Genomic DNA, 57,671 nt, shown 5'->3' with positions numbered 1-57,671 from the left:
GAACAAGTCCTGGTTAAGGGCAAGGCTGGCTATATTTTGATGACTCACGCAAACAAGGATTCAGTATTGACGGTTGTCGCAAAAACAAACGCGCGTCTCGGACTAATCTTCCTGGATGTGAAACGTGCTGCGGAAGCTATCGGTAAGATTCTGTAAGTCATACAGTAGCGCCTCTGAATAGAGGCCTGCTGAGTTCAGCGGGGGAGATGAACTATGTCAGAACAAGATACCGGTCAGGTACGGGAAGCGTTGATTCGATATTATGATGGAACGGAACGTATGGCCACCATCGTGGATAAGGAAGTACCTTATCCCGATGGTAAGCTAATTGTATCCAGAACCGACCCGCAGGGTATTATAACCCATGCAAATCAGGCTTTTGTGGATATGTCCGGATACAGTCGTGAAGAATTGATTGGTGTGAATCATTATATTCTTCGTCACCCGGATATGCCTGCTGTGGCGTTTAAGGGCTTGTGGGACACCGTAGCTGAAGGTAAGAAGTGGCAAGGCTTTGTAAAGAATCTGCGCAAAGATGGCACCTATTACTGGGTTAAAGCGACGGTTATTCCCAATATGCGAAATGGTGAACTGGTTGGATATACCTCGGTAAGACGCAAGCCTTCCCGAAGTAAAATTCGTGAAAGTGAAGCCCTCTACGCAACACTGATGTGAAGGAGTTGTGCATGCCCCTAAATCTAACAGTGAGTCCGGATTTTGCACCGGATCATATATCCGGATGGTTCTATTTTAATACCTACCTGCAGCGTAAGCTGGGTATTCCTATTCATCTTGAACTCTATGACAGCTTTGACAAGCAGCGGGCAGATATTCGGGCTGGCAAGGTCGATTTGATCTATGCTAATCCCTATGATGCCTCGATGCTGGTGAGAGAGTTAGGCTTTAAAGCCTTGATGAAACCTGCTCACAAAGCCGATGAGACAGTCATTGCTGTGTCCGTATCTTCAGCGATTGATAAAGTTGAAAACATACAACCAGGCAGTGTGATTGCGACCACAGATGATCCTGACGTGCACACCATGGGAATGATCATGTTGGAGTCGGCCGATCTGGATGCGGACAATATCACTATCAAAACGCTGAAAAACTATGTGTTGGTGGCAAAGAACTTGCTTAAGGGCGAGGCAGATGCCGGCTTCTTTCTTAAGCAGGCCTATAATGAACTTTCAGAGTTAATTCGCAGTGAAATGAAACCCCTGGTCAGCAGTCAGATTGACGTTATCCATCATGTATTGTTGGCGGGGCCGTCATTCAAAGAGCACGAATCGATGCTGAAAACTGTTTTGTTAGATATGCAGGCTGACGAGAAAGGGCGAGGTGTGTTGCAGAATATGGGCCTGGTCGGTTGGGAGTTGATGAGCGAAGAAGATAGCGAGTTCATGATTGACTTGATTGACACGCTGATTGACTGATTGAACTATTATCTGAACACGGGGGAGATTTGTTCTGGTCTCCCGTGTTCAGGATCTAATCCACTGTGAAATAGATACCCTGTTGATGTATCCTTACACTCTCTAACCTGAAGAGGGTGTTGTTGTCTTGCCCTCACTTTTTACCTGCTTTTAATCTGGTTAAATAGACTGCATGGATACTGAACAACTTAAATCACAAGTTTTTGAACTGGCTGATGAGCAATTGCTCTCAGGTAGTTTTCCACAAGCCGAAGTGCTGGCAGAAGAGTTAACGAGTCCACTGGAAGAGATCAGCAGTATACTTTCCCAGTGGCGTAACGAGTTACCGCAGCGTGTGGTGGTGACTGACCGTGATCTGAAAATGCCAGGTATGCCGGATACCTTGGCGCAGTCCTTTGTGCGTATCTGGCATCAAGCGGTGCAGGAAGCTCAGTCGCGTGTATCTCTGACCCGACAGCGCACAGATATTGGCGTTGAAGTCGAGAAGCGTAGTACCGATGAGGCTCTGCAGAGATCTCAGCATTTACATCAGGAGATGGAAGCCCGTTACCGTGAGCAAACCTTCAAGCTTGAAGAAAGCTATGAGCATGTTAAAGCGCTGGATGCTGAAATCACGGTATTAAAAACCAATTTATCCAGTGAAACTAATATCCGTAAAAAAGAGGAAAAAGCCCGTTCAACACTGGAACATGAGCTTGCGCAGCTGAGAAAAGCGCATGAAGATGCCCGGCGTACGTTTGATCAACGGCTCAAAGATGAGCAGCGGCATATGCTTGAGACGTTAGCCAAAGAAGAAGTGGACACCCGATACTATCGCAATGCATTGGAAAAAGTTCGCGAAGAAGCGGGTAAAAAAGAGTCTGAACTCACTCGCGAGATTCATGACCTCCAGGCACGCATGGCACGCAAAGATGTTAAGAATGAAACGCTGAAATCACAGCTTAAAAGTCAGGAAACCGAGTTGTTGAAAATGCGTCAGGAAGGCGCGGTATTGCAGCGTGACATGACTAAAATGAACAGCCAGTTACTTGCTGAACTTAACAAAACCAAACGACTTGAAACTAAGCTTAAGGAATTACAGGAAGATATTCGGCGCAATAATCAAAAGAATATTTCCTATACCAACGAAGCCGCCAAGCGTGACAATTTGTTGCGTGCGCAGTTGATGGAAAAAGAGGAAATGTTGGTTAGGGCTGAAGCAAAAATCAACTCACTTGAAAAACGTCTGATTAGTGGTGATGAAGAGATTCGCAGACTTAACTCGCGGTTCTGAGCAGTGATTATTGTTGTATTGGCGAAGCTGACGTATTTTGTTATTCTCTGTAGTTATATAAAAATGAAAATTCCTTACTCGGGTATAGATAAATGAAACTTCAGCAACTCAGGTACATCTGGGAAGTCGCCAAACATGATCTTAATGTATCGGCTACAGCACAAAGTCTGTATACCTCTCAACCAGGTATCAGTAAACAGGTGCGTTTGCTTGAGGATGAGCTAGGTGTTGAGGTTTTTGCTCGCAGTGGTAAGCATTTGACCCGGGTAACCCCCGCGGGTGAAGCCATCCTGCAGATCGCCGGTGAAATTTTGCAGAAAGTTGACAGCATTCGCCAAGTGGCACAGGAGTTCAGTGACGAGCGCAAGGGCAGTTTGAGTCTGGCTACAACGCATACCCAGGCACGCTATGCACTGCCACCTACTATCAATCAGTTTATTAAAATGTACCCAGATGTATCCTTGCATATGCATCAGGGTACACCGATGCAGATTTCCGAGATGGCGGCAGATGGTGAAGTGGATTTTGCCATCGCTACTGAAGCACTGGCGCATTTTCCTGATCTGATCATGATGCCTTGCTATCACTGGAACCGTTCCGTTGTTGTACCTAAAGATCATCCACTGGCGCAAGTGGGCGAACTGACACTGGAAGAGCTTGCCAAGCACCCCATTGTTACCTATGTATTTGGTTTTACCGGGCGCTCAAAGCTTGATGAAGCCTTCATTAACAAAGGACTGGAACCTAAGGTGGTGTTTACGGCTGTGGATTCTGATGTGATCAAAACCTATGTTCGTTTGGGCTTGGGTGTCGGTATCATCGCGACGATGGCCGTGGAGCCAGAGCATGACAGTGATCTGGTCGCGCTGGAAGCTTCTCATCTGTTTGAAGCCAGCACCACGCGTATCGGCTTCAGAAAAGGCACTTATCTGCGCGGCTATATGTATGACTTTATTCGTTTGTTTGCACCGCACCTGACGCTTGATATGGTTGAGAAGGTGCAGGCTTGCAGCAATCGCCATGAGGTAGATGATTTGTTTAAGGACATCTCTTTGCCTCAGCATTAATTACTTACTCAACTCTGTACTGGAGACCTTGCATGGAACTGGCCTGTCTTGATCTTGAAGGCGTCTTAATTCCCGAAATCTGGATCGCGTTTGCCGAAGAGACTGGCATTGACGCGCTGAAAGCCACTACACGGGATATTCCCGATTATGATGAGCTGATGCAGCAGCGTTTGCGAATCCTGGATGAGCAGGGTTTCACTCTGACACAAATACAGGATACCATCAGTCGACTAAAACCACTGGAAGGTGCGGTGGAATTTGTAGACTGGCTGCGGGAACGCTTTCAACTGGTCATTTTGTCAGATACCTTTTATGAGTTTGCTCAGCCATTGATGCGTCAACTGGGCTTTCCAGCCCTGCTTTGTCATAAGTTGAATGTTGATGATACTGGACGCATAACGGGTTATACCTTGCGACAGCGCGATCCTAAACGTCAGTCAGTGCGCGCTTTTCAATTGCTTAATTACCGGGTGATTGCGGCAGGTGATTCCTATAACGACACTACCATGTTGACTCAGGCTGAGGCAGGCATTCTGTTTCATGCGCCTGAAAATGTTATTCGTGAGTTTCCGCAGTTCCCGGCTGTACATAATTATGGCGACCTGAAGAAAGCCTTCCTGGCCGCCAGTAATAGGGAGTTAACCCTGTAAACACGGTAGTAGTTTGTCAGGCAGATTACACTTTGAATCTGTCTGACAATTGATGTAGCGAGTTAGCTACTTGTCTTAAATCGGCGGCTCTATTACCAGTTTCACCCGCCTGATCAGTTAAACTATCAGCCAATATTTTGATCTGTTCCGTATTACTGCTGATTTCCGTGGTTACAGCATTCTGTTCTTCCACTGCACTGGCAATCTGTATAGCCATTTCGCTGATTGTTCCACTGGCTTCATCAATCGTTTGCAGTTGTTGTTCAGCGCTTTCGACATTGATGCGAGCTTGCTTTTGGCTCTGTCCCATCAGTGAAACGGCCTTGTGAGTAGCGCTTTGCAGTTCGGTAATCATGCCGCGAATATCATCCGTCGCTTTATGACTGCGTTGCGACAGAGTGCACACCTCATCTGCAACTACAGCAAAGCCACACGTCCTTGATCGCCTGCTCGGGCCGCTTCAATGGCTGCATTTAATGCCAGCAGGTTAGTCTGTTCGGCAATGCCCTGAATGTTGTCCAGAATACTGCTGATGCTCTGCACCTGTTGCTCAACCGTGTTAATAGCATCTGTGCTGTCGGAAATCTGCCGAGTTAGCATTTCACCACTGGCTGTTCCAGCATAAACCAGATCGAATTGTCCGGCATCGCGTGCATAGGTCAGAAACTTTTCGGCCTCTACACGTTGGGTTGGAAGTTCACGACTCAGACTGACAACCAAGTCAGATTTTGCCGCCAGCCAGCCGTTGGCAAAGGTTTTGGCGTTGCGTAGGGTGTTGTGAATTTCACTTTGGACCGCTTGATTGACTTCACTGTTCAGCAGGCGGTGTGCCAAGGTACTGAGTGCCAATAGAGAAAGAATAAGTAGCAGTAGCATGGAACTAAGCAGTTTGGATTGAAAACTGAGTTTCATCAAGAGGACTCCGGATTGAAAAAAGGCTAAACAGGCAAACCTCTGCCACTTGATTCATCCTTGCCTTACAAACTGAATCAGCGCGCAAAAAAAAACTGCGTTTGAACCAGCGGTGCACGGAACTTATAACAAAGTATAGAAGTATATCTGAAGTTATGAGTAGAAATGATGACAGAATTCTACTCAATCAATATTTGTGGGTTTTCTCTAATGTTTTAAGTAGGTTGTTGACCTTGCTGAAAGTTTCAGCATATTCCGCATCGATATTTGAGTCGGCAACTATGCCGCCTCCTGCCCAGCAATGAATCTGGTTTGCGCTACAGACCAGCGTACGGATGGTGATACTGCTGTCCATTCTGCCGCAAGCACTGATGTACGCAATCGATCCACAGTAAGCAGAGCGTCGGTGAGGCTCCAGTTCCTCAATGATTTCCATTGCGCGTATTTTCGGGGCACCAGTGATGGAGCCACCGGGGAAGCATTCACGCAGTAAATCCAGGGGCGTGAAGCCATCTTCCAACTGGCCGGTGACACTGCTGACCAGATGGTGAACGTTGGGATAGCTTTCCAGTGCAAATAACTCAGGTACATCAACACTGCCAGGCTGACACACTTTGCTCAGATCATTACGCAGCAGATCCACGATCATGACATTCTCTGCACGGTCTTTGTCAGAGTTGATCAGCTCGGCGGCCAGTCGTGCATCCTCATCGCTGTTAGCACCACGCGGGCGGGTTCCTTTGATTGGGCGGGTTTCCACCTGCCCGGTGTTATCGCAACTGAGAAAGCGTTCGGGAGACAGCGACAAGAGTGCACCCTGATCCAGATCCAGATAAGCTGCAAAAGGTGTGGGTGCCACCTGGCGCAGGCTTTTCCAGGCTTGCCAGGGATCGCCTTGACAGGCGGCAGAGAAGCGTTGTGCCAAATTGATTTGGTAACAATCACCAGCCTGAATATAAGCGTGAATGCGTTCAAGGGCATGACGGTAGTCTGCAGCATTCATATTGCTGCTGAAAGGCTCAACTAAGCAGAAGGGAACTGTATCTGCTTTGATAATAGAAGGTGCGTCTGTGGCAAGGCGAGACAGAAAAGCCTCGGTAATAGCCTCATCAGCAAGATTATGCACCATTAACCAGCTTTTACCCTGTTGGTGGTCGATGATAACTGCCTGGAGATACAGGCCTATTACCATGTGGGGCAAATCGATATCAGCTACGGCCTCAGATGGGAGAAGCTCAAGATGCCGGTTTAGGTCATAACTGAAATAACCAATAAGCCCGCCATTGAAGGGTGCTGGTTGATCCTTTAAGTCACCTAATTCAGCTACCCAGTGCTTGAGCAAAGAAAAAGCTTCCTCGGTGCTGGGCTGCCAGCTTGATTCACCCTCACGTATCTCAAGCCCCTGTGTCGTCAACTGTAAGGTTTTCGACGGTGCCGCGGTAATCAGGTCAAAGCGACCGTAACGGCTGTCTGGATGACAGCTATCCAAAATGACGGTCTGACCGAGCGAGCGCAGTTGCTCAAAAACCTGGCTAGCTTTTAGTGGATAGGGGAGAGGGTAATGGCTGATCACTGTCGACACCGGCGAATAAAAACGCAGATTCTACCTGTCTGCGAAGTAGCTGGCGAGTCTGTTCAGCACAGATCCAAACATGCATTTCTGGTGTGGCTGAAATCCCTGTTTGGTTGCAAGGCTAGTGAATCAACCAGAGCCGTGTCAGCGGTGACCCTATTAGCCACATTATTCAGTATACTTTTGTCTAGTGTTGACATATTTAGCCAAAAACTCTGTTGACGCGGTGATTTTGGCTCGGTAAGGTTGCTTTAAATAAATATTGTCGACAATTTTAAAGGGTTGCTATGTCGAACAAAGATAATATTCTACCTCTCGAACCCATTACCCGCACCTTGGCTGATCGGGTCTGTCAACAGATCGTCACGGCCATAGTGAAGGGTGAGCTTCCTGCAGGTTACAAAATTAGTGAGCCGGAATTGGCGCGTATGTACGGTATCAGCCGTGGACCTTTGCGTGAAGCCATACGTCGCCTGGAAGGGTTGCGCCTGATTGAGCGTAAAGCGCATGTGGGTGCTCGGGTGGTTAAGCTCTCAGCAAATGAGTTGATCGAAATCTATCATGTCCGTGAAGCACTGGAAGGCATGGCCTGTCGTCTGGCCGCACAAAACATGACAGATGCTGAGATCGCTTCACTGAAGGGGCTGCTGGATCAGCATGAGCTTTCAGTGGAAGAAGAAGCCTGGAGCTCTTACTTCCAGAAAGAGGGCGACCTTGATTTTCACTACCGTATTGTCCAGGGCAGCAAAAATGCCAAGCTGTTAGAGCTGCTGGGCGCTGACCTTTACCACCTGGTACGCATGTACCGTTATCAGTTCAGTGTTTCCAGCTCCAGACCCAAGCGGGCACTGAAAGAGCATCGACAGATCATTGATGCGATTGAGTCCCGTGATCCGGAGTTGGCTGAGTTGCTGATGCGTCGACATATCAGTTCTGCACGTCGCAATATTGAAAACAAACTGAACAAAGTGTCCGAAACTAAAGGGGAAAAAAATGGCTAATAAACTGACTGCAGGCGCGCGTTTTCGCAAAGCACTGGCTGAGAACCAACCGCTGCAGATTGTTGGTACCATCAATGCCTATCATGCAATGATGGCAACGCGTGTCGGTCATCAGGCTATCTACTTGTCTGGTGGCGGTGTTGCAAATGCCTCCTACGGCCTGCCTGATCTGGGTATGACCTCTATGAATGACGTATTGGAAGATGTACGCCGCATTACCAGTGCCGTTGAAACGCCCTTGCTGGTCGATATTGATACAGGTTGGGGTGGTGCATTCAATATGGCCCGTACGGTTAAAGAGATGATTAAAGCCGGTGCGGCGGCAGTACATCTGGAAGACCAGGTGGCGCAGAAACGTTGTGGCCATCGTCCGAATAAAGAAATTGTTTCCCTGGCTGAAATGGTGGACCGCGTTAAAGCGGCTGTAGATGCGCGTACCGATGATGATTTTTTCATTATTGCTCGCACCGATGCTTTCCAAATGGAAGGACTGGAACCCGCTGTTGAGCGTGCTCAGGCCTGTCTGGAAGCCGGTGCTGACGGTATATTCGCTGAAGCGGTGCATACGCTGGAAGATTATAAAGCCTTTGCTCAGGGTATTAACGGTGCACACTTGTTGGCCAATATCACTGAGTTTGGCGCAACACCGTTGTTTAACAAACAGGAACTGGCCGAAAACGGTGCCTCTATGGTGCTTTACCCCTTGTCAGCTTTCCGCGCAGCCAACCAGGCCGCCTTGAATGTATTCCAGCATCTGCTGGATGATGGCGATCAAAAAGCCGTTGTCGATACTATGCAGACGCGTATGGATCTGTACGATTTTCTTAACTATCACGATTTTGAACAGAAGCTTGATCAGTTGTTTGCTCAGGGCAAAAACAAGTAAGCCGATTCAAACGAGGAGATACTTTAATGGCTGAAGCTAAAAAGCTCACCGGCGCTGGTCTGCGTGGCCAGTCAGCAGGCACGACCGCACTCTGTACCGTGGGTCAATCCGGATCAGGTCTGACCTACCGTGGTTATGATATTCATGAGCTGGCAGAAAAATCCACCTTTGAAGAAGTGGCTTACCTGTTGCTCAAAGGCAAACTGCCGAATCAGGCGGAGCTGGATGCTTATATTGCCAAGCTCAAAACCCTGCGTGCTTTACCGGATGCACTGAAAGTTGTACTGGAGCAGATCCCTAAAGATGCACATCCGATGGATGTCATGCGTACTGGCTGTTCCATGCTGGGTAACCTGGAAACCGAAGAGAGCTTTGACGAGCAGCAGGATGCCACTGATCGCTTACTGGCACTGTTTCCATCGATTATCTGTTACTGGTACCGCTTCACCCATGATGGGGTGCGTATTGACACAGTAACCGACGATAACTCAGTCGGTGGCCACTTCCTGCATTTGCTGCGCGATGAAAAGCCCAGTGAGTTGCATGCACGTGTTATGAACGTATCGCTGATTCTTTATGCCGAGCATGAGTTCAATGCCTCGACCTTTACCGCGCGCGTGTGCGCATCTACCTTATCGGATCTGCACAGCTGCATTACCGGTGCCATAGGCTCCTTGCGCGGTCCGTTGCACGGCGGTGCCAATGAAGCCGCAATGGACATGATTGAAGATTGGAAGTCACCCGACGAAGCCGAAGCTGAAGTGATGGGCATGCTGGCGCGCAAAGACAAGATTATGGGCTTTGGCCATGCTGTTTACAGCACCTCCGATCCACGTAATGGCATTATTAAACAGTGGTCTGAAAAACTGTCTAAAGATGTCGGTGATACTGTGCTGTTCCCGGTATCTGAGCGCGTTGAAGCGGTGATGTGGCGTGAGAAGAAACTCTTCTGTAATGCCGACTTCTTCCATGCCAGTGCTTACCATTTTATGGGAATCCCGACTAAGCTGTTTACACCCATTTTTGTTTGCTCACGCCTGACAGGTTGGGCGGCGCATGTGTTCGAACAGCGAGCTAATAACCGTATTATTCGTCCAAGTGCTGACTATAACGGCCCTGAGCCACGTCCGGTAACACCGATTGAAGAACGCGACTGATCACTGAGCGGGCGTGGCTGTAATGGTCACGCCCTGATTATGTTGTTGAATTCCCTGATACTAGAGAGCCCCTGCAATGAATACAGACTACCGTAAGCCTTTGGCGGGCACTCAACTGGACTACTTCGACACCCGTGCGGCGGTCGATGCCATCCAGCCGGGTGCCTATGAAAAACTTCCCTATACGTCACGTGTACTCGCTGAGCAGCTGGTACGCCGTTGCGAACCTGAAGCTCTGACTGACTCACTGACGCAGTTGATCGAGCGCAAACAGGAACTTGATTTCCCCTGGTATCCAGCTCGCGTAGTCTGCCACGACATTCTGGGTCAGACCGCTCTGGTGGATCTGGCCGGTTTGCGTGATGCCATCGCCGAGAAGGGCGGTGATCCTGCCAAAGTGAATCCCGTGGTACCGACCCAACTGATTGTTGACCACTCGCTGTCAGTAGAATGCGGTGGTTCTGATCCAGATGCTTTTGATAAGAACCGTGCTATTGAAGACCGTCGTAACGAAGATCGTTTTCACTTTATTGAATGGACTAAAACGGCTTTCAAAAATGTCGATGTGATTCCAGCCGGTAACGGCATTATGCACCAGATCAACCTGGAGAAGATGTCTCCAGTAATACAGGCACGCGATGGTGTGGCGTTCCCGGACACCTGTGTGGGTACCGATTCGCATACCCCTCACGTCGATGCCCTGGGTGTTATAGCTGTCGGTGTCGGTGGACTGGAAGCCGAAACCGTCATGCTGGGCTTGCCCTCCATGATGCGCCTGCCTGATATTGTCGGTGTCGAGCTGGTGGGTAAACGCCAGTCAGGCATTACCGCGACAGATATTGTTCTGGCGCTGACCGAATTTCTGCGTAAGGAGCGTGTTGTCGGTGCTTACCTGGAGTTCTTTGGTGAAGGTGCCTCCAGCCTCACCATCGGTGACCGTGCGACGATCTCCAATATGACACCGGAATACGGTGCGTCTGCAGCGATGTTCTATATTGACGAGCAGACTATCGATTACCTCAAGCTGACCGGTCGTGAGCCTGAGCAGGTTGAGCTGGTAGAGAACTACGCCAAACAAACCGGTCTCTGGGCGGATAGCCTGGCAACAGCCGAGTATGAACGCGTACTGAAGTTTGATCTGTCCAGTGTGGTCCGTACCATGGCGGGTCCTTCCAATCCGCATGCCCGTGTCTCCACCAGTGATCTGGCCGCCAAAGGGATTGCCGGTCAGTGGGACGAGGTTGAGGGTGAAATGCCGGATGGCGCGGTGATCATTGCTGCGATTACCAGCTGTACCAATACCTCCAACCCGCGCAACGTTGTGGCTGCGGGTCTGTTGGCGAAAAAGGCCAATGAACTGGGGCTGATCCGTAAGCCCTGGGTCAAGTCTTCGTTTGCACCGGGCTCCAAGGTCGCCAAGCTCTATCTGGAAGAAGCCGGCCTGCTGACTGAGCTGGAAAAACTCGGTTTTGGTATCGTGGCCTATGCCTGCACTACCTGTAATGGTATGTCGGGTGCCCTGGATCCGAAAATCCAGCAGGAAATCATTGACCGTGACCTCTATGCCACGGCAGTGCTATCCGGGAATCGTAACTTTGATGGTCGTATCCACCCTTATGCCAAGCAGGCATTCCTGGCTTCACCGCCGTTAGTCGTGGCTTATGCGATTGCCGGTACCATCCGCTTTGATATTGAAAAAGATGTCCTGGGCACCGACAAAAACGGTAACCCGGTCACCTTGAAAGATATCTGGCCATCTGATGAAGAGATCGATGCACTGGTTAAAACCAGCGTCAAGCCAGAGCAGTTCAAGCAGATTTACATCCCCATGTTTGATCTGGACCGTGGCGAAGAAGCCAAGAGCCCCCTGTATGACTGGCGTCCTATGTCAACCTACATACGTCGCCCACCTTACTGGGAAGGCGCTTTGGCCGGTGAACGTACAATGAAGGGCATGCGTCCGCTGGCGGTCCTGCCGGATAACATCACTACGGATCACCTGTCACCCTCCAATGCCATCATGATGGACAGTGCCGCGGGTGAATACCTGCACAAAATGGGCGTGCCGGAAGAGGACTTCAACTCTTACGCTACCCACCGTGGTGACCACTTGACAGCGCAGCGTGCCACCTTTGCCAATCCGAAGTTGATCAATGAGATGGCTGTTGTAGACGGACAGGTCAAACAGGGTTCGCTGACACGTGTTGAGCCGGAAGGCCAGGTCATGCGCATGTGGGAAGCCATCGAGACCTATATGGAGCGCAAACAGCCGCTGATTATTGTCGCTGGCGCTGACTATGGTCAGGGCTCTTCACGCGACTGGGCCGCTAAGGGTGTGCGTCTGGCAGGTGTTGAAGTGATTGCAGCGGAAGGCTTTGAGCGTATCCACCGTACTAACCTGATCGGCATGGGTGTATTGCCACTGCAGTTTGAAGAAGGAACGACCCGCAAAACGCTGAACATCGATGGTACTGAAACCTACGATGTGGAAGGTGAGCTGAAAGCACGTGGCACTATGACCCTGGTTATCAACCGTAAGAACGGTGAGCAGGTTAAAGTGCCGATGATCTGCCGTCTGGATACAGCAGCTGAAGTCGGGGTTTATCAAGCCGGTGGTGTATTGCAACGTTTCGCCCAGGACTTCCTGGAAGGAGCTGTTTGATATGTCGAGTGTTCCTCAGATTAAAATCCCCGCCACCTATATGCGTGGCGGCACCTCCAAGGGGGTGTTTTTCAGCCTGACGGAGTTACCTGAAGCGGCGCAGGTTCCTGGCGAAGCGCGCGATAAGATGTTGTTGCGGGTGATCGGCAGTCCTGATCCTTACGGTCAGCAGATTGACGGGATGGGCGGGGCTACGTCGAGCACCTCCAAAACCGTTATCCTGGCCAAAAGCGAGCAGCCGGATCATGATGTCGATTACCTCTTCGGTCAGGTTGCTATCAACAAGGCCTTTGTCGACTGGTCTGGTAACTGCGGTAATCTCACTGCGGCTGTCGGTGCCTTTGCTATCAGCAAAGGCCTGGTTGATACTTCACGTATACCTGAAAATGGTATTTGCACCGTGCGTATCTGGCAGAAAAACATTCGCAAGACCATTATTGCCCATGTGCCGATTACCCAGGGGGAGGTGCAGGAAACCGGGGATTTCGAGCTGGATGGGGTGACTTTCCCGGCCGCTGAAGTAGTGATCGAGTTTATGGACCCCGCCGACGGCGAAGGCTCTATGTTCCCGACGGGAAACCTGATCGACGATCTGGAAGTGCCTGGTATCGGTACCTTCAAAGCGACCATGATCAATGCCGGTATTCCGACTATTTTTGTCAATGCGGCTGATATCGGTTACCTGGGTACCGAACTGCAGAAAGACATTAACTCGGATGCCGATGCGCTGGCGCGCTTTGAAACCATGCGTGCTTATGGTGCGCTGAAGATGGGGCTGATCAAGGATGTGTCCGAAGCGGCTGCACGACAGCACACGCCGAAGATTGCCTTTGTCGCTCCAGCGACAGACTATCAGGCGTCCAGTGGCAAACAGATTGCCGCCAGTGATATAGATATCTGCGTAAGAGCGCTGTCGATGGGTAAGCTGCATCATGCGATGATGGGCACCGCTTCGGTGGCTATCGCTACGGCGGCGGCCGTGACCGGAACATTGGTGAATCTGGCGGCGGGTGGCTATGAGCGTGATGCGGTGACCTTTGGTCACCCGTCAGGCACTTTGCGTGTTGGCGCAGCAGCATCATTGGTTGAAGGTGAATGGACTGCAACCAAAGCGGTGATGAGCCGCAGTGCGCGTGTATTGATGGAAGGATGGGTAAGGATTCCCGGCGATACTTTCTAAACTAAGGTTTTTGTGCCTTAGACTTGTTGTGCCCCTGAGTGAGAATCCACGAGAACCCTTCAGGTTCCCGTGGTTTTTGAGCCCGATTCTATATCGGGCTTATTTTTTGATGCCGCAGGTATTGATGCCTAGCAAGCTATATACTGGGCAACGTCCAGCCAGTCCGGTAATCAGTGGCACGATGCCGATCCAGGTCCAGGGTGTTCCTATGCCCATCACGGCCAGCACCAGTAGTAGAATACCTACACCAATTCGCGCAATTTTATCGATAGTGCCTACATTTACTTTCAGGTCCATCATTCTTTCCTTTAGCCAGGGTTGTTCGGAGTCTATACGTTTATTCACTGTATATTAGACTATGCTTAATATAAATGATTCAGCATTATTATTCGGCTAAATGGTGTGCTGATTTTAATAAAACTACATTTATATTTCTTTTAATTATAAAAAAAGTATTAATAATTCTTTTATATTATATGTTGAGCCGCGTTACACTGCCACCATAGTTAATTTGTATCTGACAGGAAGCAGAGTATGTCGAATCTTCAGAAAGAAACGGTGCTGGAAGTACAGCACTGGAATGAAAAGCTATTTAGTTTTAAAACCACTCGCGATCAAGGCTTTCGCTTTAAAAATGGCCATTTCACCATGATCGGACTGGAAATTGAAGGTAAGCCTTTGTTGCGTGCTTACAGTATTGCCAGTGCTAATTATGAAGAAAACCTGGAGTTCTTCAGTATCAAAGTGCCGGATGGTCCGCTGACTTCACGATTACAGCAGATACAGCCTGGTGATCAGATTTATATCAGCCGCAAGCCCACAGGCACCTTGCTGACCGACTTTTTGTTGCCGGGTAAACATTTGTACCTGCTGTCGACTGGCACGGGTCTGGCACCTTTTATGAGTATCATCAAAGACCCCGAAGTTTATGAGCAATACGATAAAGTAATTCTGGTGCATGGTGTGCGCTATGTTTCGGAATTGGCGTATCAGTCCGAAATTCAGGAACAACTACCTGCCAATGAATTTTTTGGCGATATGATCAGCGAACGTCTGTTGTATTACCCAACGGTCACGCGCGAGCCCTATGTGAATCAGGGGCGTATTACCAATCTGATGCTGGATGGCACTCTGTTCAGGGACTTGGGATTACCCCAGCCGAATCTGGATGATGATCGCTTTATGATTTGTGGCAGTCCGGAGATGCTTAAAGACCTTACCCAGGTGCTGGATAACTGGGGCTTTAGTGAAACCCGCAAAGGTGTGCATGGACAGTACGTCATTGAGCGGGCGTTTGTAGATTAATCGATGGGACGGCAATAAAAACGGCAGCTTTTAGACTGCCGTTTTTATCTACAGGATGTACTTACGCCGCGGTCGCAAGGATGCGAAAGCACGGCGCAGGTTACTAGCTCTTAGTTTTAACCAGAGTTCAGCTCAGTTGCTGCTGCAGAAACTGCAGGGCATCATCCGCCGAAATGTCGCGTGATTCGGCATCACGGCGGTGCTTGTATTCCAGTGTGCCTGCATTCAATCCACGCTCTGAAATAACCAGTCGGTGGGGAATACCGATTAGCTCCATATCCGCGAACTTGACCCCTGGACGTTCCTTACGGTCATCCAGAAATACATCGATGCCGATAGAGGTCAGAGCGGCGTAAAGTGCATCAGCTTTTTCGCGTACCAACTCAGATTTGTCATAGTTCAACGGCACCAGTGCAACAGTGAATGGCGCCAATGCTTCTGGCCAGATAATGCCGTTACTGTCGTGATTCTGCTCAATGGCAGCAGCCACAACCCGGGTAACCCCAATACCATAGCAACCCATTTCCATCACTACGGCCTTGCCATTTTCATCAAGCACAGTGGCGTTCATGGCGGTAGAGTAGCTGTTACCCAACTGAAATACATGGCCCACTTCGATACCGCGTTTGATCTCCAGTGTGCCCTGGCCGCAAGGACTAGGATCACCGGCAACGACATTGCGGATATCAGCAACCTGAGGTGTTGGCAGGTCGCGTTCCCAGTTAATGCCGAAGTAGTGTTTGTCTTCGATATTGGCACCGGCTCCAAAGTCAGCCATCACGGCAACTGTACGGTCAATGATGCAGGGAATGGCTAGATTAATCGGGCCTAATGAGCCTGGCCCTGCACCGATTACCGCACGAATTTCCTCTTCGGTTGCCATGCGCAGCGGACTGGCGACCTCCGGCAGTTTTTCGGCTTTGATTTCGTTCAACTCATGGTCACCACGAATCAGTAGCGCGATAAAGTCAGCGTCACATTCGTCACTGGCGGCAACAATCAACGTTTTGATGGTCTTTTCGATAGGAAGATTAAAGCCTTCTACCAGTGCTGCAATGGTTTTGGTGTTGGGGGTATCCACCAGTCGCATGGCCTCAGTCGGAGCTGGACGAGGGGAGCTAGGGGCGAGGGCTTCAGCTTTTTCGATATTGGCCGCATAACTGCCGGTATCTGAAAAGGCGATATCGTCTTCGCCGGAATCAGCTAAGACATGGAATTCATGCGATGAGTTACCACCAATCGAGCCGTTATCCGCCAGAACCGGTCGGTAGTTCAGCCCCAGTCGATCAAAAATACGGCTGTAGGCGTTGTACATTGTTTCATAAGTTTGCTGCAGTGATTCACGATTGCTATGGAAAGAGTAAGCATCTTTCATGATGAACTCACGTGAACGCATTACGCCGAAGCGAGGGCGGATTTCATCACGAAACTTGGTCTGAATTTGATAGAAGTTGGCAGGCAGCTGTTTGTAGCTGCGTATTTCACGACGAATAAAATCGGTGATGACTTCTTCATGAGTCGGGCCGACACAGAAATCACGACCATGACGGTCCTGAATGCGCAGCAACTCAGGGCCATATTTTTCCCAGCGTCCAGATTCCTGCCAGAGCTCGGCGGGTTGTACGGCGGGCATCAGCACTTCCAGCGCACCTGCGCTATCCATCTCTTCTCTAACGATGCGCTCAACTTTGCGCAATGTGCGTAACCCCAAGGGTAGCCAGGTGTACAAACCAGATGCCAGTTTGCGGATCATACCGGCCCGCAACATCAGTTGGTGGCTGATGACTTCTGCATCAGAAGGGGTTTCTTTCAGGGTAGAGATTAAGTATTGACTGGCGCGCATAGGAGAGCAGTTCCGTAGTTGGCGAAAATAGGCCCTATTTTAGGCCGCTTCGGTCTGCTCTTCAACAAAGCGGATCAGATCTTCAAGTTGATGCTCATTAAATACGGGGATGCCGTTGCGAATTAACTCATCGGCTGCAACGCCAGGAGCATAGGTCAGGTTACCTGAAAAACTGCCATCATATATTTGGTTGTTGCCACAAGACGGGCTGCGTGATTTCATCAAAGCACAGCAGACGTTCTGTTGTTGGGCTATTTTTAGAGTCGTTTCAGCGCCAGCAAGAAATTCCGGGGTGACATCCTGACCGTCCCGGGTGGTAATCAAAATAGGGAAGCGGCATTGAGTTTCGGCGGGGGGGCGCGGAGTAGGGAGTCCACCGAGTGATTCAGGGCACACCATCACTAATTTACCCTGCTGTTTCCAGCGCTTGAGAACTGGGTGGTCCAGCAAGTTATCCCGACCGTCATAACGCACTTTGGCGCCCATTAAACAGGCACTAACCAGAATTTTATCCATCATCCATTTCCTGATTTGTTTTTTATAGTTATTCTATTTTATCAGCGCTATTTTACCGTCTGATGACTAAGTGCGCTAGTGATCAGACCGTAAAACTAAACAGATTCTTGGAGTTTGGATAGTAGTTCTCGGGGGAGCTGATTGCCCATATTAACCAGCATTGGCAGACTGGTTGCCTGCATTTTTGCCATCACTCGGGCACGATGAACTTCGACTGTTTTTGGGCTGATACCCAGCCTATCCGCTATGTCACGATTGGATTGTCCCAGAATTACCAGCGCCATTACTTCCCGTTCTCGTTGACTCAGGCTGGTAAAGCGTTTTTTCAGCTCAGTAATTTCATCATGTGCTTTAAAACGATTTTCAGCTTCAAGCAGTGCTTTGCTGACCAGACTCAGCAAGTGACGGTCATCAAAAGGTTTCTCGATAAAGTCTAGCGCCCCGGCTTTGATGGCATTGACTGCCATAGGAATGTCGCCGTGACCACTGATCAGAATAACCGGTAGCTGAATATCCCGTTCTTGCAGAATTTGTTGCAGTGCCAGGCCATTAATACCTGGCATGCGCACATCCAGCAACAGGCAGCCTTGTTCATTCTCGTAGAGGTCCAGAAACTCTATAGCGGATGCTGTACTGACGACATCATACCCAGCGGAGCTGAGTAACCACTGCATGGAATCACGAAAATCAGTATCGTCATCAACAAGAAATACTTTGTTATTATCGGTTCTCATTGTGCTGTTCTCAGAGGTAATTTGAAATGGAAGCAACTGCCGCTCTGTCCGTCACTTTCAGCCCAAAGTTGACCCCCATGGCTTTCTATCAGTGAGCGAGAAATCGACAGTCCCATACCGAGACCGTTTACTTTACTGGTCATGAAGGGTTCAAACAACTGTGCCATGATTTCTGGTTTAATGCCGCAGGCTTGATCACACACACTGACTTGAATGGCCTGAGGCATAGCGCGCGTGATCAGGGTGATGACAGCCGCTTCAGTATTGAGGGTTGAATAGGCTTCAATGGCATTGCGTAATAAATTAAGTAGAACCTGTTCGACCTGTACCCGATCACCTTGTACAACAGGGTTACTCTTATCTAACTCGAACTGAAAGCGTACCTGTTGGTCTCTGGCATCCTGATGCAGAAATTCAGTAACTTCGGTGCAGCACTCATTAATTCTAAACGGGCAGGACTGCACTTCAGTACGTTGGACAAAGCGGCGGATTCTACGAATGATTTCAGCGGCGCGATGAGCCTGGCGAGAGATGAGTTCCAGCGCTCGTTGAGTTTGTGCCACGGACTGGAGTTGCTGCTCCTCGATTTGCCGCAGGGTACCGTTGCTATAATTCAGTATTGTCGCCAGGGGTTGGTTGATTTCATGGGCCAGCTCGGTGGCCATTTCACCAACGGAGAGTAGTCGTGACATGTGCGCCATCTCATTTTGATGCCGCTTATATTGCTGCTCAGCCTGCTTTCGGGCGGTGACGTCACGCCCTATCAGGGTGTAATAATCGACTTGGGTGCGGTCATTGCGATCTCTATGGGCAATAACCTCACGCAGCTCTGCAACACGCTGACAGTCCTCCGACAGAGCCATCGGGATGGCTCCATGCCAGTTACCCTCAATCGCAGCGATCTGTAAAGCGGGACGTACGGCGTCTTGGTAAAGTCTGTCGGTAAACAGCTGGTTGAGCTGCTGGCGAGCAGCTACGCCGCTGGTATTCAACGTGCGTTGGGCTGCTTCGTTTAAGTAGGTAAAGGTTTGCGAGTTGTGCTGGCAGAACAGAATCATATCTGAGGAGGCTTCCACAACCTTGGCCAGACGTCGGGTCGCTTGTTGGGCGAGTTCCCGCTCGGTTACATCTCTGGAGACACAGATCACTTCAATTGGTTTACCCTGTTCATCCCGAATGGTTCGGCTGGTGGTTTCAAACCAGATGTAATGACCCAGTTTATGGCGATAACGGTAAGTGTTGGTATAAAGGCCATCACGATATATAACATTACCACTACGGTTTTTCAGGTTATCAGCATCTTGCGGGTGAAACAGGGCATAGCCGGATGTGCCGATGATCTCTTCGGCCTTATATCCCAGCAGAGGTTCAATGGCCGGATTGACATCAATGAAGGTCCATTCCGGCGTGGCGCTATGGCGTGAGATGAGGTCAGTAGACTGCTCTGCCAACAGCCGGTAGCGATCCGCTTCTTTCTGACAGCGTCGCAATGCTGCGTGTAAATCTATCATGCGATTATTTTCCTTATTGTTTGACGCACGAATTATCTCTCTTTGGCTTAAGTCGGCTTGTGAAATAAGGGAAAATACGTATTATTGCATAAAACGACAGGGACATTACTGGAGAATAACATGACTAAGTCAAATCATAATCCCTATACCTTGGGTTTAGATCAGAACCCGGCTAACTTTACCCCCCTCAGCCCTTTAAGTTTCATATCGCGTGCTGCTGATGTGTTTCCTGAACGCACAGCAGTTGTTCATTCAGGCGTTCGTCGTAACTGGCGGGAAACCTTTCTTCGTTGCCGTAAGCTGGCCAGCGCGCTGGTAAAGCGGGGCATCGGCAAGGGTGATACAGTTGCAGTCATGTCACCCAACTTACCCGAAGTGTTTGAAGCTCATTTTGGTGTACCTGCAACGGGTGCTGTGTTGAATGCGCTCAATATTCGCCTGGATGCTGAAGCTATTGCCTTTATTCTCCAGCATGGTGAGGCCAAAGTGGTCATTACTGATCGGGAGTTTTCTGAAGTGATTCAGCGCGCTGTACGGATGATGGCGCACAAACCACTGGTTATTGACATTGATGACCCGTCCTATGAAGGCGGAGAGCTTATTGGCGAGATGGATTATGAAGCCTTTATCGCCGAGGGGGATGACGACTACCCCTGGGAGCTGCCAGAAAACGAGTGGGATGCCATTACCCTTAACTATACATCCGGTACCACCGGTGATCCAAAAGGGGTGGTGTATCATCACCGTGGCGCTTACCTGAATGCTATGAGTAATGCGCTGTCCTGGGATATGGGACACCATCCGGTATATCTCTGGACGTTACCTATGTTCCATTGTAATGGCTGGTGTTTCCCCTGGGCGATTGCAGCCACAGTCGGTGTGAGTGTGTGTCTGCGTCACGTCCGTGCTGATTGCATTTATGAATTGATCAAAACTGAGAAGGTGAATCATTTCTGCGGTGCTCCCATCGTACTCAACATGCTCAACAATGCTGCTGATGAGATGAAAGCGGGTATTAATCATGAAGTGAAAGTCATGACCGCCGGAGCAGCGCCGCCAGCCAGTGTGATCGAAGGGATGGAACAGATGGGCTTTAAGGTCACCCATGTGTATGGCCTAACAGAAACCTATGGCCCTAGTGTGGTGTGTGCCTGGCATGATGAGTGGGATGAGAAAAATGCCAATGAAAAAGCCCGGTTGAAGTCACGCCAGGGTGTGCGGGCACCGATGCTGGAAGGGCTGATGGTCGCCAATCCGGAAACTATGGTGCCAGTTGCTCAGGATGGTAAAACACTGGGTGAAATTTTCATGCGCGGTAACCTGGTGATGAAAGGCTACCTGAAAAACCCCACAACGACTGATGCGTCCTTCCGAGGTGGGTGGTTCCATTCAGGTGATCTGGCTGTCTGGCATGCAGATGGTTATATTGAGATCAAGGACCGTTCCAAGGACATCATTATCTCTGGTGGAGAGAATATTTCCTCGATTGAAGTCGAAGATGTGCTATATCGTCATCCAGCAGTGATGGAGGCGGCGGTGGTTGCCATGAGTGACGATAAGTGGGGTGAAGTGCCCTGCGCTTTTGTAACGCTCAAGACGGCGGCTATAGGAGATGTGACCGAAGCTGATATTATTCAGTTCTGTCGCGATAATATGGCACGCTTTAAAATACCCAAGAAAATTATCTTCTGTGATCTACCGAAAACATCTACAGGCAAGATTCAGAAATTCGTGCTCAGGGATCAGGCCAGTCTGGGGTAAACGTTGTTGTGGGCACCTACAGGATAACTTGTAAGTGCCCACGCTTAGCGGTCAAGTCAGGCTTTTTCTTCGCGGATCAGATGTATATCCATCTGTGGGTAAGGAATGCCAATGCCGTGATTATCCAGTTCATTCTTGATTTTCTCTAGCAGATCCCAGCGTACAGCCCAGTAGTCAGCACTGTTGACCCAGGGGCGTACAATTAAATCGACGGAGGATGCTCCCAGCTCATTGACTGAAATGTTACAGGCTGGATCTTTCAGAATACGTTCATCAGCGTCAACGATTTTCTGCAGTACCTGTTTGGTTTTTAGCAGATCGGCGGTATAGGAAATACCAATCACCAAGTCGATACGACGTTGCGGCTCTTGTGAGTAGTTGACAATATTGCCACTCAGAATATTAGAGTTGGGCACCACAATAACGCGGTTATCCGGCGTTTTCATAATGGTGGTAAAAATTTGCACAGACTCTACCGTGCCACCTGTTCCTGCCGCTTCAATATAGTCGCCTGCTTTAAAAGGACGAAAGCCTATCAGCAGAACACCTGCAGCAAAGTTAGACAGTGAGCCTTGCAAAGCCAGACCAACAGCCAAGCCCGCCGCACCGACTATCGCAACAAAGGAGGCTGTTTGTACACCCACTCGTCCAAGCGCAGCAATAATCACAAAAGCCAACAGACCATACTTGATCAGACTAGTGACAAAATTGGCGATAGTAGGATCAACCTTGCGCTTCTTGAGTACCCGATTTAATGAGTTGGTGGCGAACTTTATCACCATCGAACCTATCAGAATAATCAACAGAGCAGCTGTCAGGTTAACAGCATAACTGATAATCAACTCTTGATTGTTGGTGATCCAGCCTGTGACATCATTACCAAGTTGCGCCGTATTGCGCAGTAGGTTTTCATCCATTGTTCTGCTCCTTAGTGACAAATAAAGCATTAATTTTATCAGCGATACTGAATTAAACCAGACCCTGAGCAATCATCGCATCGGCAACCTTTCTAAAGCCAGCAATATTGGCACCCAGAACCAGATTTGACGGTTGGTCGAACTCCTTGGCCGTTTCACTGCTGCGCTGAAAAATACCACACATAATCGCCTTGAGTCGGTTGTCTACCTCCTCAAAAGTCCATTGTGTCATGCTGGCATTTTGTGCCATCTCCAACTGACTGGTGGCAACTCCGCCCGCATTGGCTGCTTTACCCGGGCCGTAACAGATGCCCGCTCCCAGGAATAGATCCACAGCATCCGCCGTTGATGGCATGTTGGCACCTTCGCAGATGCAAGAAACGCCCTGCTCAAGCAGTACCTTTGCATCTGTAACGGTTAATTCATTCTGTGTAGCACTAGGGAAGGCGGCGTGCGCTTTGAAGCGCCATACGGCATGGCCGTCCGTTGGGTAATCACTGACAGGAATATATTTGGCTGTCGGGTGGGTATCCAGATAGGCTTCCAGTGAGCTGCGTCTAACCTCCTTAAGCACTTTTAGCAGGTTTAAATCGATACCCTGTTCATGATAAATGGTACCCTGTGAGTCGGAGCAGGTGACCGGCAGTGCGCCCAGATCGTATAGCTTTTCAATGGTGTAAATCGCCACGTTACCGGCACCCGATACCAGACAGATTTTGTTTTTCAGACTGTCATTGCGGTCTTGCAGCATATTTTCAGCAAAATAAACGGCTCCATAGCCGGTTGCTTCCTTGCGTGCCAATGAGCCGCCCCAGTTTAGACCTTTACCGGTCAAAACACCTTCGTAAGAACCGGTCAGGCGTTTGTACTGGCCATACATATAGCCAATTTCACGCGCGCCTACACCGATGTCACCGGCAGGTACATCAATAGTTGCACCAATATGACGATGCAGTTCTGTCATGAAGGCCTGGCAAAAACGCATAACTTCCATATCGGAACGCCCTTTGGGGTTGAAGTCAGAGCCGCCTTTGCCCCCGCCGATTGACAGGCCCGTGAGCGCATTTTTGAAAATCTGCTCAAAGCCGAGAAATTTGATAATGCCAGCGTTTACACTGTGGTGAAAGCGCAGTCCACCTTTATAGGGTCCCAGTGCGGAGTTGAATTGAACCCGGTAACCTTTATTTACCTGGATACGTCCCTGGTCGTCATGCCAGACAACTCGGAACATGATTTGACGCTCGGGTTCCACCAGGCGTTCAATAATGCCCTGTTCCCGATAGTGTGTGTCTTTATCTAGCAGAGGGCGAATTGAGTCCAGCACTTCTTCAGCGGCCTGATAGAATTCAGTCTGGGCAGGACTGCTTTTTTGCAGCCGGAACAGCGTGTCATGGACATAGGGCATGCTAGATTTCCTTTTTAAGGCTAATGGATGTTTCAAAATGGCGCATATCATACTCCCAATGCACATATTTAGGGATTGTTCAGGTATGTAAAGCCTGTATTTATCACTCTATTAAGTTATTTTTTAATCTATTTAATTGAAATATAACGTATATTTGTATGTGTTGTGCGAAATATTATATTGCACAATATTGGTGCGCTACAGGTTCTTTGTGCTTTGTATTGGTGATTTTTGCTTTTTTGGCGGCCAGTTATGGTGTGTTATCGGTTTGCTACGTTCCGGCGATATGCCAGGTTGCTGAGTCTGCTCAATGTTCAGGCAAGATCACCTTGGTTAAAATGAAAAAAAATCACGTCATATTTTGTTCAGAAAAACTTCATAATTACATTGGCTGAAAGTCAGTGCTCATCCCTGCTGTAGTCTGTTGAAGGTGGGGTGTTACACCTGATTGGTGGCAAAATCAAGAGTTGAAATTCTTTTTAAAATAACTATATTTGGTGTCAACTTGAGATGTATGCACTACATATTGTGTTTTCAGGCTAAAAAGTGATCAGCTGTTTTTAGGTTGGTTGCCCCATGAATATTTGATATACGGAAGAGCGGTGTTATGCAGAAAAATCTGATGGTAACCAAGCGAGATGGACGTCGGGAACCTATCGATCTGGAAAAAATTCACCGAGTCATCATCTGGGCTGCGGAAGGACTGCAAAATGTATCCGTATCGCAAGTTGAGCTGAGTGCACACATCCAGTTCTATGATGGGATCAAAACCTCGGATATTCACGAGACCCTGATTAAGTCGGCTGCCGATTTGATTTCAGAAGAAGCCCCTGATTATCAATATTTAGCCGCACGTCTGGCTATTTTTCATCTGCGTAAGCGTGCGTTCGGCTGTTTCGAAGCACCGGACCTTTATACTCATGTTCGTGACTTGGTAGACGCACAGCGTTATGACAAGCACCTGATTGAAGACTATACCCAAGCTGAATTTGATGAGTTGAATGCACATATCGATCATAGCCGGGATATGAATTTCAGCTATGCCGCTGTAAAGCAGTTGGAAGGCAAGTACCTGGTGCAGAACCGGGTAACCGGAAAGGTGTATGAGTCACCACAGATTCTGTATATGCTGGTCTCTGCGTGCCTGTTTAGCGGTTATCCGCAAGAGACCCGTCTGAGTTATGTCAAACGTTTTTATGATGCCACCTCCTTGTTTAAGCTGTCACTGCCAACGCCGATCATGGCGGGTGTACGTACACCGACACGCCAGTTCAGCTCCTGTGTGCTGATTGAAACCGATGACAGTCTGGATTCCATCAATGCCACCGCCGGTGCGATTGTTAAGTATGTCTCTCAGCGCGCTGGCATAGGTATTAACGCCGGTCGTATCCGTGCCATCGGCAGCCCTATCCGTAACGGTGAAGCCTTCCATACAGGCTGTATTCCGTTTTATAAGCATTTCCAGACGGCAGTTAAATCCTGTTCACAAGGTGGTGTGCGTGGTGGGGCGGCTACCCTGTTTTATCCTATCTGGCATCTGGAGGTCGAGTCCCTGTTGGTGCTGAAGAACAACCGCGGTGTAGAAGAGAACCGAGTGCGCCATATCGACTATGGCGTACAGATCAACAAGCTCATGTACCAGCGTTTGATCAAGGGTGAAAATATTACCCTGTTTAGTCCACATGAAGTACCGGGTTTGTATGAGGCTTTCTTTGCTGATCAGGATGAGTTTGAACGTCTCTATGTGATGTATGAGCAGCAGCCTGAAATTCGTAAACAGACCATTAAAGCGGTTGAGTTGTTTGGTCTGCTGGCGGCTGAGCGGGCCTCCACTGGCCGCATCTATATTCAGAACGTCGATCACTGTAATACTCACAGCCCATTTGACCCGGCTGTGGCACCTGTGCGTCAGTCGAATCTCTGTCTGGAGATTGCACTGCCAACCAAGCCATTGAAAGACGTGAATGATCCGGAAGGTGAGATTGCCCTTTGTACTTTGTCAGCATTCAATCTGGGTGCCTTGGCATCACTGGATGAGTTGGAAGACCTGGCTGATTTGATCGTTCGTGCCCTGGATAACCTGCTGGACTATCAGGACTATCCAATTCCAGCTGCTTATAATGCCACTGAAAATCGCCGTACCCTGGGTGTGGGTGTAACTAACCTGGCTTATTACCTGGCTAAAAATGGTGTGCGTTATTCTGATGGTTCAGCAAATGGTCTGGTTCACCGTACTTTCGAAGCCATTCAGTACTTTTTGCTCAAGGCCTCAAATCAGCTGGCCAAAGAGCTGGGTGCGTGTCCGAAGTTCAATGAAACCACTTATGCAAAAGGGTTATTGCCCATCGATACCTATAAGCGTGATGTGGATAATTTCTGCGAAGAGCCGTTGCATTACTTCTGGGAAACACTGCGTGAAGATATCCGTGAATTTGGACTGAGGAACTCAACGCTGACGGCGTTGATGCCTTGTGAGACTTCGTCTCAGATCACCAATTCCACCAACGGCATTGAGCCACCGCGAGGCTTTGTTTCAGTAAAATCCAGCAAGGACGGGATCATGAAACAGGTCGTACCAGAGTATCTGGAGTTACGGGATCAGTACGAGTTGCTCTGGGACATCCCTAGTAATGAGGGTTATCTGCAATTGGTGGGTATTATGCAGAAGTTTGTCGATCAAGCCATTTCAGCCAATACCAACTACGATCCAACCCGTTTCCCCGGTGATAAAGTACCGATGAAACAACTGATGAAGGATTTGCTGACCGCCTACAAATACGGTTTGAAAACGCTTTATTACCATAATACTCGTGATGGTGCATCAGACCAGCAGGATGATACGGGTTGTGAAGGGGGAGCCTGCAAGCTGTAAAGCGCAGGCTGATTCCGTTTTTCACTTAGGTCGCACTTAGGTCTCACACAAGGAACAAGAGCAACGGTTATGTCATATTCAACATTTAGTACCAGTGATCACGACGCCACACTTGAGCCGATGTTTTTCGGACGCAGTGTCAATGTTGCTCGTTATGACAGACAGAAATATCCGATTTTTGAAAAGCTTATCGAGAAACAATTATCTTTTTTCTGGCGTCCGGAAGAGGTCGATCTGACCAAAGATCGCAAGGATTTCTCGGATATGCCAGAGCATGAAAAGCATATATTTCTGAGTAATCTCAAATATCAGACGCTACTGGATTCAGTACAGGGCCGCTCACCGAATATCGCTTTTTTACCGGTCGTCTCACTGCCGGAATTGGAAACCTGGTTTGAAACCTGGGCATTCAGTGAAACTATTCATAGCCGCTCCTACACGCACATTATCCGCAACATCATCACCGAACCTTCGGTGGTGTTTGATGAGATAGTGACTAACCCGGAAATTGTACGTCGTGCCGAGTCAGTCACGCGCCTGTATGACGAGTTTATTGAGCTGGTGACGGTATACAGCTTATATGGCCCAGGCATCAAAGAAGTTGATGGTCGGACACTGGATGCCAGCATGTATAACCTGAAAAAGAAACTCTACCTGACATTGGTCTCGGTTAATGTGCTGGAAGCCATTCGTTTTTATGTCAGCTTTGCTTGCTCCTTCGCTTTTGCTGAACGGGCAATCATGGAGGGTAACGCCAAAATTATTCGTCTGATTGCTCGTGATGAAGCCTTACATCTGACCGGTACACAGCAGATGCTGAATATTCTGGCGTCCGGGCGTGATGACCCTGATTTTAAGCAGATCGCCACCGAATGTCGTCAGGATGTGATAGGTATTTTTCAGGAGGCTGCTCAGCAGGAAAAAGACTGGGCTGTTTACCTGTTCAGCAAGGGCTCTATGATCGGTTTGAATGCACGCATTCTGGGTGATTACGTTGAGTACATCACCAATGTGCGAATGCGAGCGCTGGGGCTGGACGATATTTTCCCGGCACGTCAGAATCCCTTGCCCTGGATGAATGCCTGGTTGATCAGCGACAATGTTCAGGTGGCCCCGCAGGAATCTGAAATCAGTTCTTATCTGGTTGGTCAGATCGATAATGACGTGGAAACTGAAGATTTTGACGGCTTTGATCTCTGAGAAATACGATGGCTGGCATTCCCCGAATCAAGGTTAATAATTTTCATACCTTCTACTATCAGTATGAATTTTCTCTTTTAGACGCACTGGAGGCACAGCAGATTCCTGCTGCCTACAATTGTCGGGGAGGCTACTGTGGTACCTGTAAGGTCAGGCTGCTTGATGGCCAGGTAGAGGCGGTACAGGACGCTCTGGTTGATTTGAAAGAAGATGAGATACTGACCTGCTGTTGCCGTCCGGCAACACATATAGAAATAGAGCTGCCGGAGTAATCCGCTGGCTCTGTTTTCCCTTCTGCTGCACTGAAAATACACTAAAAACAAGCCTTAATTTCAGACTTTTGCACATGCGAAAAGACTTGACACTAATTGATTGATCCAGATCAAAAGAAATTTGCTATCTCGCCTATTGACTATGATAAGTGTATGATATTTAAGGTTTTTATTTCTTCTGGCTGTTTTTGTATCAATTCGCTGAAAGCCCCGTGCTGCGCTGAGTTGCGCTATTGATCCAAAAACTAATCACAGATTTATCCACAGATAATGTGAGTAACAAATACCTGTGTGTAACTACTCGGTTTTATCTTTAAACTCACACAAGTCTTCAATCACACAGGCACCACAGCGCGGCTTTCTTGCGGTGCAGACATAGCGGCCATGTAAGATTAACCAGTGATGAGCATCCAGTAAAAACTCAGCGGGTACGAGGCGGGTGAGTCGCTTTTCTACGTCCAACACGGTTTTGCCCTTGGCGATTCCGGTACGGTTGGATACGCGAAAGATATGCGTATCTACCGCCATGACCGGCTGCCCGAAGGCTGTGTTCAGGACTACATTGGCTGTCTTGCGCCCGACACCGGGAAGTCTTTCCAAGGCTTCACGTGTTTTTGGGACTTCACCCTGATGCTCGCTCAGTAGCAGGGCGCAGGTTTTAATGACATTGTCAGCCTTGGTGTTAAACAGGCCAATGGTGCGGATATAGGTTTTGACACCGTCTACACCCAACTGCAAAAGTGCTTCAGGTGTGTTGGCAATGGGGAATAGCTTGCGGGTAGCTTTATTAACGCTGACATCCGTGGCTTGTGCGGAGAGCATGACAGCAATCAGTAGTTCGAACGGAGTTTGGTATTCCAGTTCTGTACGGGGTTCCGGGTTTTGCTCACGCAGGCGTGAAAAAATTTGATAGCGTTTGTCGGCATTCATGGGCAAGTCATCACAGGGTTACAAACTGGTTGCGTCCACTTTCCTTAGCTTGATACAGGCACTGATCGGCTTTTTCCAGCCAACTTTGATAATCCTGGAAGCTATTATCGGCGGCGGCAACACCGAGGCTGATGGTGACCATCAGTTGTTCGCCCTCATAAGCAATAGGCCGTGTTTCAACGGCGTAGCGCAGACGCTCAGCCAGAATCTCGGCATTGACAGCCGGCGTATTCAGCAGGAGTATACCGAACTCTTCACCACCATAACGTCCGGCAATATCGGTGGTGCGTATCATCTGACGAATAATGTCTGCAAGCTGGCGGATAACTGCATCACCAGCCAGGTGGCCCTGGGTGTCATTGACCTGTTTGAAGTGGTCTATATCCAATAAAATCAATGAGGTGGGTTGCTGCGTCCTGATAAAGCGTTCGAACTCCTGCTGCAGACACGTCTCCCAGTAGCCGCGGTTGTTCAGGCCGGTTAAGTGGTCCGTACGGCTGAGCTTACTGAGTTCCAGGTTGGCTTTTTCAAGTGCCTGACGACTGACGGCTTCATCGGTAACATCATAAATAATCAAGCCAATTTGTTTGATTTTACCGTCCGGTGATGTCAATGGAATCAGCGTAACATTCTGGTACATCCAGCGTGTTGACCCAGTAATCGGTCGATAACTGTTGAAACGAAACAGCCAGGGACGTTCTTCCCAGGTCATGAAAGCCGGGTTATCCAAAGTCAGCACACTGTTGAGTTTACGCTTGAACCATAGGGTATCCAGTTCAGGAAACACACTAAATAATGATTGCCCTTGTACTTGGCTGCTGGGTAGCCCTGAGTGATTCACCATAAAGTTATTCCATAATGCAACTTTTAAATCACTATCCAGCACCATCAGGCCAACATCAAGGTTATCCAGTAAGCTCATTTGCCAGTGCAGAGTGTGAAGTTCATTCCGGGGTGTTTGTGGTGTCATTTCAACAGTTCCAGGCGCTCGGTCAGCGCGGGCAGGGAGTCTTCAGTAAACAACATCAGCAGATCACAGTGGGTGGTACTCTCTGCGATTTGATAGTCGATCTCGATACACAGTAACTGTTGTGCGGCTGCAGGACTGTGTTCAAATCCCAATGATTCAGAGTGCAGTCCAAGAATGCGCGGGGTGCCTCGGCTGAGAGATAGATCCAGGAGTTTGCTGACATTGGACAGGAAGGCGCCGGTAAGCACATTGGCGATATCCATCAGCACAGCGCGTTCGGTAGTTTCAGTTAGCTCACCCTGATAATGCAGTAAATTAGCTAAATCAATAATGGATGAATCCTGAAAAATCAGCAGCGCCTCACCGGCAATGCCTGGCCCGCAGAATCCCTGGCAGACCGTCGTGGCAGGTTGGTCACCTGAGGCGGTCTTGAGTGCAATAGCCAGATCTTGAGCGGTGATGCGATCAACGCGGGGGACAGGTAAGTGAATAAACCGCTGCAGCACGTCAGCCAATTGACTGGCGGTTCGACCCATGGCGATATTCGCCACTTCCTGCACTGAGTCTGTGAGACTGTCGGGTATACGTAGGGGGGCATCGGCAGGTGCGTCTGAATCTCGTGGCTCCAGTTCGTCAATCAGACCGTAGTCCTTCAGGGACTCAGCCAGTAATTCTGCATTAATGGGTTTGGCAATAAATCCCATTGCGCCCAGGGCCAAAACCCGTTTTTTAGCGCTTTGCTGTACATCGCCTGAGACAACAACAGTTAGGCTGGGTAGGTCATCGCGCCGGATACGTTCCAAGACTTCATAACCATCCATAATCGGCATGGTAAGGTCAAGAAACAGCAAATGCCCCTTTCCTAAACGTATGGCTTCAAGGGCTTTCAGGCCATGCTCAGCAAAAGTGATATCAACATTCCAGTGTTTCAGCGCACGACCCATTTGGTTTCTGGCGAGCTGGGAGTCATCGCAGATAACGACAGGGATCGGCTGTGACACAGAGTGTAGCTCCGGTTTTAGTGTATGAAATTTAACCGGCTGATGTTAAACAAAAAATGAGCAGCATGCAATGGGATAGAATTCAGTGCCGCAACCGCTAGAGTGAAATTTTAACTCCTAAGTATCTCATTAATAGGGCAGGTCGTCAGCATACAACTGCGTACGCGGGTTCTGCATAAAGGCTGCAATTGCGGCCTTGGTTTTGCGTTTTTCGAATGAGAACTGCGGTAACAATTGTAGTCGAGCAAGATTGTAAAAAAAGTAATCCATCCACAGCACATACTTGGGTTTACGCTTAGGCCCCAGTTGATTAAGCCATTGTGGGTCTGGATTGGTCATAAAATCGGTGATGAAATCACGCAAATAATAGGCTTGGTAACGGACCGCCGCACGTGCGATAAAGCAGTTGGCGCCGACACCGATCGGCATATTGGCTGCTTTTTTCGGCATCGGTAGCCAAAACACCAGTCCACCATCGGGATTATGCGGGTCTTTTATTTTGGGGGCATGAGGTACATGGGCACGAATCAGCGCTAAAGGGTCGTCACTGTTTTCAGGCAATTGAATACATATAAAACACCCGCGTGACCAGGTATAAGCAATGCGACGTTTACGATCAAAGCGGACGGGGTTTTGTATACTGATGTTGAATAAGATCCAAGGCACTACCAGCATACCGATGGCAAATAGACCCCAGCCTATGCCGCGGCCGTTCAGCGCTATTTGCTCTGCTTTAAACTCTTCATAGCTAGTACCATCGCTTAAGTACCCAGGATTATCTCTATCTTCCTTCCTATAAAAATAGGATTTAATTGGCTCCTCTCGAAACAACATTCTATGAATTTTTTCATAAGCAACGCCTGGTTTGCCATCTTGAGTAAACCATCCTGGATCATAATTTGAAATGGAACCAAAAAAGATCGAAAAAAAGATTATTTTAAGCCAAACATTAATCCCCATCGCTGTCATGGAGGGAACTTCAATTGTATCGTCATCAATGCGCGTAATGGATAAGTTGATTGCTTCAATTACATCCGGATTTTTAGTAGGGTCAGGAATTAGTTGAATTGGAGCTAGTGCCATCGGGAATATCCTGTAGTTGCTCAAAGCTGACTGGGTTCTTCGATCACAAGTGGTTCATTCAGGGTAAAACGCTGGGTGTCGCCCCAAGGGAGGGTGCGCTCATAACTGATTTCCAGACGAAATTTTTTCTCCTGAGCATAGGCAGACAGATCCAGGGAGGCCACACCGGGCCCTAGCCATTCTCGACGAATAGGCTGGTTAGACGTGGTTTGCCATCTGGACGCGCCTTGCAGCATAATGGCATCGATACCCTGCAGGTATTTTTGTACTCGAATGGATAGTTGCCCAAGTTGATCCGGCGTGGTTAACCCCGGAAACTCTACCGTTACCCGGCCATCTTCATCCTGAATATTTTTAACCTGAATACGCCAGATCACTTGCTCAAAGGCACGTATTTCTTGATTATAAAACACCTTGAGTTGAGCTGCTTCGACTGGGTTGGTAGGTTCTGCTTCCATTAGTATTATTGAGTCGTTTATCTGTCGATTGATATTAAGTCTTTCATCTTCCCAATAAGGATCTTTTCTGCCCCAAAACCCCTCATACACCCACTGCTCCATTTCCGAACGACTCACCGATGCAAAAAACAACCCACCTGCCAATAACACCCCGCCAATGATAGCTAAGGGAAATGCTGCCGCGGATAGCGCGGTACCCAAGGACGCCAGATAGGGTAGACCCGTGAAAACCAAACCACTCCCAATCAGCTTAGAGGTCAGTAATACACCACCCACACCCTGCAAACTATGGCCCACAATACGTGCATAATCGTTTTGCTTAATACCTTCCCAAGTCTGTCCAATTGAGATCAGCAAGGTTACCGCCAGTGCGGCAGAGCTTAACCATGACGCCACCAGCGCACGTTGGGCCAGTTGCCGGGATGACACCCCTATGATTGGTTTTTCGGGTACCACTACAGCACCTTGTCTGGGTAGGTTACCTCTCAAACGTAGCTGCAGCCGTTCCGTTAGCCTAAGCATATTGCTGTTGAGTTGCACATAGGTCGGTGAGGCATAGATCGAGGTACCACCGGCCATGACACCTATCAGACTGGCTGTGAGTTGCATCGCAGGGGAGTTAGCCAGCGCTCCAAAACCGGAACGGGCATTGAAATCGTTGTTGTTCCATTCATTGATTGTCTGCCGTGCACTGAGCAGTCCAAACACAAGCCCCAGCCCGGAGAAGCTCAGGCCACCGTAACTTCGAGCTAAGTGTGCTCCTGTACCTTCAATTTTTTCATAACTAAAGTAAGTCAAAGAGGTTTGCTTTGATATTGTAGCGCTATAGCCGGGGGCTGACCGTGTTGAAGCTGTCTGCTGCGATAGTGTCGTGACCTGGGTGCGTGATCTGCCCCGAAGTAAATTTTCATAGTTTTGCCTGGAGGTTGCTTCCAAATCACTCAAGAGTACTCTGGTTGAACGGGCTGTTACACCAGCCAGTTTTTCCAATTGCCTCAGCTGAATGCGGCTGTTACCGGCGTCTAAAGTCACAGCCAGTTCGGTGGCAATTTCGGCCATGAGGAGCTCAATACGATACAGAGCCCGTGTGTCCTGTAAACTGCCGATCACGCGTGAAGCGACTGTAGTCATGGCCGCTAGCAGTTTTATGTACTGTGTCTCTTCGCCTGTGTCACTCGTGTCGTTTGAACCATCTGAGTCACCTGATATTTGCAGCTGTTTTTTGAGGCGGATAGCACCTTCGGCTGATTGTTTGATTCCCGCCAGATAATGGTGCAACTGGCCGGCACTATAATCGATACAGGCTTCGCAATCGTGTTGTTCTGCTCCTTGTAGTGCCAGTTCTACTTCATTTCGCCATCGGGGCCGTTTGTCCAATGCCGCCCACAAGCCAATCAGTTGCTGTTGCGATTCTTCGCGCTCTGGAGAACCAAAGGCTGCAAAGTCATGACGCTGGGCATCAGCTGAGCGATTAAGCGGATCATTACCAACGATCTGCCGCCCCAGATGGGTAATTTTATTTACAAAGCCCCATTCCGGGTTTCGGTAGCGTTTGTCTATCTCCTGCTCATAGGGTGCAATCGCTTTAGCTGTGGTGAGAGCGTAGTGGTAGGTAGATTCATAGGCCTGGATATTGGCTTCTATCACCTCCGCCAGACGTAACAAGTCTTTGGCTTCACCCAGGGTATCTTCCAGCACGATAATACGAGCATAGCTATAACGCTCTGGATGGGTGGCTTTCATTCTCTCGTAGGGTTCGATATCAAGCCTACCAATCGGAGTATGACGCACAACATTGGTTTCACGCTCTTCACATTTGATACCTTTATAGTCTTCAACGTAGTGAGCAAGTTGATCTATCGACAGCATATGCGGATCGTTACCCTGCAGGTCAATGGGCTGCATTACACGGTCACGCCAGCCTTCATCGCGTTCCAAAGCCTCAAACATATAAGCAGGCCAGCGCTCTTCACTGTAGGCGATGCAGGTGTTAATGGCGCATAGATTGACAAAGGCATAGGGATAGGTCTGCCAGTCTGCCTCCCAGTCGCTACGCGGCGTACCATCTTTCCAAGTGTACTTGTAAAACTGAAAAGTGTCGGCACAGGCGGTTGGTTCATCAAGAGAGTTGCCGTCATCTGCACGGGTTTGGTAACGAAAAATCAACCAATTGGCTTTGCTATCCGTGACATTGGTGCCATCAATACTCAGGTTGCCATAGATATACACATACCCTTGACGCAAGGATGCCAGTTGATGGTGAGGGGCTTGATCTACACCGGCTGGAGGTGTCAGTGCTGCCGGCAATTGTTTAGAATCGGTCAGTAACAGCTCGTCTGCCACTACGTAACGACAAGGGTAAATGGGAATGATTTTTCGGGGATCGCATCTGGCGATATAGTTGGATGACATGTGTCACAGTCCTTTGTTGAATCGCAGCCAGCGTTGATCTGTTCAGGTGTCAGATCCGGGCGTTCCTTGGTTGCAGCCAACTGCGTCTATGCCCTTAGGATCAGAAGTAAATCAAACCCTCTTAATAATGTCTAGTATTTCTGTATAAATCCGGCCGCTATGATGCTTCAATCACAAAAATTCACAGCTATATTACTGACCGGTTTGAGGAAATCACCGAGCTAGGCCTCATCAAAATCAGTGCCGCTTTGCGGGTTCGAACGGGCTTCATCCGGTTGCTGCTCCAGACTCTTCTCGGCGTTGCGGGATGCCGGGGTGCTGACCAGATTGAGTGGTGCCGGGGGGGCGGAGCCATCCTTGTTCTGGCCGAAATATAGGGTGAAATGCGGGAAAGGTATCTCTATACTCGCGGCATCCAGATGACGTTTTACCAGTCGGTTATAGGCACGACCGACTGACCATTGCGCGCCGGGCAGGGTTTTGATACGTACACGAATATTAACCGCGCTGTCAGCCAGTTCCGAGACACCCTGAACTTCCAGTTCATCCATAATATCCTTGCTTTGTTCAGCATCACTCATCAGTTCATCAAAGGCCGCACGCAGATGCACTGTGACGTCATCAGTATCTTCACGATAGGCCACCCCATAATCACCGACATGGTAACCATAGCCGCGCATATAGTTGGACACGGTGGTAATGGAAGAGAAGGGGATCAAGTGGTAAGTGCCGAAGCGGTCACGTAGCCCCAGCGAGCGAATGGTGAGGTTTTCAGCGGTACCGGTAATACCATCGGCGGTAACTACGTCACCGGTGTTAATGGCATTTTCCAACTGAATAAAGATGCCAGTGATAACATCCTTAACCAGGGTCTGGGCTCCAAAACCTATGGCCAGGCCTACGACGCCGGCACCGGCAATCAGCGGACCGATATTCAGCCCCAGCTCTGCCAAGGATATCATCACCGTAAACACGATCAGCATGATCATTACAGCATTGCTTAACAGTTTTAGCAGGGTTTGCTGACGGGCACTGGCGATACTGCGGCCCGTTGGGCTCAACCTGTGTTCAACCCAACTGGCAAAAGCGATCCAGGTCAATTTCGCTATCAGTAATATGATGGCCACTGACAGCACGGTTCCCAGCAAGCGACTACCAGTATCCGAGCTCAACCAGGCGCTAAAGTCAAACAGTGACCAGGCATCCAGTACAAAGGCAAACACCACCAGCATGATGATCAGACGCACAAATTTCAACGAGGTGGGAATGAACTCATTCAAGCGGGCTTGTAATGCCGGGAAGCGGGCTTTCAAGTCATCAGGAACCTGTACCTGACGGGAGATAACCTGCGTTAGCAGTGCCGAGATGAACAGACCCACTACAATAGCCAGCAGGGTTTGCATACTGGCTTGCAGAATGACCGGTAGAGCATCTTCGGGGCGTATGGCTGTGACCAGTAACAACCCGGCGAAATAGGCAATAGCCAGCAGGTGCCAGCTGCGTGACAGCATATTCAAAATAATTTTGGTAAAGGCAAAATCCGAATTTTCTGCCTGCTCACTGATATTCTCAGCGACGCGCTTTTTGTTCTGCAGAATGATCGCCAGGGCATAGACGAAAGCGGTCAGCATGACCAGCAGGCTGACAACATGCCCCAGTGCGGGTGCTGCGTAAAAATTCACTACGGGTACTAATAGTAGCATCCCGTAACCGATAAAGCTGCTGATTTTGGCTATCCAGGCATTCCAGTAGGCAGCGGTCTCAGCGCAGAAGGGTAGCAGGCGCAAACCGTTATAGCGTGCAGAAAAGAACATCCTTACCAAAGACTTGAATACTTCAATGACGAGGAAGGCATTCAGAAAAAGTGATTGTACCGTACTCATTTCACCTAACTCGCCAATCAGGAAAAGGGCGATACTGTAGCCAGTAACCCAAGCCAGCAGGATAGCCAGCAAATCCACCAGTAGAGCGCCCAGTACAATCACCAGACGCGTTACCAGTCGAGCTGCACCGGGTCTTGTGCTGACCAGGTTGTCGGCATAGCGGAACAGTGGAATAGCCAGTTTGCGCAAAACAAGGTAACTGAGCAGCGTGGCAATAATGACGTAAAGAAAGTTAAGGGCATAGGGCACCATCAGGTGCCAGTCACTATTCGCTAGTTCGCTGGTGACTTCAAGTGCCTCTAACAGCTGTTGTGTCATTTGCTGGGCAAAGGCTTGAGTTGAGTCGGCTATCTGTCGAACCAGAGATGTCTGCTGTTCTTCAGCTGCCTGAGTTTTTTCCGGGTCGGCCAGAGCGCGCAGTTCACTGATGAGCTGATCGCGGGTCTCCGGGTTTTCCAGCAGGTCGGCCAGTAATGCGCTTGAAGGTTGAGTGTCAGTCGCTTTATCGGCCTCCTGAGCAAATGAGGGAGAAGAGAAGCTTGCAATTAACAACAGAAAAAAAGCCAAAAAGGGGCGTATAAGCATAGAGTGCGTTGTCAGCATGAAAACCTGCATTATCCGGTAATTCTGACCCGCTTAGTGGGCGCGGGCTCCACATTTTTTTTATTGATACGCTCAGCTCGGGTTTTCAGTTTCGCGTCGATAATATTTTTTAAGGCAATAAGCAATCCCATGCCGACAAAAGCGCCAGGAGGAAGGGCTGCAAACAGAAAACCACGATAGTCTTCAACCAGCGTAATCTCCCAACTACGAGCAAAGTCTCCAAATAACAGATGCATGTTGCTGAACAAGGTGCCAGCACCCAGCGCTTCACGCATGGCGCCCAGCAACATTAACACCAGCGTGAAACCGACTCCCATCATCAGGCCATCTGTTATAGCGGCTGGCACTGGATTACGCGAGGCAAAAGCATCGGCGCGTCCCATGATGGCGCAGTTGGTTACGATCAGCGGGATGAAGATGCCCAGAATCAGATAGAGTTCATAAGTGAGTGCCTGCATCAGCAGTTCTATAGCGGTGACAAAGGCAGCAATGATCATGACAAAAATTGGCAAGCGAACAGCTTCAGGCACCAGATGACGAAACAAGGATACTGTCAGGTTGGAGCCTACCAGTACCACGGTAGTGGCCAGGCCTAAGCCTATGGCATTGACGACACTGCCGGTAACAGCCAACAGGGGACACAGGCCCAGGAGTTGCACCAGAGCAGGATTGTTGTGCCACAGACCGTCCAGGGTAATTTTTCTATACTCAGGACTCATGTAGGCTACCTCGCTCAAGGGTGTTTTGTGGTTGTTTTACCGGTGTCAGTATCTGGTCCTTACGCTGTTCATAGTAGCGCAGAACCGCCGCCACCTGCTTAACAATAGCACGGGGTGTGATGGTTGCACCGGTAAACTGATCAAACTGCCCGCCATCTTTACGTACTCTCCAGCGGCTGTCATCCTCGCCTAACCAGCGTTGCTCATTAAAACTCAGAATCCAGTCTGATTTATCCAGTTCAATTTTATCACCCAGCCCGGGTGTTTCCCTATGCCCTATGACTCTGACACCGGCCACGCGACCATCACGCCAGATTCCCACCAGTATGTTTATATCACCACTGTAGCCATCTGCGGTGGTGACTGGCAGGATTACCGCCTCAACACGGCCATCAACAATGCTCTGGAATACTTTGATAGGTTGTGTCATACCCAGTTCCGGTGCCGGCACTTCCAGGACCTGTAAGTGCAGGTTGGGATCCAGTTGCTGTGGTAAAATTTCATAGAGAGCCCGGGCCTGATGGGCTTCCCGATTAGCAGCAATGCGTTCCTGGGTTAAAACCTGGGTTATCGCGATCAGACCAGCTGTCACGGCGGCAAAAATGGCAATGCCCAGGGTGTTGCGACGAATACTGGAGAGTAGATCCTGCATGCTACTGGCCTCCGCCTATACCGCGTTTGGCACGCCGATGCCCATAGCTGCGTGGCTGGGTGTAGTGATCAATGAAGGGGGCTGACAGATTCATCAGCAAAATGGCGAAGGCTACGGCGTCCGGATAGTTTCCCCAGGTACGAATGACATAAACCAATAGACCCACACCGATACCGAACACCACCTTGCCGCGGTTACTGGAGGCGCAGGAAACCGGATCAGTAGCGATGAAGAAGGCACCCATCATGGTGGCACCGACACCTATATGCACAAACGGATCAGCATAGCTGGACGGGTCACCGGCATAGAAGAGGCTGGAGATCAAGAACACCGTACCGATCATGGCAAAAGGCGCATGCCAGGTGATCACTTTGCGGTAGATCAGAAAGATACCACCCATCATCCAGGCCGCACTAATACTGTACCAGGCGAATACGCCTTTACTGAGCACCGCAGAGTTGCGCCAGACTTCTTCAGTTGTCATGCCAGCGCGATGCTTGAGTACTTCCAGTGGCGTAGCCCCGGTATAGCTATCGATCAAACTATGGTCTACCGAGGTGAAAATAATGCGCAGAGTTTCACCCAGATGAGTCAAGGTTGACCAGTCGTTTTCAATAAGTACAAAAGGGGCGTTCCATTGGCTCATTTCGACCGGAAATGAGATCAGTAACAGGGCATAGGCAACCATAGCCGGATTAAAGGGATTGTTGCCCAGGCCGCCGTATAAATGCTTGGCAATCACGATGGCGGTAAACATGCCAATAACAATGATCCACCAGGGCGCAAAAGGCGGAATGGCTAGCGCTAGTAACACCCCGGTGACCAGTGCACTGCCGTCTCTGAGGAAAAACCCCAGTGGGCGTTTGCGCAGCCGCAGACAAGCCGCTTCAAATACTAATGCGCAGCTACAGGCCAATAACAGTTGAATCAGACTACCCCAGCCAAAAAAAACGGTCAGTGCCAGCAGCGCAGGCAGGGTGGCCAATAACACCAGACGCATAACACGATCGGTGGCATTGGCTTTGGAAACATGTGGTGAGCTCAGGTGAATCAGGGCCATCAGTTCTGTTCTCCGGCTGCATGCTGCCAGGCTTGTTCGGCAGCCTCAGCACTCTGCTCAAGTTGGGTAACGGTAGCGTCGAGTTTATCAGTGCCCTCAAGTCCTTTTTCACGGGCATTTTTAAGTGCCTCGCGCGCTTTTTTCAGCTTGGTACGGGCAATGGATGCGGCAGTTTTTAATTTCTTCAACTCAGCTTCCGGATCAGGAGGCGCGGAGCTGCTGAGTTCGGCTTCAGCTTTTTTGCGGGCTTGCTCACGTGAAGCCGTCTCGGCGCGCTCTTTACGGCGTAGTTCTTTCTCTTCCACCTCGCGTGCCAGACGTGCCTGTCGGGCTTCAAAGCGTTCACGGGCCTGGGCTGCTTTCAGTTGTTCGGCTTGTTCATTGCGTATTTCTGATTTAGCAAAACGATAGTGCTGCACCAGGGGAATGTTGCTGGGGCAGACATAAGCACAGGCGCCGCACTCTATACAATCGAACAGGTTGTGGTGGCGGGCCTTGTCAAACTCCCGGCCTTTGGCAAACCAGTATAGTTGTTGTGGCAGCAATGAAGCCGGGCATACCTGTTCACACATGCCGCAACGAATGCAGGGCTGTGCCGGTGGCGCCGGCGGCATCTCTTCACGTGTTGCAGCAATGATACAGTTAGTGGTTTTGATTACTGGAATACGGTCATCTTCCACTGAAATGCCCATCATCGGGCCACCCATGACCAAACGGAACAGACGTGAGCGATCCACCTCGGCGGACTCCAGCAGAGTAGAAAAAGGCGTACCGATCAGCACTTCATAGTTCTGTCGGTGACCCAGAGCGAAGCCAGTGAGGGTGACAATGCGTGAAATCAGCGGTTCACCATATTCTACCGCACGATACACGGCGGCGGCCGTGCCCACGTTCTGACAGACGATGCCGACATCGGCCGGTATTGAGCCGCTGGGTATTTCCACATCGGTCAGCAACTGAATCAGTTGTTTTTCACCGCCGGAGGGGTAGCGTGTTGGCACCACCATCAGGTCGATAGACAGATTACGTTTGCGAATCGCTTCACGTAACGCTTTGATGGCGTTGGGTTTGTTATCTTCAATACCGATCAGGGTATGGCTGGGCTCAAGAATGTGCGCAATGATTTCGATACCGGACAGGATTTCATCTGGACGTTCACGCATCAGCGCGTCATCGGCAGTAATATAAGGTTCACACTCGGCGGCATTAATGATCAGGGTGTTAACGATATGGTCCTGACCCAGGTTCAGCTTGATATCGGTTGGGAAACCCGCCCCACCCAGCCCGGCAATGCCGGACTCACGGATATGCCGTATCAGGTTTTTTTTACTGACGCTGCGGTAATCCGGTAACAGTTCGCGTTCGATCCAGCGATCCTCACCATCAGTTTCAATGACGATGCAAGGCGATTCCAGCCCTGATGCATGAGGCACAGGCTGCAGACCTATATAGGCGACGGTTCCGGAACTGGGCGCGTGAATAGCGGCACTGATATGGCCATTAGGTTCGGCAATTTTTTGGCCCTTGAGAACCGTCTGCCCAACTTCAACCAGTGGCGTAGCGGCTTTACCGATATGCTGCTGCAGAGGCAATATCAGACGCGAAGGCAGTGGTGCCTGGCGAATCGGTGCACCCAGCGACTGGCGCTTGTTTTCCGGCGGATGCACTCCACCATGAAAGCTGTATACCCGACTCATTGTGAACCTCCCTGCAGCAGATGCCCCCGACCACGGTCGGTGAGAATCAGGTTAGGGTCAGAGACTGGGGCGGGCCATTTCCAGTTGGCCGGGGTAACAGGTAGCGGCAACATATCAATACAATCTACAGGGCAGGGTTCAACACAGAGATCACAGCCAGTGCACTCACTGACGATCACCGTATGCATCTGTTTCGCCGCACCCAGAATGGCATCCACAGGGCAGGCCTGAATGCACTTGGTGCAGCCGATGCACTCATCTTCACGAATATAAGCAACGGTTTTAGCTTGCTCTTCACCATGTTCTGCATCCAGTGGGACGACTTCACGATCCAGCAGGTCAGCCAGGGATTCAATGGTGCTCTGGCCACCCGGTGGGCATTTGTTGATGGCATCACCATTGGATATGGCTTCGGCATAAGGGCGACAACCAGGATAACCACACTGACCACACTGGGTCTGTGGCAGTAATGCATCTATCTGGTCAACGATTGGATCACCCTCGACACGAAAGCGTACCGAGGCATACCCCAGAATTACCCCGAAGACACTGGCTAATACCAATAGAATTAAGACGGCTGTCAGAACAATTGTCATGCAACGACTTCCCTCAAACCCTGACCAGACCGGTAAAGCCCATGAAAGCCAACGACATCAGTCCGGCAGTCACCATGCCGATAGCAGCTCCACGGAAAGTAACGGGTACGTCGGCGACGGCGATGCGTTCACGCAGGGCAGAAAAAAGCACCAGGGCCATGGAAAAGCCCACGGCCGCTCCGAAGCCATAGGCAATGGATTCCAGGAAGTTGTTCTGCTTCTGGATGTTCAACAGGGCTACACCCAGCACCGCACAGTTGGTGGTGATGAGCGGCAGATAAATACCCAGCAGCTTGTGCAACAGTGGACTGGTTTTGTGTACCACCATTTCAGTGAACTGCACGACCACGGCAATGACCAGAATAAACGAGATAGTCCGCAGCCAGGTAATGTCGAACGGCAGCAGCAGGTAGCGATAGACCAGGTAGCTGCACACCGATGCCAGCGTCAGTACAAAGGTTGTGGCGAGCGACATGCCCATGGCCGTTTCCAGCTTATTGGAAACCCCCATAAATGGACAAAGCCCTAGAAATTGCACCAGAACAAAGTTGTTCACTAGTACGGTGCTTATCAGGATAAGAAGAAATTCATTCATACTCTTGGTCAGCGTGTCCTGAATCAACGAGCGAAGAAGGTGCCGGTTTGACTATTCTGCTATGTTAACGGATTCAGCCCCTGCGGGTACAGATGCAGATCATTGATCCAGCGCAACTCTACCGCACTTCAACAGTGCTTCAGGGGCTAAATTGCTTTTACCTTCAAGGATATAAGCTCAAGCCTATATGTTTATATGTAGCTAATATATGTTTGGCTAGCGCGCCGACTACAATCGTTTTAGCCATGCAGTCACGTGTTGGCTGGTGCTATCCTTGTCGTTATCCAGATTAATAATCTGGCTACTGCTAAGTTCACTTGCTGCATTGGTGAGCAATATGATTCCTTTGCTAGTCAGCCAGTTAACCAGTGTATCATCTGTGTCTGATGGCACTTGTGGCGACTCTGTATCCAGTACAAAAGCTACTTTGCCCTGGTCGAACAGCGCTTTTTCCAGTGAGTAGAGCAGTTGAGCTCGCTGTTCAGCCGTGCCACCCTTGACTTGAATGCAGCTGGCTTTTTGTCCAAAACGCTGCTCCCATAGCGTGCTGTTCAGCAGGCTTTCAGAGGTCAGTTTCAGTGCATTCTGAGTCTGCTCCGGTGGCAGTATCATTCCCGCTGCAACCGTACGGTTGGTAAATCTGTCCACCAGAATGAAGGCGCCCGTGCCCTTATGCAGGCGGTAGTTATCCGCAACCACCGCGCGCTCCAGTGACAGATCGACCTTGGCTATTTCATTTAGTTCCAATGAGCCAGTTGGTATATGTTCGAGAGTGTTCACATCGATGCGGTGATGGACACGGCTTATCCGTCCGGTCTGACGGCTGGTCGCCAGTTTGATCTCATAATCCCGCGCAGGATTAAGGGCGTTTTCGTCCATCCATACCAGATGTGCACTGAAATGCTGCCGTGGTTCGGGTGCCGCTTCAGCGTGTACCAGCAGGTCGCCACGGGAAATATCAATTTCATCTTCCAGTGTCAGCGTCACCGCCATGGGAGCAAAGGCTCTGTCCAGTTCACCGTCCCAGGTCACAATGGATTTGACTCGGCTCTGCTTGCCAGAGGGCAGTACTTTAATCATATCACCGACCTGGACGACACCTGAGGTCAGGGTGCCACAATAGCCGCGGAAATTCAGGTTAGGGCGGTTAACATACTGAACCGGGAAGCGTAACTCATCAAAATTATGATCCTGGGCGATCTCGATCTGTTCCAGCAATGTCATCAGCGGTGCACCGTTATGCCAGGGCATATTTTCCGATGGATTGACGACATTATCACCGTTGAGTGCTGAAATGGGTGCAAACTGAATATCCGGCAGATTCAGGTCTTTGGCAAACGCCAGATAATCGGCCTTAATCTGATTGAAGCGCTCTTCACTGTATTCCACCAGATCCATTTTATTGATCGCCACCAGGGTGTGGCGAATGCCCAGCAGCGAGACGATAAAGCTGTGGCGGCGGGTTTGCACCTGCACCCCATGGCGGGCATCGATGAGGATGATCGCCAGATCACAGGTAGACGCCCCTGTAGCCATATTGCGGGTATATTGCTCATGACCGGGAGTGTCGGCGATGATGAACTTACGCTTGGCGGTAGAAAAATAACGGTAGGCAACATCAATGGTAATGCCTTGTTCACGCTCTGCTTGCAAACCGTCTACCAATAGCGCCAGATCCACGGTATCACCTGTGGTACCGACTTTTTTACTGTCATGGGTAATGGCCGCGAGTTGATCTTCATAGATCATTTTCGAATCATGCAGCAGTCGTCCGATCAGCGTGGATTTACCATCATCCACACTGCCGCAGGTGAGCAAACGCAGCAGTTCCTTGTTCTCATGCTGGTGCAGATAAGTTTTGATGTCGTTGGCGATAAGTTCGCTCTGGTGGCTCATGTTCTATTCCTCTCGGCGGCTGTGTTCAGAAATAACCTTCCATCTTCTTTTGTTCCATGGAGCCGGCACCATCATGGTCGATGGCGCGCCCCTGACGCTCAGAAGTGGTGGCCAACAGCATTTCCTGAATGATCTCTTCGAGACTGTCAGCCTCGGATTCAACGGCGCCAGTTAGCGGGTAGCAGCCGAGTGTACGAAAACGTACCGATTTCATCACCGGGGTTTCTTCGGGACGCAGCGGCATGCGTTCATCATCTACCATGATCAGCATGCCATCGCGATCGACAACCGGGCGTACCGCTGAGTAGTAGAGCGGTACGATGTCGATGTTTTCCAGGTAGATGTATTGCCAGATATCCAGTTCTGTCCAGTTAGACAGAGGGAACACCCGAATACTCTCGCCCTTATCGACGCGGGTATTAAAAATATTCCACAGCTCAGGACGCTGGTTTTTAGGGTCCCAGCGGTGGTTCTTGTCACGGAAGGAAAAAATACGTTCCTTGGCACGCGATTTTTCTTCGTCACGACGCGCTCCACCGAAAGCGGCATCAAATTTATACTGATTCAGCGCCTGCTTCAGCCCTTGGGTCTTCATAATGTCGGTGTGTTTCTTTGAGCCGTGTGTAAACGGGCTGATCCCCATCTCAACCCCTTCCGGGTTGATGTGTACGATCAGATCCATGCCGGCTTCCTTGGCCATATTGTCACGAAAGCGGATCATTTCCTGAAATTTCCAGGTGGTGTCTACATGCAGCAAAGGAAACGGCGGATTGCCAGGGAAGAAGGCTTTCCGGGCCAGATGCAGCATGACGGAGGAGTCTTTGCCAATGGAGTAGAGCATTACCGGGTTATCAAACTCGGCGGCGACTTCACGGATAATGTGAATGCTTTCCGCTTCGAGCTGTTTCAGGTGTGTTAATCGGTTTTCGGGTAAGGCTGGCATAGCAAAGTCTTCCGTCAGCAATCGGTCTACGGGATGTTAAGCTGCCAATTATGGAGGATTTTGCATAAAATAAAAAAGAATATATATGAATTTTTATAGACTTATATGGAATATAGGGCGGTAAGGATATCCAGTGTACCGACTTAGGTGAGGTTCAGTAGCTGCGTCAGTTGCTGCTGTGATCGGGCCGAGACCAGATCCGCAAGTGTATAGCGGTCCAGGCACTGGTAAAAAGCCTGTTGTGCTTCAGCCAGAATACCTTTGAGTTGGCATGCTGGTGTGATCACACACTGGTTGTCGCGACCAAAGCATTCAACCAGCGGCTTGTCTTGCTCGGTTTCCCGAATCAACTGGCCCAGATTTATGTCACTGGCGGATCCTTTAAGCCGCAACCCGCCGTTTTTGCCGCGTTGAGCGCAGAGATAACCGCGCTGATTGAGAGCCTGTACCACTTTCATCAGGTGGTTACGAGAAATGCCGTAGCGCTCGGCGATTTCAGCAATGGTGCACTGCGCGGGGGCTTTGACCGCCACATAGATGAGCACTCGGAGTGCATAATCGGTAAAACTGGTGATATGCATGGATAACCTGAATCAGCCGGGGCGCCCGTCAGCACGCGGGCGGCTCAGAATAGGCCAGTAGAGTACTACAAAGAGCGCAAAGGCGGTAATCCAAAACACCGCCGAGAGCATAACCCCTGCCGTGTAGTCGATCAGTTGCGCCGCAGCGAGCATTCTAAATAGCCCCGACAAGATAATAGCGATATAGATCAGCAGCCCAAAACGTACCAGTTGCAAAGCGCGCCCGGTATGGCCCATGGCCACGCGGGTCATCACCCCCAGAATCAGCGTGCCCATGGCACCGACACCGAGCGCATGTTGCCAGAGGGAGTCAGACAATCCTGGCAGGAGTAGCCCCGCGGCACGCAGAAGCAAGGCAACAACGATCCACAGATACCCCAGATGCAAAATCCACAGCAGCGGTTCTTTGTTGACCAGCCAGCCGCGCCACTGGAATAAGCGAATAGCATTAAAGACTCCAGCCGCCAGAGCAAATACCGCCATCACGCTGCCTGGTGCTCCACCCAGGTTGAGGGGTATCAGCAGGGCGGTGCTGACAATCGCCAGTAGATCCATGCGTGCTGAGCGTATCACTCTGGCAGGATTGCCTCCGTGCATGCGAATCCAGTTGGCGGTGAACGCCGGTGTTATACGGCCAGCGATCACTACCATTATCAGGGTGATCAGGTTAAGCCCAAACAATTCTCCTTGTCGCATTAGCCAGGGAGATAGCTGTAGCTGCCCCAGATGCATCAGCAGGTTGGCGATAAACAGCAGTGTCAGAATAACGACCAGAATCAGGTTTTTGCGGTTTTGTGCGCGTAGCAGTACCCGTGCGACGTAGATTGCCAGTACCGGTAAAAATGCCAGATCTACAAGGGCCACCACCAGCCAGGGCAGGGTGGCAGAAAGCCACATCACCACACGTCCGGCGCACCAAAGCAATACCAGGGCGAGCAGTGCCTTGCCCTGCAAAGGGGCTGCCCCTGTCCAGTTGGTCATGGCGGTCAGCAGAAAGCCAGCAATTGCAGCTGTCACAAAGCCAAACAGCATTTCATGGCTGTGCCACAGTAGTGCGGGCCAACTGATCGGCAGGGTGGCCCCACTAAACAACAATAAGCTCCATCCCAGAATAATGCTGGCGGCATAAGCGGCGGATAGCAGGAAAAAAGGCCTGAAGGCGAAAGCGAGCAGGGCTATAGGTGGGTTCTTTGACAGCATGTTACGCGCTCCGGATGATAGCGTGAGCCGCATCAGTCATCCATGTGTTGGCTGATGCTCTCGTGACTTCTCTTGACCTTTAATTGCTATAGTAACGCGCTTTTATTAAAGATGTAAATAAAATGCATCTTATGGTGTTTGTCAGGCGGCTTTTAATATTGCATTGATTTGTTGTGCCGCGACCACCTGCCCGACAAAAATCAATGTGGGCGATTCCAGGCGATGCTGCTGGATACAATCAACCAGGTTGGCAAGGTCGGTACGCACGCTGCGCTGATTGCGTTGTGTGCCTCGCTCCACCAGCAATACCGGCCAGTCAGGTGGCAGGCCATGGCGTTGTAACTCCAGACTGATGTGCGGTGCTTTGGACAGGCCCATGTAAAACACCAGAGTTTCATCACGGCGTGCCAGATCGGCCCAGGGCGTTTCCCTATCATCACAGGTGTGTGCGGTAACAAAGCGTACACTGGCAGCAATAGTGCGTTCGGTGAGGGAAAAGTTACAACTGGCGGCACAGCCTGCCGCCGCGGTAATACCGGGTACCAGGGTAAAGGCAATGCCGGCTTGTTGCAGCGCCTGTATCTCTTCGGTCACCCGGCCGAACACCAGTGGATCACCGCCTTTTAATCTTACCACCCGTTTACCCAGGCGTGCCTGCTTAATCAACAGTTCACAGATGGCCTCCTGCGACATACTGTGCTGGCCTTTGCGTTTACCAACATAGATTCTGGCAATGCTGACTGGAATATCAGCCAGTAGCTCATCGCTGACCAGCGCATCATAGATGAGTACGTCAGCCTGTAAGATCAGCCGCCAGCCTTTACGGGTGATCAGTTCAGGGTCACCGGGTCCGGCACCAACCAGCGCTACGCTACCGCTGTGTTCCTTGCTATTAGTGGGTAACATCTTCAGCCTCCTGCGCCAGTAGCGCCTTGAGTTCAGGTATACAGGAACCACAATTGGTACCACAGCTCAGGGCTTTGCCCAGTGCTTCAACGCTGTGGCAACCCGATTGTATGGCGGCTCTGATGGTTGGGTCATCGACCTGGAAGCAGCTACAGATCAGCTCGCCTGATGCCGAGTCTTGATCACTCTTGAGCAGGTTAAGTTGCTGCAAGGCGGTCAGGTTCGAGCGTGCAAATTGTCGATCGAGGGGTTTCAGGTCAGGAAAATGCTTGTCAGGTGAAACCAGCAACAGCCACAACAGCTTGCCGTTCTCCAATGCGCAGGCACGCAGTTGGCCGTTGGGCTGGGTCTGTAGAGAAAGATCCGGACGTTGTCCCAGGTGTTGCAGGCACCAGTCTGACCAGCTTTCCGGCCAGTCGCTGTCAGCCAGGGCATAACCCATGGCATGCTGCTGGGGCATGCGCGCCCAGTAGCCGCGCAGATTAACGCTCAGATGCCTGGCGGTTAATAACCTGGCGTGCCAGGCTGTCGCAACACCTGACAGGCGCACCGCCCCCTGTTTGGATTCCGGCTGGCCGGAAATCGGATCGGCCACGGATTCAATCAGCACGTTACAACGACCCTCACTACTGAAGGACTGTGTCCAGTGCATGGGAACAAACACCTCGCCAGGGCGTTGCCCTGGTGTAATGCGAACCCGGCCGATAAACTGCCCTTGAGCATTCTCCAGCCTGGCCAGATCCTGATCCTGAAGCGCATGGGTGGCTGCATCCAGCGGGTGCAGGTCAATAAAAGGCTCGGCGCGATGGCGAAACAGGGTCGGCGTGCGGCCCGTGCGGGTCATAGTGTGCCATTGGTCACGAATGCGTCCAGTATTAAGGCGCAAGGGCGCTTCGTCCGTCAGCTGTTGCATGGGCTGTTGCGAGCTGACAGGTATCAGTCGGGCCTTGGCTGAAGGGGTGAAAAACTTGCCGTTACTAAACAGGCGTTGGGTGCCGTAAGGCGCATCGGTGGTGACCGGCCACTGAATGGGTTGAAGCTGGTCATATTCAGTCTGGCTCAAACGGCTTAATCCACTGATATCAAAGCAACGCTTTCCAGCGTTCTCAAATCCTGACAGCGCGGCGTGTTCGGCAAAAATAGCGGCTGGATGTGGGTAGTTGAAGGCTTCGGCAAATCCCAGCCGTTTTGCTACCTCACAAATAATCTGCCAATCATGACGTGCTTCACCAGGGGGCGGGAGCAAGCTTCGCTGGCGCGAGATGCAGCGCTCTGAGTTGGTGACCGTGCCGTACTTTTCACCCCAGCTGCTGGCGGGCAGACAGATGTCGGCCAATTGCAGCGTATCGGTATCGGCCATGGATTCAGACACAATAACCAGCTCACAGCGCTTCAGCGCCCGGCGTATCAGCTGAGTGTCCGGCAGGCTGACAAGCGGGTTGGTGGCCATTATCCAGAGTACTTTAATTTCTCCGCGCTCCACAGCGTTGAACAACTCCAGTGCTTTATGCCCCGGTTCACTGGCCATATTGGGGGCATTCCAGAAGCGCTGCACCCGGTCAACATTTTCAGGGCTGAAATCCATATGTGCTGCCAGTTGATTGGCGAGGCCTCCCACCTCCCGTCCACCCATGGCATTGGGTTGGCCAGTCAGTGAGAAGGGCGAGCTGCCTGGCTTACCGATACGACCCGTTGCCAGATGGCAGTTGATCAGGCTGTTGACCTTGTCGGTGCCGGAGCTGGATTGATTAACACCCTGAGAAAACAGCGACACAGTGCGTTCCGTTGCCGCAAACCAGCGGAAAAAACGCGTTAAGTCATGGTTATCAAGACCGGTTTTGGTGGCGGCAATCGAGATGTCGGGAGTGTCGGCGCGTGCTGTCGCCAGTGTTTGTTCAAAGCCTTCGGCATGCTGTAACAGAAACGCATGATCCACGTGTCCCTGATCCGCAAGGTAAACCAGCAGTGCATTAAACAAGGCCGCATCGCTACCCGGTTGCAGTTGCAGGTGCAGATCAGCAAGATCACAGCTGGCGGTTGCCCGCGGATCTATCACTACAACACGTAGAGAAGGATTAGCCTGTTTTGCTGCCTGGATGCGTTGATAAAGGATCGGATGATTCCAGGCCGCATTAGAACCCACCAGCAGGATCAGATCAGCTATTTCCAGGTCTTCATAGCAGCCGGGTACGGCGTCGGCGCCGAATGCCCGCTTATGACCGGCAACGGTGGAGGCCATACACAAGCGTGAGTTGGTATCGACATGAGCTGAACCGAGAAAGCCTTTCATTAGCTTGTTAGCAACATAGTAGTCTTCAGTCAGCAACTGGCCGGACAGGTACATGGCAACACTGCCAGCCCCATGTTGATCCACCGCCTGGCGTATCTGCCGGGCCACCTTATCCAGCGCGGTATCCCAACTGACTGCACGACCTTCGATGCTGGGTAGCAATAAACGAGCCTCTGGCGCGGTGGTTTCATGCAGGGTAGAGCCTTTGACACACAGACGTCCCCGATTCGCCGGATGCTGTGGGTCACCAGATACACTTAGAATCCGGTTTGCACTCAGTTCGGCGGTTATCCCGCAACCTACGCCACAATAGGGGCAGGTGGTCTGCTGTTTCATAAGCTTTATCCCAAAAAAAAAGCCCGCAACTTCATCCCCCAGTGATGCAGGGTGAAGTTGCGGGCGCCATTGCCGTAGTCAGAGTTACACTCTGATAAAAACTATACATTGTCTTGTTGCTATGGATTAGTTAGCAGCAAAAACGGTGCCATAGCGGGCTTATCGTTAAAAATCAGCTGATTGCTGGCAAGGCTGGGATTTGAAATATCTAGAAAGCGTTATATTGGCACTATTTTGGTGCGTGCGATGCCGCTTCCGATCCTTACCTGGGCAGATGTCGTGCACGCAAATGGTATTCATCGGCTGCAATCTGATTGGATAGTGCTTGTTTCAGTAGTGGCTCAATCTGGTCAGTATCCAGCGGATAGAGTCCACAGAGGCGCAGGGCCTGGCGTTTATCCACGGAGTTGCCCAGGTGTTCGTAGACCACCCGAGTGGCACAAGGCATGCGTTCACCGCTGCCGGATGCTCCCAGTTTAAGGCCGGTCAGATAGGTAATACGATTCCTGTAGCTGGGAAACAGGATGGTTTGGCTGATTTCCTGCTCGGTCAACGACTCATAATCCACCATAAAAATCCGGTCAGCTAAAAGGTAGGCCGCACCGAGATAGATGCTATGGCAGGGCTTTTCATTTGGACGTTCCTGCATGCGCTCCAAACGCTGAAAAACCACCTGATCGGAGACTTTTTCGATATGCACCAGGGTTCGCAGGATTTTTCCAGGAGAGGCCATGGATAGGTAATACTCAAAATAATAGCCGAGGTACCTGTCCAATCCCTGGCCACTTTGTTGTCGCAGGCGTTGCAAATGCTGTTGTTCAGCAGCAGGTTGCTCCGTGGCATGGGTAGTGATGCGAGGGCGAACGCTGATCAGGCGCTGAAACTGATGATGAGGCAGTAGTATTTCATGCGGTTCCACGCCAAAAAAATCACAGATCTGTTGCAGCCTATGTGTAGAGGGCTGATTGCTGCCTTTCAGGTAACGATTGAACTGGGTGCGGTTGACCCCTAAGCGGCGGCAAACCTCAGCAATGGATTTATGGTAACTGCAGAGTAATTTCAGATTACTGCAGAAATGTTCAGTCATTGGGTGATGGACCTGTCTCAGTGGTTGTTGGAGAGTTTAATAAAGTGATGCACTATGATGCATATAGCGCTTATAAATGCATCTTAAAGCAACAATTTGCCAAATGGTAGTCAGGCTGGCGGGTTGATTTAATAGGCAAAACCAACAAACGGGTAATGGCTGATGAAAACACGACTTGAACACGACCTGCTGGGCGAACGCGTAATGCCGGATTACTGCTGGTATGGTATCCAGACCCAGCGCGCACTGGAAAATTTTTCCATCACCGGTATTCCGTTGAACCACTTTCCGGAGCTGGTAAATGCATTGGCGATGGTAAAGCAGGCGGCGGCCTGTGCGAATCGTGATTTGGGGGTGTTGCCTGATAATAAAGCCAAAGCCATCATTACTGCTTGTCAGGATGTACAGCTTGGCAAACTGCATGATCAGTTCGTCGTGGATATGATCCAGGGCGGTGCGGGTACATCAACCAATATGAATGCCAATGAAGTGATTGCTAATCTGGCACTGACCAATATGGGCCATCAGCGCGGTGATTATCAGTTTTTGCATCCCAATGATGATGTGAACCGTTCCCAATCAACCAATGATGCCTATCCAACAGCGGTTTGTGTCGCCGTTCAGATTGCCACCGAACCGCTTATCGAAACACTGCAGGCACTGATTAATGTACTCAACGAGAAAGGGCAGGCGTTTAATCATGTGGTGAAAATGGGTCGAACCCAGCTGCAGGACGCGGTGCCTATGACGCTGGGTCAGGAATTTGAAGCCTTTGCTGTCACCCTGCGCGAAGATATCGATCGGCTACATGAAGCCTGCGCACTACTGTGCGAGGTCAATCTTGGCGGGACCGCGATAGGGACAGGGATTAATGCCCACCCTGAGTATTCCGCCCTGGCGATAGGCTATCTGGCCCACATAACCGGCAAGCCACTGGTGCCAGCGACTAATCTGGTGGAAGCGACATCGGATATGGGTGCCTTTGTATTTTTCTCGGGCATCCTGAAACGTCTGGCGATCAAACTCAGCAAGGTGGCTAACGATTTACGCTTACTTTCAAGTGGCCCTAGAACCGGGTTTGGTGAGATACGCTTGCCAGCGGTACAGCCAGGTTCATCCATCATGCCGGGTAAGGTCAATCCGGTAATTCCTGAAGCGGTTAACCAAACGGCTTTTCAGGTGATTGCCAATGATCTGGCAGTGACTTTGGCCGCCGAAGCGGGACAATTACAGCTCAATGCCATGGAGCCGTTGATAGTCTATAACCTGCTCAGTTCAATTCGTATGCTGAGCTCAGCCTGTGACATGCTGGATCAGCGCTGCATCCGGGGCATAGAGGCTAATGAAGATCGCTGTGCAGAGCATCTGCACAACAGCATTGGCGTGGTTACAGCACTGGTACCCCATATAGGTTATACCCAGGCTTCACGCATTGCCGCGCAGGCGCTGATGAGTGGTGAAACTGTAAGGGAGCTGGTGTTGGCAAAAGGACTGTTGACACCTCAGGAGCTCGACAGACTGCTGAGCCCCGAAGCCATGCTAAAGCCTTATATGACGCTTGAGCCGGTGAGCGTCTTATGACAGCGTCGGTACTGGTTATACACTGTGGTGGTACAATAGGTATGGTCGCAACCGCCGATGGCTATGCGCCTGCGACTGGATTTGAGCAGCGTTTACGCGACAGTTTGAACCCGGCTCAATCGGTGGCGTTTGACTGGGTGGAGCTGGAGCCACTGATCGACAGTGCGGCGGCAGAACCCGCTGACTGGCTGCATTTAGCGCGTCTATTAGGCTCATACTGGCAGGACTACAGGGGGTTTGTGATCCTGCACGGCACAGATACGCTAGCCTATACCGCGTCGGCCTTGTCATTTATGTTAGGGTCGCTGGATAAGCCGGTGATTATTACAGGGGCTCAGATTCCTCTGAGTGAGCCTCGTAGCGATGCGTTAGTCAATGTAACCAACAGCTTGCAGTTGGCCGCTGAGGGCCTGATTCATGAAGTGTGCGTGTGCTTCCATGATCAGTTACTGCGTGGCAATCGTTGCCGTAAGCTGCATAGTGAAGCGCTGGCCGCATTTGACTCACCCGCCTTCCCAGCGCTGGCGCAATTGGGGATTAAGCCGCTATATATGCCGTTGCAGGCGTTACACAAAGGCAAGGTCGGGTTATCAGCCTTGCCGGAGCAGATGCATGCTGAGTCAGTTGTGATGCTGAGTGTCTATCCGGGTATGGCTAGCGAACAGCTGCAATGGTTGCTGCATCAACCTGGATTACGCGGCTTGGTGCTACAGACCTATGGCGCTGGCAATCCTCCCAAGGGGCTGGTGCCGGTGCTGGCCGAATTAATTACTGCCGGGGTGACAGTTATCAATGTCAGTCAGTGTATCAGTGGTGGTGTAACTCAAGGCAGTTATGCCAGTGCATCAGACTTAAACCGCATCGGTGTGATTTCCGGAGGGGATCTGACACCTGAAGCGGCCTTCACCAAACTGCATTGGTTACTGGCATGTCACTTTTCAGCGGCGGGGATTGCAAGGTTACTTAACTGTTCGATTGCCGGTGAGTGCTCGGCAGATTAATAGGGTAGTGGTATAAACCTTGCAAGATGATGTTCCAAACAGACATAACGGAGCTCATCATGCCTTCATGCAGTGCAGAAGATTATTTGCTGGCCTCAAAGCGCTGTGAAATTGCCAATCTGGAGAAATTGCTGTTGACCGGGGAATTGGTTAACAGTATCAGTCAGTTGGTGCATATGTTGCAGCGTGAGCGGGGTTTGTCAAATGTCTATATTGCGTCAGAAGGTGAGCGTTTCGGGTCGCAGCGCCAGGAACAGATTGCCCTGTGCCTAGAAATGGAAGCTGGCCTGCGGCAACGTCTGGCGGCATTGGATTTGGATGCCTGTCACCTGTCCGGCAGTGTGCGTCTGTATGCGCGTATAGCTTATGTGTTGCACGGGCTGGATGCGTTGCCTGAAATACGTCAGCGGACACTGCATCTGCGAATCACTGCAAAAGAGTTAACCCGCCTGATCAGTGCATTGATTGCCGGTTTATTGTCTGTGGTTTTTGAAGCCGCGGATACCGCGACCGATCCGGATATCACCCGGGCATTGGTCGCCATGTTCAACTTTATGCAAGGAAAAGAGCTGGCCGGGCAGGAGCGTGCCTGGGGTGCCAGTGGCTTTGCAGTAGGGCACTTTGAAACCGAAGAGCAGCATAAACTACAACACCTGATTGAAGCTCAGGCGCGTTGCTTTGAAACCTTTGCCGAGTTCAGTAGCCCGAAACCCTTGCACTTATGGGAGGCACTGTTGGTACATGAATCTGCTGCTGAGCTGAACAGATTGCGTCAGATCGTGGCGCGAGCCAACGCGGACGAGGCCATTCCTTCCGCCTTCAGTGAAGTATGGTATGACGTGGCTACCTGCCGAATCGATGCCATGAAGCAGATAGAGGAAGCCCTGGCCGCTGATTTGTTGTCACTGTGTAGCACCAAACTTGATGGGGCGCAGCTGGATTTACGTAATCACCGCTGTTTGCTCAATAGCCTGGTTGCTGATGCGGGCGAGTCTTCATCCTTAAGCTTTCTGACCGATTCATTACAGGCATTCGAACAGCACTCCAGTGAAGAAACACCGCCAGCCGGTCGTTCTGTTTATGAATTACTCAAAGCGCAATCCATGCGCTTACAGTCTGTCAGTGATGAGCTGCAACAGGCGCGTCAGGCGTTGATGGAGCGCAAAATCCTGGAGCGTGCCAAGGGCTTGCTGATGGAATATCAGGGCGTAACTGAAGATCAGGCCTATCGTCAGATACGTCAGTCGGCCATGGAACAGAATCTGCGCTTAATGGATGTGGCTGAAATCATTATCGAACGCACCCGCATACTGCTACGCAATAATCACACTGCGTGAGTCTTGGTTTTGTATGCGTGGATCATTTCAGTGCGTGTTGCACAAGATGGGTGCGATATCATGTGTCAAAATCATTTAGTTTAATCATTATCTAAAGTAATTCATTGTTTTTTTGTGGTTTTGTCTTTGTGGCATGATTATCGCTTTATATTTATCACAAGCTAAAAACCAGTCTTTCGGGGCTGGTTGTTAATAATAGGTAAGAGCAGTAACTGGACAACGGTGTCCATCTCTAATTCGCTTTATGCGGGTTAGAGGTGGGCGCCGTTTTTTTTTGTCAAAATTGGGGTTTTGGTAATGAATATAACGGCTAAATATTTTGATTATTCCTGTCGAGGTTTATCTATAGCGGCAATTCTGAGTAGCTCACTGCTGGTGAGTCAGGTACATGCCGTGGGAATGGCTGAGAAAGAAGATCTGACCTTCGGGTTTATTAAGCTGACCGATATGGCCCCTTTGGCCATTGCCTACGAGAAAGGCTTTTTTGAAGATGAAGGTCTGTATGTTCAGTTGGAAGCGCAGTCTAACTGGCGTGTGCTGCTGGATGGGGTCATAGATGGGCGGCTTGATGGTGCTCATATGCTGGCTGGGCAACCACTGGGTGCAACAGTGGGTTTTGGTACCGAAGCGCATATCGTCACGGCGTTTACCATGGACCTGAATGGTAATGCCTGCACCGTCTCCAAGGATGTCTGGGACATGATGCGTCCAACCATACCTGTAGATACATCCAACAACCCGGTGCATCCGATCAGTGCTGAGCATTTGCAACCCGCGATTAAAGAATACAATGGCAGAGGAGATAACTTTAACCTGGGTATGGTTTATCCGGTTTCAACGCACAACTATGAGTTGCGTTACTGGTTGGCTGCCGGGGGAATACATCCTGGTTACTACGCGCCACAACGAGACGATACCTCAGGCACGTTAAATGCTGATGTGCATATTTCGGTAACGCCACCACCGCAAATGCCCGCTACGTTAGATGCTGGCACAATTCAGGGTTATTGCGTCGGTGAGCCGTGGAATCAACAAGCCGTTTTTCGCGATATCGGCGTTCCGGTTATTACCGATTACGACATACGTAACAACATTGCTGAAAAAGTGTTCGGTGTGAGTAACGAATGGGCTGAAGAAAATCCCAATACCCACCTGCGGGTTGTTAAAGCACTGATTCGGGCAGGTCACTGGTTGGATGTGAATGATAACGAGAACCGAAGAGAAGCCGCCGAAATAATATCTAATAGCTACTACGTTGGTGCTGATTTTGAAGTGATTGCAAACAGCATGACCGGTGTTTTCGAATTTGAAAAAGGGGATGTTAGACCCGCACCTGATTACAACGTCTTTTTCCGTTATAACGCAACTTATCCTTATTACTCTGATGCAATTTGGTATTTAACCCAAATGCGTCGATGGGGACAATTGCCTGAAGCCAAGTCCGATGATTGGTATATGGACATGGCTAAAAAAGTCTTTTTACCCGAAGTTTATCAAGCTGCAGCTGAATCCTTGATTGCAGACGGTCTGCTGCAAGTTGAAGACTTCCCGGATTTTGCCATGGAGGATGGTTTCCGCTCAGTAGATCACACTACCTTTATCGATAATTTTAAATTTGATGCACATCAACCGAATCAGTATTTAAACCAGTTCCCGATTGGCTTAAAAAATGATGAAACACCCTAAGGGTAAGTGTTAATGGATAATTTAAGGTGAATGCTATG

At 50.2% G+C, this 57,671-nt stretch carries 50 protein-coding genes (2 of these 50 only partly in view); 21 read left to right on the top strand and 29 right to left on the bottom strand.

Annotated elements, in window-relative coordinates:
• The 6 genes from F5I99_RS10875 to thrH form a co-directional block, all read left to right on the top strand.
• A protein-coding gene (locus tag F5I99_RS10875; protein WP_036521896.1) for a roadblock/LC7 domain-containing protein crosses the window boundary here: on the top strand, window positions 1–156 show its 3' end. It extends 207 nt beyond the left edge of the window; 156 of the gene's 363 nt are visible here — the last part of the coding sequence; its start codon lies off the left edge, out of view; its stop codon occupies window positions 154–156.
• Between the two features lie 57 nt (window positions 157–213).
• Window positions 214–675: a PAS domain-containing protein gene (locus F5I99_RS10870; protein WP_036521899.1), complete on the top strand. Its 462-nt coding sequence runs from the start codon at window positions 214–216 to the stop codon at window positions 673–675.
• 11 nt (window positions 676–686) lie between these two features.
• Window positions 687–1,433, top strand: coding sequence for a PhnD/SsuA/transferrin family substrate-binding protein (locus tag F5I99_RS10865; RefSeq protein WP_151055930.1), 747 nt, complete (start codon window positions 687–689; stop codon window positions 1,431–1,433).
• Between the two features lie 172 nt (window positions 1,434–1,605).
• Window positions 1,606–2,706 carry a DNA-binding protein gene (locus tag F5I99_RS10860; RefSeq protein ID WP_151055928.1) on the top strand — a complete coding sequence of 367 codons (1,101 nt, stop codon included), beginning with the start codon at window positions 1,606–1,608 and terminating at the stop codon, window positions 2,704–2,706.
• Window positions 2,707–2,798: 92 nt separating this feature from the next.
• Complete coding sequence (cysB, locus tag F5I99_RS10855) at window positions 2,799–3,773, top strand: HTH-type transcriptional regulator CysB (protein WP_151055926.1); 975 nt, start codon at window positions 2,799–2,801, stop codon at window positions 3,771–3,773.
• A gap of 32 nt (window positions 3,774–3,805) precedes the next feature.
• Window positions 3,806–4,423: a bifunctional phosphoserine phosphatase/homoserine phosphotransferase ThrH gene (gene thrH / locus F5I99_RS10850; RefSeq protein ID WP_151055924.1), complete on the top strand. Its 618-nt coding sequence runs from the start codon at window positions 3,806–3,808 to the stop codon at window positions 4,421–4,423.
• A gap of 25 nt (window positions 4,424–4,448) precedes the next feature.
• Here the strand turns inward: thrH and F5I99_RS19640 are convergent, their stop codons facing one another.
• The 3 genes from F5I99_RS19640 to pabB all read right to left on the bottom strand — a co-directional run bounded on the left by F5I99_RS19640 (window position 4,449) and on the right by pabB (window position 6,908).
• Window positions 4,449–4,829, bottom strand: a complete 381-nt coding sequence (locus F5I99_RS19640) for a methyl-accepting chemotaxis protein (protein WP_151055922.1) — start codon at window positions 4,827–4,829, stop codon at window positions 4,449–4,451.
• Between the two features lie 11 nt (window positions 4,830–4,840).
• Window positions 4,841–5,335, bottom strand: a complete 495-nt coding sequence (locus F5I99_RS19840; RefSeq protein ID WP_151055920.1) for a methyl-accepting chemotaxis protein — start codon at window positions 5,333–5,335, stop codon at window positions 4,841–4,843.
• 187 nt (window positions 5,336–5,522) lie between these two features.
• The gene (gene pabB / locus F5I99_RS10835; protein WP_151055918.1) at window positions 5,523–6,908 is read right to left on the bottom strand and encodes an aminodeoxychorismate synthase component I; all 1,386 of its coding nucleotides are present in this window, start codon (window positions 6,906–6,908) and stop codon (window positions 5,523–5,525) included.
• Window positions 6,909–7,195: 287 nt separating this feature from the next.
• On the opposite strand from pabB, the gene F5I99_RS10830 reads away from it, so the two are divergent.
• The 5 genes from F5I99_RS10830 to prpF all read left to right on the top strand — a co-directional run bounded on the left by F5I99_RS10830 (window position 7,196) and on the right by prpF (window position 13,794).
• Window positions 7,196–7,909 (top strand): GntR family transcriptional regulator, encoded by a 714-nt coding sequence (locus F5I99_RS10830; RefSeq protein WP_151055916.1) that lies wholly within the window; start codon window positions 7,196–7,198, stop codon window positions 7,907–7,909.
• Window positions 7,902–8,795, top strand: a complete 894-nt coding sequence (gene prpB, locus F5I99_RS10825; protein ID WP_151055914.1) for a methylisocitrate lyase — start codon at window positions 7,902–7,904, stop codon at window positions 8,793–8,795. The genes F5I99_RS10830 and prpB overlap by 8 nt, the downstream gene beginning before the upstream one ends.
• A 26-nt stretch (window positions 8,796–8,821) precedes the next feature.
• The gene (gene prpC / locus F5I99_RS10820) at window positions 8,822–9,952 is read left to right on the top strand and encodes a bifunctional 2-methylcitrate synthase/citrate synthase (protein WP_151055912.1); all 1,131 of its coding nucleotides are present in this window, start codon (window positions 8,822–8,824) and stop codon (window positions 9,950–9,952) included.
• Window positions 9,953–10,028: 76 nt separating this feature from the next.
• Window positions 10,029–12,614 carry a Fe/S-dependent 2-methylisocitrate dehydratase AcnD gene (gene acnD, locus F5I99_RS10815; RefSeq protein ID WP_151055909.1) on the top strand — a complete coding sequence of 862 codons (2,586 nt, stop codon included), beginning with the start codon at window positions 10,029–10,031 and terminating at the stop codon, window positions 12,612–12,614.
• A 1-nt stretch (window position 12,615) separates the two neighbouring features.
• A complete protein-coding gene (prpF, locus tag F5I99_RS10810) occupies window positions 12,616–13,794 on the top strand; it encodes a 2-methylaconitate cis-trans isomerase PrpF (RefSeq protein WP_151055907.1) in 1,179 nt (392 codons plus the stop codon).
• A 99-nt stretch (window positions 13,795–13,893) separates the two neighbouring features.
• On the opposite strand, the gene F5I99_RS10805 is transcribed toward prpF, so the two are convergent.
• Window positions 13,894–14,094 (bottom strand): YgaP family membrane protein, encoded by a 201-nt coding sequence (locus tag F5I99_RS10805; RefSeq protein WP_407670289.1) that lies wholly within the window; start codon window positions 14,092–14,094, stop codon window positions 13,894–13,896.
• 234 nt (window positions 14,095–14,328) lie between these two features.
• On the opposite strand from F5I99_RS10805, the gene F5I99_RS10800 reads away from it, so the two are divergent.
• Window positions 14,329–15,099 carry a ferredoxin--NADP reductase gene (locus tag F5I99_RS10800; RefSeq protein ID WP_151055905.1) on the top strand — a complete coding sequence of 257 codons (771 nt, stop codon included), beginning with the start codon at window positions 14,329–14,331 and terminating at the stop codon, window positions 15,097–15,099.
• A gap of 127 nt (window positions 15,100–15,226) precedes the next feature.
• Here F5I99_RS10800 and F5I99_RS10795 read toward each other — a convergent pair whose 3' ends face one another.
• The 4 genes from F5I99_RS10795 to F5I99_RS10780 form a co-directional block, all read right to left on the bottom strand.
• Window positions 15,227–16,942, bottom strand: coding sequence for a proline--tRNA ligase (locus tag F5I99_RS10795; protein ID WP_151055903.1), 1,716 nt, complete (start codon window positions 16,940–16,942; stop codon window positions 15,227–15,229).
• Window positions 16,943–16,981: 39 nt separating this feature from the next.
• Complete coding sequence (locus F5I99_RS10790) at window positions 16,982–17,461, bottom strand: DUF523 domain-containing protein (protein WP_225307375.1); 480 nt, start codon at window positions 17,459–17,461, stop codon at window positions 16,982–16,984.
• A gap of 92 nt (window positions 17,462–17,553) precedes the next feature.
• Complete coding sequence (locus F5I99_RS10785; RefSeq protein WP_151055901.1) at window positions 17,554–18,192, bottom strand: response regulator transcription factor; 639 nt, start codon at window positions 18,190–18,192, stop codon at window positions 17,554–17,556.
• Window positions 18,189–19,703: a PAS domain-containing sensor histidine kinase gene (locus tag F5I99_RS10780; protein WP_151055899.1), complete on the bottom strand. Its 1,515-nt coding sequence runs from the start codon at window positions 19,701–19,703 to the stop codon at window positions 18,189–18,191. Before F5I99_RS10780 ends, F5I99_RS10785 begins: the two co-directional genes overlap by 4 nt.
• Window positions 19,704–19,823: 120 nt before the next feature.
• On the opposite strand from F5I99_RS10780, the gene F5I99_RS10775 reads away from it, so the two are divergent.
• A complete protein-coding gene (locus F5I99_RS10775) occupies window positions 19,824–21,464 on the top strand; it encodes an acyl-CoA synthetase (protein ID WP_151055897.1) in 1,641 nt (546 codons plus the stop codon).
• 56 nt (window positions 21,465–21,520) lie between these two features.
• On the opposite strand, the gene mscS is transcribed toward F5I99_RS10775, so the two are convergent.
• Both mscS and gdhA read right to left on the bottom strand, forming a co-directional pair.
• Window positions 21,521–22,381 (bottom strand): small-conductance mechanosensitive channel MscS, encoded by an 861-nt coding sequence (gene mscS, locus F5I99_RS10770; RefSeq protein ID WP_151055895.1) that lies wholly within the window; start codon window positions 22,379–22,381, stop codon window positions 21,521–21,523.
• Window positions 22,382–22,433: 52 nt separating this feature from the next.
• Window positions 22,434–23,786, bottom strand: a complete 1,353-nt coding sequence (gene gdhA, locus F5I99_RS10765) for an NADP-specific glutamate dehydrogenase (RefSeq protein ID WP_151055893.1) — start codon at window positions 23,784–23,786, stop codon at window positions 22,434–22,436.
• Window positions 23,787–24,393: 607 nt separating this feature from the next.
• On the opposite strand from gdhA, the gene nrdA reads away from it, so the two are divergent.
• The 3 genes from nrdA to yfaE all read left to right on the top strand — a co-directional run bounded on the left by nrdA (window position 24,394) and on the right by yfaE (window position 28,130).
• A complete protein-coding gene (gene nrdA / locus F5I99_RS10760) occupies window positions 24,394–26,658 on the top strand; it encodes a class 1a ribonucleoside-diphosphate reductase subunit alpha (RefSeq protein WP_151055891.1) in 2,265 nt (754 codons plus the stop codon).
• A gap of 69 nt (window positions 26,659–26,727) precedes the next feature.
• Window positions 26,728–27,858, top strand: a complete 1,131-nt coding sequence (gene nrdB, locus F5I99_RS10755) for a class Ia ribonucleoside-diphosphate reductase subunit beta (RefSeq protein WP_151055889.1) — start codon at window positions 26,728–26,730, stop codon at window positions 27,856–27,858.
• Between the two features lie 8 nt (window positions 27,859–27,866).
• Complete coding sequence (yfaE, locus tag F5I99_RS10750) at window positions 27,867–28,130, top strand: class I ribonucleotide reductase maintenance protein YfaE (protein WP_151055887.1); 264 nt, start codon at window positions 27,867–27,869, stop codon at window positions 28,128–28,130.
• A 297-nt stretch (window positions 28,131–28,427) separates the two neighbouring features.
• Here yfaE and nth read toward each other — a convergent pair whose 3' ends face one another.
• The 19 genes from nth to F5I99_RS10655 form a co-directional block, all read right to left on the bottom strand.
• Entirely contained in the window at window positions 28,428–29,060 is a 633-nt protein-coding gene (nth, locus tag F5I99_RS10745) for an endonuclease III (RefSeq protein WP_151055885.1), read from the bottom strand.
• Between the two features lie 10 nt (window positions 29,061–29,070).
• Entirely contained in the window at window positions 29,071–30,030 is a 960-nt protein-coding gene (locus F5I99_RS10740) for a sensor domain-containing diguanylate cyclase (RefSeq protein WP_151055883.1), read from the bottom strand.
• Window positions 30,027–31,031, bottom strand: a complete 1,005-nt coding sequence (locus F5I99_RS10735) for a response regulator (RefSeq protein WP_151055881.1) — start codon at window positions 31,029–31,031, stop codon at window positions 30,027–30,029. The genes F5I99_RS10740 and F5I99_RS10735 overlap by 4 nt, the downstream gene beginning before the upstream one ends.
• A 129-nt stretch (window positions 31,032–31,160) precedes the next feature.
• Complete coding sequence (locus F5I99_RS10730) at window positions 31,161–32,114, bottom strand: hypothetical protein (protein WP_151055879.1); 954 nt, start codon at window positions 32,112–32,114, stop codon at window positions 31,161–31,163.
• Window positions 32,115–32,134: 20 nt separating this feature from the next.
• Complete coding sequence (locus F5I99_RS10725; protein WP_151055877.1) at window positions 32,135–34,984, bottom strand: toxin VasX; 2,850 nt, start codon at window positions 34,982–34,984, stop codon at window positions 32,135–32,137.
• A gap of 221 nt (window positions 34,985–35,205) precedes the next feature.
• Entirely contained in the window at window positions 35,206–37,470 is a 2,265-nt protein-coding gene (locus F5I99_RS10720; RefSeq protein ID WP_191905836.1) for a mechanosensitive ion channel domain-containing protein, read from the bottom strand.
• An 11-nt stretch (window positions 37,471–37,481) separates the two neighbouring features.
• Complete coding sequence (locus F5I99_RS10715) at window positions 37,482–38,189, bottom strand: electron transport complex subunit E (protein ID WP_151055873.1); 708 nt, start codon at window positions 38,187–38,189, stop codon at window positions 37,482–37,484.
• Window positions 38,179–38,841 carry an electron transport complex subunit RsxG gene (gene rsxG / locus F5I99_RS10710; protein ID WP_151055871.1) on the bottom strand — a complete coding sequence of 221 codons (663 nt, stop codon included), beginning with the start codon at window positions 38,839–38,841 and terminating at the stop codon, window positions 38,179–38,181. Before rsxG ends, F5I99_RS10715 begins: the two co-directional genes overlap by 11 nt.
• Before the next feature lies 1 nt (window position 38,842).
• Window positions 38,843–39,901 (bottom strand): electron transport complex subunit RsxD, encoded by a 1,059-nt coding sequence (gene rsxD / locus F5I99_RS10705; protein WP_151055869.1) that lies wholly within the window; start codon window positions 39,899–39,901, stop codon window positions 38,843–38,845.
• Window positions 39,901–41,598, bottom strand: coding sequence for an electron transport complex subunit RsxC (gene rsxC, locus F5I99_RS10700; RefSeq protein WP_151055867.1), 1,698 nt, complete (start codon window positions 41,596–41,598; stop codon window positions 39,901–39,903). The genes rsxD and rsxC overlap by 1 nt, the downstream gene beginning before the upstream one ends.
• Window positions 41,595–42,194 carry an electron transport complex subunit RsxB gene (gene rsxB / locus F5I99_RS10695; protein ID WP_151055865.1) on the bottom strand — a complete coding sequence of 200 codons (600 nt, stop codon included), beginning with the start codon at window positions 42,192–42,194 and terminating at the stop codon, window positions 41,595–41,597. The genes rsxC and rsxB overlap by 4 nt, the downstream gene beginning before the upstream one ends.
• A gap of 13 nt (window positions 42,195–42,207) precedes the next feature.
• Entirely contained in the window at window positions 42,208–42,789 is a 582-nt protein-coding gene (rsxA, locus tag F5I99_RS10690; protein ID WP_151055863.1) for an electron transport complex subunit RsxA, read from the bottom strand.
• A gap of 228 nt (window positions 42,790–43,017) precedes the next feature.
• A complete protein-coding gene (cysN, locus tag F5I99_RS10685; RefSeq protein ID WP_151055861.1) occupies window positions 43,018–44,685 on the bottom strand; it encodes a sulfate adenylyltransferase subunit CysN in 1,668 nt (555 codons plus the stop codon).
• Between the two features lie 25 nt (window positions 44,686–44,710).
• On the bottom strand, window positions 44,711–45,628 hold the full coding sequence (gene cysD / locus F5I99_RS10680; protein ID WP_151055859.1) for a sulfate adenylyltransferase subunit CysD: 918 nt from the start codon (window positions 45,626–45,628) through the stop codon (window positions 44,711–44,713).
• Window positions 45,629–45,771: 143 nt separating this feature from the next.
• Window positions 45,772–46,209, bottom strand: coding sequence for an Rrf2 family transcriptional regulator (locus F5I99_RS10675; protein WP_151055857.1), 438 nt, complete (start codon window positions 46,207–46,209; stop codon window positions 45,772–45,774).
• A 12-nt stretch (window positions 46,210–46,221) separates the two neighbouring features.
• On the bottom strand, window positions 46,222–47,409 hold the full coding sequence (locus F5I99_RS10670; protein WP_225307374.1) for an NnrS family protein: 1,188 nt from the start codon (window positions 47,407–47,409) through the stop codon (window positions 46,222–46,224).
• Between the two features lie 141 nt (window positions 47,410–47,550).
• Window positions 47,551–48,315, bottom strand: coding sequence for a uroporphyrinogen-III C-methyltransferase (cobA, locus tag F5I99_RS10665; RefSeq protein ID WP_151055853.1), 765 nt, complete (start codon window positions 48,313–48,315; stop codon window positions 47,551–47,553).
• Window positions 48,302–50,941 (bottom strand): nitrate reductase, encoded by a 2,640-nt coding sequence (locus F5I99_RS10660; protein WP_151055851.1) that lies wholly within the window; start codon window positions 50,939–50,941, stop codon window positions 48,302–48,304. Before F5I99_RS10660 ends, cobA begins: the two co-directional genes overlap by 14 nt.
• Before the next feature lie 262 nt (window positions 50,942–51,203).
• Window positions 51,204–52,028 (bottom strand): helix-turn-helix domain-containing protein, encoded by an 825-nt coding sequence (locus tag F5I99_RS10655; RefSeq protein ID WP_151055849.1) that lies wholly within the window; start codon window positions 52,026–52,028, stop codon window positions 51,204–51,206.
• 162 nt (window positions 52,029–52,190) lie between these two features.
• Between F5I99_RS10655 and F5I99_RS10650 the strand changes: the two genes are divergently transcribed.
• From F5I99_RS10650 to F5I99_RS10630, 5 genes are all read left to right on the top strand, one after another.
• The gene (locus F5I99_RS10650; protein ID WP_151055847.1) at window positions 52,191–53,609 is read left to right on the top strand and encodes an aspartate ammonia-lyase; all 1,419 of its coding nucleotides are present in this window, start codon (window positions 52,191–52,193) and stop codon (window positions 53,607–53,609) included.
• A complete protein-coding gene (locus tag F5I99_RS10645; protein ID WP_151055845.1) occupies window positions 53,606–54,610 on the top strand; it encodes an asparaginase in 1,005 nt (334 codons plus the stop codon). The genes F5I99_RS10650 and F5I99_RS10645 overlap by 4 nt, the downstream gene beginning before the upstream one ends.
• Window positions 54,611–54,669: 59 nt before the next feature.
• Complete coding sequence (locus tag F5I99_RS10640) at window positions 54,670–55,947, top strand: nitrate regulatory protein (protein ID WP_191905835.1); 1,278 nt, start codon at window positions 54,670–54,672, stop codon at window positions 55,945–55,947.
• Between the two features lie 297 nt (window positions 55,948–56,244).
• The gene (locus F5I99_RS10635) at window positions 56,245–57,633 is read left to right on the top strand and encodes a CmpA/NrtA family ABC transporter substrate-binding protein (protein WP_151055841.1); all 1,389 of its coding nucleotides are present in this window, start codon (window positions 56,245–56,247) and stop codon (window positions 57,631–57,633) included.
• 35 nt (window positions 57,634–57,668) lie between these two features.
• Window positions 57,669–57,671, top strand: the 5' end (the start) of a protein-coding gene (locus F5I99_RS10630) for an ABC transporter permease (protein WP_151055839.1). It continues 984 nt past the right edge of the window; only the first 3 of its 987 coding nucleotides appear in the window; it begins with the start codon at window positions 57,669–57,671; its stop codon lies off the right edge, out of view.

The organism is Nitrincola iocasae, from assembly GCF_008727795.1.
Taxonomy (GTDB): Bacteria; Pseudomonadota; Gammaproteobacteria; order Pseudomonadales; family Balneatricaceae; genus Nitrincola; species Nitrincola iocasae.
This window is presented reverse-complemented; position numbering and strand designations above follow the sequence as displayed.

Coding starts and splice junctions, on each gene's coding strand:
- F5I99_RS10870 (WP_036521899.1), top strand. CDS start 214: ATGTCAGAACAAGATACCGGTCAGGTACGGGAAGCGTTGATTCGATAT.
- F5I99_RS10865 (WP_151055930.1), top strand. CDS start 687: ATGCCCCTAAATCTAACAGTGAGTCCGGATTTTGCACCGGATCATATA.
- F5I99_RS10860 (WP_151055928.1), top strand. CDS start 1,606: ATGGATACTGAACAACTTAAATCACAAGTTTTTGAACTGGCTGATGAG.
- cysB (WP_151055926.1), top strand. CDS start 2,799: ATGAAACTTCAGCAACTCAGGTACATCTGGGAAGTCGCCAAACATGAT.
- thrH (WP_151055924.1), top strand. CDS start 3,806: ATGGAACTGGCCTGTCTTGATCTTGAAGGCGTCTTAATTCCCGAAATC.
- F5I99_RS19840 (WP_151055920.1), bottom strand. CDS start 5,335: ATGAAACTCAGTTTTCAATCCAAACTGCTTAGTTCCATGCTACTGCTA.
- F5I99_RS10830 (WP_151055916.1), top strand. CDS start 7,196: ATGTCGAACAAAGATAATATTCTACCTCTCGAACCCATTACCCGCACC.
- prpB (WP_151055914.1), top strand. CDS start 7,902: ATGGCTAATAAACTGACTGCAGGCGCGCGTTTTCGCAAAGCACTGGCT.
- prpC (WP_151055912.1), top strand. CDS start 8,822: ATGGCTGAAGCTAAAAAGCTCACCGGCGCTGGTCTGCGTGGCCAGTCA.
- acnD (WP_151055909.1), top strand. CDS start 10,029: ATGAATACAGACTACCGTAAGCCTTTGGCGGGCACTCAACTGGACTAC.
- prpF (WP_151055907.1), top strand. CDS start 12,616: ATGTCGAGTGTTCCTCAGATTAAAATCCCCGCCACCTATATGCGTGGC.
- F5I99_RS10805 (WP_407670289.1), bottom strand. CDS start 14,094: ATGATGGACCTGAAAGTAAATGTAGGCACTATCGATAAAATTGCGCGA.
- F5I99_RS10800 (WP_151055905.1), top strand. CDS start 14,329: ATGTCGAATCTTCAGAAAGAAACGGTGCTGGAAGTACAGCACTGGAAT.
- F5I99_RS10795 (WP_151055903.1), bottom strand. CDS start 16,942: ATGCGCGCCAGTCAATACTTAATCTCTACCCTGAAAGAAACCCCTTCT.
- F5I99_RS10790 (WP_225307375.1), bottom strand. CDS start 17,461: ATGATGGATAAAATTCTGGTTAGTGCCTGTTTAATGGGCGCCAAAGTG.
- F5I99_RS10785 (WP_151055901.1), bottom strand. CDS start 18,192: ATGAGAACCGATAATAACAAAGTATTTCTTGTTGATGACGATACTGAT.
- F5I99_RS10780 (WP_151055899.1), bottom strand. CDS start 19,703: ATGATAGATTTACACGCAGCATTGCGACGCTGTCAGAAAGAAGCGGAT.
- F5I99_RS10775 (WP_151055897.1), top strand. CDS start 19,824: ATGACTAAGTCAAATCATAATCCCTATACCTTGGGTTTAGATCAGAAC.
- mscS (WP_151055895.1), bottom strand. CDS start 22,381: ATGGATGAAAACCTACTGCGCAATACGGCGCAACTTGGTAATGATGTC.
- gdhA (WP_151055893.1), bottom strand. CDS start 23,786: ATGCCCTATGTCCATGACACGCTGTTCCGGCTGCAAAAAAGCAGTCCT.
- nrdA (WP_151055891.1), top strand. CDS start 24,394: ATGCAGAAAAATCTGATGGTAACCAAGCGAGATGGACGTCGGGAACCT.
- nrdB (WP_151055889.1), top strand. CDS start 26,728: ATGTCATATTCAACATTTAGTACCAGTGATCACGACGCCACACTTGAG.
- yfaE (WP_151055887.1), top strand. CDS start 27,867: ATGGCTGGCATTCCCCGAATCAAGGTTAATAATTTTCATACCTTCTAC.
- nth (WP_151055885.1), bottom strand. CDS start 29,060: ATGAATGCCGACAAACGCTATCAAATTTTTTCACGCCTGCGTGAGCAA.
- F5I99_RS10740 (WP_151055883.1), bottom strand. CDS start 30,030: ATGACACCACAAACACCCCGGAATGAACTTCACACTCTGCACTGGCAA.
- F5I99_RS10730 (WP_151055879.1), bottom strand. CDS start 32,114: ATGGCACTAGCTCCAATTCAACTAATTCCTGACCCTACTAAAAATCCG.
- F5I99_RS10725 (WP_151055877.1), bottom strand. CDS start 34,984: ATGTCATCCAACTATATCGCCAGATGCGATCCCCGAAAAATCATTCCC.
- F5I99_RS10720 (WP_191905836.1), bottom strand. CDS start 37,470: ATGCTGACAACGCACTCTATGCTTATACGCCCCTTTTTGGCTTTTTTT.
- F5I99_RS10715 (WP_151055873.1), bottom strand. CDS start 38,189: ATGAGTCCTGAGTATAGAAAAATTACCCTGGACGGTCTGTGGCACAAC.
- rsxG (WP_151055871.1), bottom strand. CDS start 38,841: ATGCAGGATCTACTCTCCAGTATTCGTCGCAACACCCTGGGCATTGCC.
- rsxD (WP_151055869.1), bottom strand. CDS start 39,901: ATGGCCCTGATTCACCTGAGCTCACCACATGTTTCCAAAGCCAATGCC.
- rsxC (WP_151055867.1), bottom strand. CDS start 41,598: ATGAGTCGGGTATACAGCTTTCATGGTGGAGTGCATCCGCCGGAAAAC.
- rsxB (WP_151055865.1), bottom strand. CDS start 42,194: ATGACAATTGTTCTGACAGCCGTCTTAATTCTATTGGTATTAGCCAGT.
- rsxA (WP_151055863.1), bottom strand. CDS start 42,789: ATGAATGAATTTCTTCTTATCCTGATAAGCACCGTACTAGTGAACAAC.
- cysN (WP_151055861.1), bottom strand. CDS start 44,685: ATGAGCCACCAGAGCGAACTTATCGCCAACGACATCAAAACTTATCTG.
- cysD (WP_151055859.1), bottom strand. CDS start 45,628: ATGCCAGCCTTACCCGAAAACCGATTAACACACCTGAAACAGCTCGAA.
- F5I99_RS10675 (WP_151055857.1), bottom strand. CDS start 46,209: ATGCATATCACCAGTTTTACCGATTATGCACTCCGAGTGCTCATCTAT.
- F5I99_RS10670 (WP_225307374.1), bottom strand. CDS start 47,409: ATGCTGTCAAAGAACCCACCTATAGCCCTGCTCGCTTTCGCCTTCAGG.
- cobA (WP_151055853.1), bottom strand. CDS start 48,315: ATGTTACCCACTAATAGCAAGGAACACAGCGGTAGCGTAGCGCTGGTT.
- F5I99_RS10660 (WP_151055851.1), bottom strand. CDS start 50,941: ATGAAACAGCAGACCACCTGCCCCTATTGTGGCGTAGGTTGCGGGATA.
- F5I99_RS10655 (WP_151055849.1), bottom strand. CDS start 52,028: ATGACTGAACATTTCTGCAGTAATCTGAAATTACTCTGCAGTTACCAT.
- F5I99_RS10650 (WP_151055847.1), top strand. CDS start 52,191: ATGAAAACACGACTTGAACACGACCTGCTGGGCGAACGCGTAATGCCG.
- F5I99_RS10645 (WP_151055845.1), top strand. CDS start 53,606: ATGACAGCGTCGGTACTGGTTATACACTGTGGTGGTACAATAGGTATG.
- F5I99_RS10640 (WP_191905835.1), top strand. CDS start 54,670: ATGCCTTCATGCAGTGCAGAAGATTATTTGCTGGCCTCAAAGCGCTGT.
- F5I99_RS10635 (WP_151055841.1), top strand. CDS start 56,245: ATGAATATAACGGCTAAATATTTTGATTATTCCTGTCGAGGTTTATCT.